Here is a 57,671-nt window from a genome sequence, read left to right as displayed (position 1 = left end):
AACATTTTAAATTAAATCTCAATTTACCTTATGACGATTTTGTAAAAGTACTAGAGTATGATGCGAGCATTCAAAGAAACTTCCAGGACGACACAAAGAATTACATTGCTGAACTAATCTGCAGACAAGTTTTTAGTGATGATAGAATCTTACATGTTTTGAAAAAAGTTTAAATGGGGTGTTTTGAATGATTAATAATGTACCACGCTATACAAACTTAATACTACAGATTCCAAAACGAAAAGCGTTCCTTGCCGATGCCCAAAGGAATTATAAAGCTCTCAAATCATTTTTTGATAGAAAGCTAGAAATCGTAAATTCTTTAAGTCTCGACCCACTAGTTATTGAATTTTTAAATTCATTTACACCATCAACATGTACAAGTAATCACCCTGAATTTAGTACTATCGTTTCATATCTGAAAACATGTTTTGAAGAAGATGATTTGCAGCAATCTTTTTTAGGTATATGTGTTAACAGCGACGTAATCGATAGTAATGGCAGAACTAGGCTGTCCGATTGCAAAAGCAAGCTACAAGCAATACATTCACTTGCTGACTGGATATGCTATAATGAAGCCATATCGTCGAATGGGCAATCAACCGTGACACTGCCTTACAAAGATTTTTCTGGATTATATAATATGTCCTTTGCTAAAGCTGTTACAAATAGCGAAGATGGTAAAAACATTGGCGTTATCGGATTTGATGTAAATCTTCGTAGCGTTATAAAGGCTTTTAGACCGAGTAGCTACTTTATTATCGCTGGTCCAGAAGGGCAAATCTTATATTCTTCCTATTGTGCCATAGAACAGTGCTTAGAGAGAAAATATAATTTGAAGATGCTAGTATCACCAACAACATATAAAAAAATTCTATCTAGAGATAATGAGTATATTTATGATAAAATTGACTCACATTATTCCCATATATGGAGTCTACCAATCATTGACGACAAATACTACTTTATTGCTTTTAATTAACAATATCCAAACTTTAAATAGCGAGGTCTTTAAATGTTTGACTATCATGTACACACTAATTTCTCTGCCGATTCATCAATGCATATGGAAAAAGCCTGTCAGGCTGCCATAGCTAAGAACATACAGGAAATCGCCTTCACTGAGCACTTAGATTTATTCTATCCTAACTGCGATTTAACTTGGAACCTTGAGTATGACAATTATGCCAAGGAAATAGATACAATGCGTGCTAAATACGGTAACCAGCTGAAAATCTTAAAAGCGATTGAGGTTGGCCTTCATCCAAGTGTTTATCAAGAAAGCCGTCAGTTTACTAACGATAATCAATTTGACTTTATCATTGGCTCTGTACATTTAGCCGATGATAATGATTTACACGAGGGCTACTTTTTTAAAGATAAGTCTTTACAGCAAGCGTTAGAAATTTATTTTCTTACTATAAATAATTGCGTTAAAGAATATACTGACTTTAATGTGCTTGGCCACCTTACATTGATTAAACGCTATTTGCACTATCTTGAAAGCCATTGGGAAGATGTAAATTGGGAAGATTATTTTGATATTATTGAAGACACCTTTAAGACATTGATTGATACGTCTAGAGGCATCGAGCTTAATATGTCAGGCTTTCGTTATAATCTTAACTGTTCTTTACCAACATTGCCTTTTCTACAGTTGTATCGGGATTTAGGAGGCGAAATAATTACTGTCGGTTCTGATGCCCACTGCGAATCCTATGTAGGAAAAAATATTGCTTTAGGATATGATCTACTAACAGAAGCTGGCTTTCAATACGTTACAACCTTTGAAAAGCGCCAGCCTATTTTTAACAAACTGTAGCTAATATAATTGACCCACAAAAGGACACTCTTGAAATTATTCCAAGGTGTCCTTCTATATTTTAGATAATTTTATTATACGCTATTTTTCGCATGGGTCCATTCAAAATGGAACCCTTCATTTGAGTCCATTTTTTATATTGTCCATTGATTATGGATAATACCAACTAGTAACCACGTACCTTCATGCTCTTCGAATACTAACCTCAGACTTCTCCAATCCATACCTTCGAAATCCGGATTAAAACCTGAGAAATAATACTCTACTACTATAGGATTATCGTAAACATCAAATTGGTTTTCAAGCATATTACCTGAGCTTAAAACCTCATTATAGCCAATTTCTTCAGCTTCAATAAAGTCTTCTGTATAAATAAATTCTTCGTAATATTCAGCAGGTGTTAGCTTAATTTCATTACCTTTGCCATCATAGAGTCCCCAAAGATATTCCTGTTGACTTTCAAAGAAATTTTTCATTTCTTCCTTCGTCAATACAACATCATCATCCAATGATACGTAAGTGTATGGCGTAAATCTTACCCCCGCTTCGGGATGTACATAATCAGCAAGCGTTTCTGCATCTTTATTCCTTAGAGCAATAATCGCATTATTAGCTGTTTCTTCTATAACCTGCTCTGCAATTTCAGGTTTTATAATTCCTTCTTCAGTATATTCATATTCAATCGTATCTTCATCGTTTGGCTCAGGCTCAGTTCCCGGTTGCTCTGTACCCGGTTCATCAGTATCTGGTTGTTCTGTACTTGGCTGATCAGTTGGGTCGCAGGCAGTTGCTACTAGAAGCACTACAGCTAATATACCTGCGAGAAATAGTTTCGACTTCATTATAATCTGCCTCCTCTAGTATAGTATTCTCCTTAATAGTTATATAGACGGTCTAAACAACTAAAATGTTTCATATATTATTATTCAATACTCCTTATATTGGACTCTGTGGCTATTATTTGCATTTCTAGTTGTATTGTTTTTCTTTTTCTTTTTGTTTTTCTTTTTGTTTTTCTTTATGTTTTTCAATTAGCTTGCCTAGGTATACTGACTTCAACTGTTCACTAGCAACAGCTTGTTTAATTGGTGGTAGTCGCAGGATACTTCCTAAGACAGCTGCCATTGCTCTATGACTTGCAAATGCCTGGTTATCAAAAACCAATTCATGAAGCTTCCCACGCTCAATTGCCATCATGACTGTTCGGTGCACAGAATCTACAGGTGTTATAATACGTTCCCCACGATGCTCTAGCTTTATACTTACCTTAGGACAAGAGCGCACACAGACGCCACACCCTAAACAGATGTCTTCATCTATTCTAGCTACTTTCCTAGTAATATTACTTAGCTCTTTATCTTGTTTTATCGTTGTAATAGAAATCGCATTAATCGGACAGGCTTTAACACATTTCCCGCAGCCAGTGCATGTAATCGCATCAATAGCAGGAATAAAGTTCGATGTATGTACTGGTCGTAGTGAGCCAAATTTCTTCACCGCCAGCAACCCTTCACAACAGCATCCACAGCAATTACATATGAAGCTTATGTTTTTCTGTGCGTTTTCCCCGCACTGTACCAAGTTGTTTTCATACGCCTGCTGCAACAGTTCCTTGCCTTCAACCACATCAACCTGACGTGCGTGTTCATATTTAATTAGTGACCTTGCAGCATTATTAAAGGTCATACAGATGTCCATCGGTGCCTCGCAGCCTTTTTCTACATACTGCATCTTCTTCCTACAATAACATTCACTAATGCCAATGTGACTAGCCTCTTCTAGCATATGTGTGGCGCGCTCATAATCTAGCACGTGAACGGCATTATCACTTGATAGTACAGGCTCCTGAACAAAAATTCTTCCAAGCCTCGTCTCGCTACCTAAGAATAGGTCAGTTACAAACTCCTCTTCCACATTCAAGTATTGATGATATAATTCTGCCAATAATTTTTGATTGATATCATTTCTCGTTCGCATCAAAGAAAACTCAAAAAACCCAGCCATTGGTGGCGGTAGAACGTATCTCTGTACTCCACGATCTTCGACATCCAGTAATATTGCCCTGCTTGCTAGCTCCTCTAAAATTTTCTGTGTTTGTTTTTCTTCCAGCTTCCAGGCTTTTGCTGCCGTTTTTACCATAAATGGTTTAATTGGCAATTGAGCTACTAAGGATGCTTCTTTTTCTGAAAATAATATTTCTAGTATTCTATAAAGTGTGTTCGAAGGTGGTGCTCCTAAAGGAAAGCGATTTAATCTTTCTTCTAAGCTTTTGTAGCTTTGCTTTGCCGAATTCATAATATTATTTGCCTCCTAGCATGCCGAGTCTAACGCTACATCTGTATATTACAATATACCCTTATAACGCACCAATCATTACCTGTACAAGTATCTTAAAATGACATTTTCCCAAGATAATCTTAAGGTGACATTATCAAAAGATAATTATAAAAGTAAAAATACTACTTGTAATTAATTTATTAGCGTATTATACTCTAACTGTACCACGATACTTAATACAGATAATACTGTTACTACAGTTTGAAAGGAGGTTTCTTATGTTTCAGTTAGATATACGAAGCAGGCAGCCCATATATGAGCAATTAGTTGATAAATTGAAAGAGTTAATTATTCACGAGGTTTTTAAGTCTGATGACCAGCTACCATCAGTTAGAGCACTGGCTCAAGAGCTTACGATTAACCCAAACACCATCCAAAAAGCTTATCGCGAATTAGAGCATCAGGGCTATATTTATTCAATTCCAGGGAAGGGCAAATTCGTTGCTCCCCAATCTACCATCAATAACGAGAAGGTGAAAAAGATGAAGGATGATATTGTAAAGCTTCTTTCTGAGGCTATGTATCTTGGTATGGATAAAGAAGAGCTCCTTAGCTTAATTGATTTAGCAGAGAAAAATGTAACCAGAGGAGGAGACACTAATGATTGATGTTCATAATGTAAGTAAGACCTTTGACGATATGGAAGCTGTCAAAGACGTTAGCCTACATATCAAAAAAGGATCAATATATGGCCTGCTCGGGTCTAACGGCGCAGGTAAAACAACTCTACTAAAGCTACTAGCAGGCATTTACAAACATAATGCTGGTAAGATATCTATTAGCGAGCAACCTGTCTTTGAAAACACTGAATTAAAACAAAAGACTATCTTTTTAGCGGATGCATTATATTTCTTTCCTAACACGACCATTAACCATATGGCTAGCTTCTACCGTAGCGTCTATAAAGATTGGAACGAGGAGCGCTTTAATAAGCTTAAGGAAGCATTTCCAATAGACCTAGACAAAAAAATCGAGCGAATGTCTAAGGGTATGCAGCGCCAGGTCGCTTTCTGGCTAACTCTATCAGCAATGCCAGATGTTTTAATTTTAGATGAGCCACTAGATGGTTTAGATGCAGTAATGAGACAGAAAATAAAAAATTTACTTATTCAGGATGTAGCAGATAGGGACTTAACCATAATTATATCCTCTCATAATCTTCGTGAAGTTGAAGACTTATGCGACTATATCGGCATTATGCATCACGGGCAAATTATTATCGAGAAAGACCTTGATGATTTAAAGTCTGACGTACATAAAGTACAAGTGGCTTTTAACGGAGATGTGCCTGAGGGATTCCTAGAATCAATAGATGTCTTATATAAAGAAGCACGCGGAAGTGTGCGCTTATATATTGTGCGCGGCAAAAAGGAGCCTATTAGCAATCATATTTATTCATTCAAACCTGTTGTTTTTGATCTACTACCATTAACGCTAGAAGAAATCTTTATCTATGAAATGAGGGATGTTGGCTATGCTATCGAAAACATTATCGTTTAACCGAGGGATTTTTGTGCAGGCTGCGAGAAGTGTTGGCTGGATAGGTGTTGCATACCTCATTTTACTATTGTTTGCAGTACCATTGCAGCTAATAATGGTTGCCTCAAGAGACCAAAATTACTATTTATACCAACGATACTTTGTACATTTAGATACTATATTCGGAGTATTTCAAGGATTCCAGTTGTTATTGATGTTTACAGTGCCTGTGTTGCTTGCTATATTTGTATTCCGCTATTTACAGGTGAAACTCTCAGCAGATTATATTCATAGTCTACCAATCCGCAGGGAATCACTCTATCATCAATATATCACCTTTAGTTCTATTATGCTTTTAGTTCCTGTGTTAATTACTGGTTTAGTATTGTTCATACTACGGGCTTTTTTAGATGTAGGCTCCTTGTTATCATTTAGTAACATCGTCTACTGGATTGCAATAACAACTATGTTTAATTTGTTTGTCTACTTTGCAGGTGTGTTAGTAGCTATGCTGACTGGGATGTCCGTATTACAGGGCGCATTAATTTACATTATGTTGATTTTCCCTGCAGGGATTACTACATTATATTTCTCGAATTTAAGCTTTTACTTGTTCGGCTTTAGCATGAACCAATATATATCAGATAATATATTAAAGTTGCTACCAATCTTTAGGGCTGGTGAAATGGATCATAATCCACTCACTATAGTAGAAATTGCGTCCTACATTGCAATAACAATAGCATTTTATTTAATCGCATTATTTGTTTACAGGAAAAGAAATATCGAGTCTGCTACACAGGCAATTGCGTTCCGTCCGTTACGTCCTGTATTTTTGTACGGTGTAACTTTTTGTTCTATGCTGCTCGGAGGCCTTTACTTTGGAGCAACGCAGGACGAAATCTTAGGTTGGATTATATTTGGTTATCTATTCGCCTCTATAATAGGCTATGCAGTTGCGCAAATGATACTTGAAAAAACCTGGCGAATCTTTGATAAATGGAAGGGCTACCTAGCATTTTTGCTTGTTGCATTTGTAATTCTGCTATCCCTTTACTTTGACGTTACAGGCTTTGAAAATAGGATTCCCGATGCAAATCAGGTTGAACAAGTATATTTCTCCGACTCTTTTCGCTACCTGCAGCATGGAGTCTACTATTATCAGGCAAACCCTGGAAAACTAGACGCCTTAGGTAAACCCTTTGGTGTTCAGGAATTTTTCTATCAAGATGCTGATAACATCGAGCATATCCGAGCTTTACACCAGGAAATTATTAATGATAAGGAATTTCTGTCTGGTACAAGATCGAATCCATTTAGACCAGCAGTCTATGTTCATCCACTAAGAACCGTAGCGATAGAATATTATCTTGCTAATGGCTCTACGATTACTAGGGAGTATAGAGTTCCCTATGAACGCTATTTAGATCTATACAAACCGATTATGGAGTCTATAGAATATAGGCATAACAATTACCCATTGCTACGTGTTAACGACATTACTGGCCTTGAAACTATATCAATCCGTTCAAGCCATTTGGGTAAAAGCGTTGTTATTAGTGATCGTAATCAACTAGCTGAACTACATGAAATTATTAAATCGGAGCTACTTAGTATGACCGTAGAGGAAATGCTTAATCGACGTGAGCCATGGGGTCATATCGAATATCTATGGCAAGGCAACAGATATATTAGCATTCCTTGGAATAAAACCTATGAAAACATTGATGCTTGGCTAATGGAGCAAGACCTGCTAGAGCAAACTCGTTATACAGTAGACGATATTTCTACAGCTTTCCTAATCGAGAATGTTCAAAACACACGAAACGCTAGTATGCACGAAATCTTGCGGAGTCCAAACTCAATAAATGCCATAGAGACACTTGATAATGTTATCAAGCTAGAGTCAAAAGAACATATAGAAATGTTATTGCCGCTTACAACTTGGGACGATAAGGGCGATTCCTATATGCTAGTAATATATTTTGATAATAGTAAGTACCCTGGTTATCACCCAATCTATGAACCTATTTCTAAGGAAGATGTCCCTGATTTCATCAAAAATTAAAGGAGCCGCACATGGGTGCTAGTAACATAAATACCATAACCTTTAAAAAAGCCTTAACTCTATACAATAATTTGCTTTCAGAAGGCACACCGAAATACAAGGCCAATATCTTGTCAGTATATTATTCCATAGAACCTATAGGCAACAAAATACTTGAGTTATACTATAAAAATGAAATGTCCTACGATGAAATAGCTTATACATTGGGCATGAACGTTACTGATGTAAGGTCACATATGTACAAAGCACGCCGCATATGTAAAGAATTACGCAAGCTATTGGAAGTATGAATAACTATTAAGAATACAAGGAGATCCTGTAATGAAGATTAATAAACAAAGTAAATTCATTATCATAGTAAGTGCGCTACTAGTTTTATTACTTATTGGCTGTAGCAATCAAGAGGAAAATGTAAATATAGAAGACGCTCGAATTCATTTTTTAGACGCAGACGGCTTTGTCCTCGCGACTGAATATGATTTGGCATCAGGGGAAAATCAACAAAACTCAATGGATTCAGATCAACAAGAATTAGTCTTTTCTTTTAAAAGAGCTTCAAAGCTAGCTGATATGACTGAGCAGAATCTTGGAAAAGAAATTCGTTTATATCTTGATGGAGAATTGATTGCTGCTCCACGAGTTATAGCGAAAATTACCGATGGAAAAGTTGTATTAACTGGCATTCCAAATGAAGTGGCTACGGAAATCATTGAAGCAATTTATCGTTAACAATATGATATCTAGCGCGCAAAGACAACACACATATCAATAACAGTATGTAAAAACACAGGCAGTTAGTAATCTATTAACGATAGATAATCTAATTGCCTGTTTCTTATTTGTTTGTGTATCTGTTTGTTTATCTGTTTGATTAACTATTTTTTTATGATACACTTCCCGTGATGCAGCTCGACCTCTTGCGCTGTAACATTAAGCTTTTTCGCTATTCGCTTCAATAACGCCTCTTCACCTTTAGTAACAAGGGATATTACTGTTCCCTTAGCACCCATCCTTCCTGTCCGCCCTGCTCTATGGGTATATGAATCTACATCGCGCGTCATATCGAAATTGATTACGTGGGATAACGCCTCTATATCTAATCCCCTAGCAGCTACATCACTAGCTACAACTAAATTTAACTTTCCGTTACGAAAATCATTTATAACGTTCTTTCTTTCTATTTTATTGGAATTGCCACTAATGACACCAATTTTGAAATCCTTAAACGTCAGTTTCGATTCAATCTCTTTGATTTTTTCAAAATCATTTATGAAAACGAGCGCCTTTTCTATGCCAGACCGCACTAGCTTCATCAAAACATTCACCTTGTCTCTGTGCTCACAAACAGCATAGAGATGGTCTGTATTTGAAGGCCCTTGTGTTGTAGACCTCTTAACTTGTATTAACTGTGGCTCATTCATTAGTTCTGACGCTATATCTTCTGTTCGTTTTGACAGTGTTGCTGAGAACAAAGCAATTTGCCGATCTTTTAACGTAGTTTTAACAATATTATTTAAGTTACCTACATGTTCCTGGGCAATTAAGACGTCAAACTCATCTACAACAATAGTTTTTACTTCATGCATTTTCATTTTCTTTAATTTAATCAGTTCAAGGACTCTTCCTGTTGTGCCTACTACTATTTGTGGTAGCTTTTTTAAAACTTCTACCTGTTTCTTAATGTTTGCTCCACCTATAAGTGCCGCACTATTAATGTTACTGCCTTTAGTCCATTTTTGTGTTTCGTGATAAATCTGCATTGCTAACTCGTGGGACGGGGCCAAAATTACTGCTTGGATATTCTTTTTATCAGGGTCAACTTTTTCTATAACTGGTAATAAGTAAGCTAGTGTTTTCCCAGTTCCAGTAGGTGATTCTGCAATAACATCTTTACCAGCTAATAGCACCGGCATTGCTTGTTTTTGAATCTCTGTTTGGTCTTGAAACCCAGACTCTTCCCAAAGCTTCACTATGAAATCTTTCATGTAATACTCCTTTCTTTCCTATCTTTATATATCACACTGCAAAATTTCAATTGTATACTTTCCACAGCTATCACAGACAAGCACACTTACGCAATAACTGTCATCAACAATCCCTGCATTTAGTAGCTTACTAAATGACTTACCCTCATACTCTTTAGATAAGTTGCTCATTACGTATGTTCCATCCTTTGTGTACAAGTAAAAGCTATACACTAAAAACGTGAAGTACTTAGCCTTTTCCTCCTTGCCAGCAAAACAGACCTGACAAGCACGATTAAAGTACTCAATTTCAAAATCAAGGTTTGCTTGTTCACTCAGAAGCTTTATTATGTCTATTGGCTCTATACCGCTTACTGGCTTTTCATCATCGTTATTAAATTCCGCTAAATTTTGCTCGTTAAGTTCAAACTTCTTATCCTCGTAGGAAAGCGTATACATTATATAATTCCTCCAAATTGTCATCTATCTAGTTTTCTATATACCCTTTATCCTTTATACCCTTTATTTAGTGTAAAGAAAAGCTATTATATACTTTTTCTTCATTGAATACAAAATTATTTGTAAAATAATTTCTAGTGATTGATAGTTTCGACTAGTAATATTATTTCAAATATGTAAGACTATGATTAAAACGCGAGACTATGATAATAGAGATATCAAAGGAGCTTCGTATGGATAATAAAATTCGTATTCTGCTAGTTGATGATCATCCTTTTTTTCGCCAAGGAGTTACTTTTTTCCTTGATAGTGTTGCTGAGTTTGAGCTGGTCGGAGACTGCTCTAGCGGAGAAGAAGCAATAGAACTTGTAGCATCTCAACAAATTGACATCATTCTTATGGATTTGCAAATGTCAGGCATGGACGGAATCGAGACTACTAGAGAAATCTTAAAATATAGTCCAACAATCCGCATTTTAATCCTTACTAGTTTTGGCTCTGGCGAAAAAATAACTGAAGCCCTTAATGCAGGAGCAGCAGGCTATTGTCTAAAAGATGCCCCACCTCAAGAGTTAGCGACTGCCGTTAAAGCTGTTGCTGCTGGTGGTACTTATTTAGGTCGTGGTATTTCCTTAAGCACAGTCACTCACAATAGACAAACTGTCGAAGACAACCATAATACCAATAATCAAACATGTCAGCAGGCAATTAACAGCCTGACCCAACGAGAGCTTGATGTGCTAAAGCTACTCACACAAGGGCTTGCTAATAAAGAAATTGCTGAACAATTATTTGTCAGTGAAAAAACTGTTAAAACCCACGTTGCCAACATCCTTCACAAACTAGGGGTAAAGACACGTACTCAGGCAGCACTTTTAGCAAATAAGCATAACCCTACATCTTTTTAACGAGGTGCATTGCAAATGATTGTATCACTAAAAGATACCTTAAAAGCGAATTGGCAGGATGTTATATATAAAACCGTGCCTGTAGGCTTTATCTTTGGCGTATTATTTTCTACTGTCTCTTTTTTTGCTAGCTTTGGATTCACTAATATACAACTGCTATTTTTGCCCTTTCTAACAGGTGTGTTTTCAGGAATCGGTGCTATAATAGCTCTAGCTGCTACTAATATCCTGACTGAAAAAACGACACTCGGTAAAACTACGATTCAGGTGCTTTCCTTTGTTTTGGCTGCTACTACAAACACAGTATTAGTGCTAATAATCTTCTTTAACCAAGAAATTATGAGCATAAGATTTGAGGCTTTCTTTGGCATTTTATTCGGGCTAGGGCTTGGTGCAATTTATGCGATGTATTCATATAAGGTTGGTCAAATGCAAGAACGAATGGAATTTTTAGAGGCGTTAGCAGAGAAAAATAAACAACTACAAGAAGCCTCTCGAAAGCTGGCAATTACTGATGAACGAAACCGTATGGGACGAGAACTCCACGATTCTGTTTCCCAAGGACTCCATGGATTAGTATTCACTCTTCACTCCTTGCGTAATGTACTCCAAGAACCTAATGAGCGAATTACTAGCATCCTAAATCATATGGAAGCAACGGCTAATTCGACCCTTGATGAACTGCGCACGATGATTGAAGAGCTTAAACCCTCGTTACTTGCCGAACAGGGTCTAACAAAAGCTCTAACAGTTATGACAGATTTATTTTCACAGCGTCATCAGATCCCAATCAACCTAGATATACAGACACCCGATAATTTGTCTGCTGAAGTTGAGTTGGCCATATATCGAATAACGCAGGAATCCCTTACTAACATCGAAAGGCACGCTAACGCTGAACATATCTCACTGACTTTAGCAATCGAAAATTATGATACACTGCTGCTATTACAAATTAGTGATGATGGAAGTGGATTTAACGTCGAACAATATACACCTAACTCCCTTAGACAACAATTCCCAAGTAGCCACAAAGGCAAAGGAAGTGGAAACGGGCTGCTTAATATTAGACAGCGAATTGAAGAAACTGGTGGCACATTAAAGATTGTAAGTAAAATCAATTACGGAACTACGATTATCGCTAAGTTCCCACTATAATATTTATCTACTCCAAAAGGCTGAGAATAAAATCAGCCTTTTTGTGTACCTGAATTTCATTATTCCGACCGTTTTATGGAAACTCATTCCTTTATATACTAAAGACAAATACAAAGAGCTAACGAACTGTTAGTCCTAAAAATATAAAGGAAGTGATTTTCATGTTAACAGCAACAAACCTTTGGAAATATGTTGGAAGGTTTTCAATTGTCCACTTAGCCACATATACAATACTCGCTTTAGCCTTCGTTGCCTTTCAGGGTGCATTACCTGATAGCAAGCGCATTGCTTTAGACTTCTACCAAGTATATAGAATTGATGCTATCGCATTAATCGGCCATCTTGCCCGCGGCGCTGTGCTTGCCTTGTTGCTATATCCATTTTACAAAACGTTTGTCAGTAGTACACATGGACCCTTAATCTTGTTTGGTGCTATGTGGGGTATTGTAATCTTTGGCTCTGTTGAACCGATGCCAGGCACCTTTGAAGGCATCATTTACACTACAACTAGTTTATTTGAGCATTTGTCAGTGCTTATTGCAAGTAGTATACAAATCGGATTGTTTTGCTGGCTATTTTTGCGCTGGGAAGTCCCTACTAAATCTCTAGTAAAAGAATCAATAGAAACAAAACAACCACTTATAGCAGAGCAAACACCTATAAATGAATCGTTACGTACTAAATTGCAAGGCTTTGTTAAGCGCTTTACGTTGCTTCACGTACTAACATACTGGATAGTTGGGTCAATCTTCTATCAAATACAGGACTATGATGCTGCACTTTCGACAATGGAAGCATTCGATCTATTCCGTGACTTAGAAAATATGACAATGGTAATTGTCGTGTTCCTAGGTCAAATCATCCGAGGGGCTATGCTTGCAATGCTTATATATCCGTTCTACCAAACCTTTATGAGCAAACGTCATGGCTGGCTACTAATATTCAGTCTTATGTACGGCTTAACATTGATTGGCACAATGCTATTTATTCCCGCTACATTCGATGACGTGATTGCTTTAAACATAGCCGAATTTATTACTTTATTTAAGGTTGGTATTCCAGAAGTGACTGTGCAAATGTTCGTTTTCTCTTGGCTATTATTCAAATGGGAGCAAAAGAAGCACAAATCTATCAGCGGAGGTATCGCAAATGACATTACTACAGATAACAAATCTCAGTAAATCTTTTAAGTCTAGGACAGTTGTTGATAATGTTAGCTTTTCGATTAACGATGGAGAAATATTCGGTCTGTTAGGCCCTAATGGCGCTGGTAAATCTACCACGCTATCAATGGTTTGTGGTTTACTCAAAGCTGATAGTGGAAATATTTCTATAGGTGGCTATGATTTAAAAACAGACTCCTTTAAAGCTAAGGAGCTTATCGGTATCGTCCCACAAGAAACTGCTTTATATCCTGAGCTATCTGCTGTAGCTAATCTAAAGTTCTGGGGCAGTATAAACGGAATCGAGGGTCGCAGCTTAGATTATGCCATTAACAATGCCCTTACGCTAGTGGATTTAAAGGATCGTGCTCTCGACAGAATTGGCAAATACTCTGGCGGAATGAAGCGTAGGCTAAATATCGCAGCTGGACTTATCCACAATCCTAAGTTACTAATCATGGATGAACCTACAGTCGGTGTCGACCCACAATCAAGAAATCACATCTTAGATACGATAAGAACATTAAAAGATCAAGGAACTACCATCATATACACCAGTCACTATGTCGAAGAGGTTGAACAACTTTGTGATCGCGTTGCCATTATGGACCACGGCAAACTACTAACTATTGGAACGCTTGCTGAGCTTCAGCATGAAGCTGGCGAGCTTCATGAAGTAACTGTTGCTTTCAGCTCCCTAGAGACCCCTCCAATGAAACAAATACAAGGATTGACTGGCGTTAAGCAAGCAGCTCTATTAGAAAATTCGATTAAAATTCTCACACCGAACGCCGAACAATTACTACCGTTGTTGTTTGAAATGCTAGTATCAAATAGAATTTCAATAACTGAGATAAAAATCAAAAAGCCTAATTTAGAAAGCTTATTCTTAAAACTTACAGGACGCGCTTTGCGCGATTAGAAAGAGGTGCTTAATATTGAGGAAATCTTTAGCTATTGCTACAGTTGGTTTTCGGCAAATGCTTGCTGATCCTATGTATATTGTATTCACGTTAGCCTTACCTTTAGTAATGACTTGGGCTATGAGCTTCCTCCCTAGAGAACCTGGGGTTTATGAAATGGCGTCCTTAGGAGTGCTAGTTATGTTCGTCGCACTAAACCTCATTACTTCGGCTGGCTCAATTATTGAAGAACGACAAAAAGGGACGTGGCATAGAATTTTAGCCAGCCCTACATCATATTGGTCTATTATGTTCGGTCTATTTATCAAATTATTCACAGTAGCATGGATTCAAACACTCATACTATTATTTTCCGGGAAATATCTATTCGGCGCACCTTGGTCACAAGGTTACTTTGAAATGGTTGTTGTTTTAAGTGTCTATATCTTCTCCATGACAGGTCTAGGTCTTTTCCTAGCAAGTGTGCTGAAATCTTTAGGTCAGGTATCCGCCGTAGCTACAATCATTGTTATGATTGGCACTATGCTTGGAGGAGTATTCTTCCCTATGGAGGATACTTCGAGGATTATTTCTATCATTTCAACTATTTCGCCTCAAAGCTGGGCCGCTCATGCTTTAATGGAAATTCTAACTGCTGGGGTTCCGCTTTCATCCTTAATAAGGCCACTAATGTGGATGATGGCAATCGGAGCTGTCATGTTAGTCGCAGGTGTCTATAGAATTAAGTTAGAAAGGTAAAGAGAACATGGTATTCACCTAATAATCTCTGATATTATAATAAAGGGTTCAGTCACTATGACCGAACCCTTTATTGCACACTACTTATACTTTGTGCTCTTTGCAATATGCATTAGCAATTACCTGCATATACCTTCTTTGCTTCGATTCTACGACGATGTAATATAGGTTCCGTATAACCACTTGGCTGTTCCTTGCCTTTAAACACTAGCTCACACGCAGCTTGGAATGCGACTGATTTATCATAATCCTTAGCCATTGGGCGATACGCAGGGTCGCCAGCGTTCTGCTCATCAACGACTTTGGCCATTTTCTTTAAGGTTTCTAATACTTGCTCCTCAGTACAAATTCCATGGTGTAACCAGTTCGCCATATGCTGACTGGAGATACGGAGCGTTGCGCGGTCTTCCATCAAACCAACATCGTTGATATCTGGCACCTTGGAGCAGCCGATTCCTTGCTCAACCCAGCGAACCACGTAGCCAAGAATACTCTGCGAATTGTTATCTAATTCCTGTTGAATCTCTTCCGCAGACCAGCTTGGGTTTTGAGCTATTGGAATTGTAAGCATATCATCGACCGATGCAGACTCCCTTGCTTTAACTGATTGCTGTACATCCTTAATATTAACTTCATGATAATGCAGTGCATGTAGTGTCGCTGCCGTAGGAGAAGGTACCCAAGCAGTATTAGCACCTGATTTTACGTGCCCGACTTTGTCGCGAATCATTTCTGCCATTTGATCTGGCTTTGCCCACATTCCTTTACCGATTTGGGCTTTTCCAATCATACCAACTGCTAATCCAACGTCAACGTTATTATCTTCATAGGCTTTTAACCATTTAGAGTCTTTCATATCGTTTTTACGGACCATAGCTCCCGCTTCCATTGATGTATGGATTTCATCTCCTGTACGATCTAGGAATCCTGTGTTTATAAATACAATACGATTTTTAACTTTTTCAATACAATTCTTTAGGTTTACAGATGTTCTTCGTTCCTCATCCATAACCCCAATCTTCAGCGTATAACGATCTAATCCTAATAAATCTTCAATTCGATTAAATAATTCGTTCGCAAAAGCAACTTCTGCAGAACCATGCATCTTCGGTTTTACAATATAAATAGATCCAGCGCGGGAGTTCTTGAATTTACTTTTGCCTAGAATGTCATGCATAGCTATTAAGCTAGTAAACATACCATCTAAAATTCCTTCAGGCATTTCATTACCGTCTTGGTCTAAAACCATATCGTTTGTCATCAGGTGCCCTGCATTACGTACGAACATTAGCGCCCGACCTGGCAGTGTAATTGAATCACCAGCAATACCTGTATAGACTTTGTCAGGATTTAGGCTGCGCTCAACTACTTTCCCACCTTTTTTGAAGCTTGCCGTCAAATCACCCTTCATCAACCCTAACCAATTGCGATAGACCGCCACTTTATCAAAGGCATCAACTGCAGTAACAGAATCCTCAAAGTCCATGATAGTTGTAAGGGCTGCTTCTAATGCAATATCTTTTACCCCGGCAGCATCAGATTTACCTATTGGGTGATTGCGGTCAATTTGTAGTTCGATGTGAAGTCCATTATGGACAAATAAAATTGACTCTGGATTATATGCATCACCAGTAAAAGCAACCAATTGTGCTGGGTTTTGTAGAGTTGTTGTAACTCCGTTCTCCAATGCTACTACTAGTTCTCCATTTGTAATTGTGTATTTTGTCGAGCCCTTATGACTCCCATCTTTTAAAGGGACAGCTTCGTCTAAAAGCTTTCTCCCTTGAGCAATTGTTTTTGCGCCTCTGACTGGATTATATTCCTTTCCTTTCTCAGCACCATCTTCCTCGCTAATAGCATCTGTTCCGTAAAGAGCATCATATAGACTTCCCCAGCGAGCATTTACTGCATTTAACGAGTAACGAGCGTTCATTATTGGTGCTACAAGCTGTGGCCCTGCCTGAACAGAAATTTCTAAATCAACATTTTCCGTCTCAACTTGAAAATCCTCTACCGCTGGCTCTAAGTAACTAATTTCTTTAAGGAATTCCTTATATTTAATAAAGTCAAAACTGTCTTTGTTCTCGTTATGCCAATTGTCAATTTGCTTCTGTATCGCTTCCCTCTTTTTTAGAAGCTCTTTATTCTTTGGAACCAAATCACTTAATAGCTTATCTAAACCACTCCAGAGTTCATATGCATTAATATCTGTCCCTGGCAAAACTTCTTCATTGATAAAGGTATACAGCTCATTTGCAACTTGCATATTACCAACAGTTTGATATTTAATCATAAGATTACTTCCTCCTTCAATTTAGTTGCCTTTGATATTCTTATCATGTATCTTATGTTAATAATGTATCAAATATAATTTATGAATTCCACTGTTAATACTAGTTATTTATAGCCAGCGCAAATAGTAAACTGATATATGCATTAATAGGGTAGGATAGATATAGGTAAACTAAAATAATACGGCGATGAACAGGAGGCTTTATATGACTAATACAGTTTTTCTTAATGTAGCTAAAGTAAATTTCGACCATCGGCTTGATCTATCTAAATTAGCTACCATAACTAATCTTACTACATATGACCATAGTACAGAGGCACAAATACTTGAAAGAGTTGCAAAGCAAGAAATTATTATTACGAAGGAAATCCCTCTTAGTAAAGAATTAATTATGCAATTCCCTGAAAGTGTGAAATTAATTTGTGAAGCTGGTACAGGCTATAATAATATTGATATAGATGCTGCCAAGGAACGAAATATCATGGTATGTAACTTGCCTGGTTATAGCACAGAATCTGTTGCTCAGCTAGCGATTACTTATATCTTAAGTCTAAGCTCGTCATTAACCAAACAACATGCAATGCTTAAAAATCAAAATTACGATAACTTCTTTAAACATTTGCAGGTGCCTTATTTTGAATTAAAGGACAAAGTGCTTGGTGTTATTGGAGCTGGAACCATCGGAAAGCAATTAATAGATTTCGCCCTTGCACTAGGAATGGATATCCAAGTATACACCCGTAGTCAAAAAAACTGGGATAACGCCCGCATCCAATCTGTAGATTTGGATACATTGCTAATGAACAGTGATTTTGTTAGCTTAAACTGCCCATTAACCGAAGAAACAAGGCATCTAATCAACAAACATCGCCTTCAGCTCATGAAGCCTACAGCTTATATCATCAATACATCGAGGGGCCCATTAATCAATGAACAAGATTTAATTGCGGCCTTGCAAGAAAAAACGATTGCCGGAGCTGCATTGGATGTCCTTGAACAAGAGCCACCTGATAGAAATAATCCACTCTTTACAATGGATAATGTAATTCTTACACCACACATTGGCTGGCAGTCTATTGAAGCAAGACAGCGTTTACTGAAGCTTTTGACAGGTAATATCGAAGCGTATATAGCTGGCACTCCGACAAACGTCGTAAACCAAGCTTAGTATGCGTCAAGGCCTGACGAGAGGGATTTATCTCAGCGGCGTTAACAGCTACAAAAATGCCGCTCATGAAGTGAACTTCACACATCATGAGCGGCATTTATTAATTTTCTTTAACTATTCTGTGGCTGAGTTTTTTGTTCTTCATTGGCAAAATAAGCGGATGTGTCAATCGGCTCATTAGTGAACCGCTTCTCGTAAATATAGATTGCTACGTTTACCATTGCCAATACTATAAATCCTGCTAATCCTAATGCTCCAATCAATAATTCGTGTCCTCCACTAACCATTATAAAGCTCAAAATCAAACTAGCATTGATTGTACCGTGAAGAACTGAAGCCGCTATCACCGAACGCGCCTTTAACCTAATATAACTAAAGATTGGCGACCATAGCAGAGTGAAGATAACCATCATAAAAACACCTATAACTGGATAGTTCGGATAGTTATGCCCCTGTAGTATAAGTGGTGCATGCCAAAACCCCCAAACTATTCCTATAACAAATGAGGATTTCCAAAATCCCATATCCGCTAGTTCCCGCTGTAGAAACCCGCGCCAACCAGCTTCTTCGCCAAAAGCAACAATTGCGTTAATTGTAATCCCTGCTATTAGGCCTTGGATTATACCAATCCAGAAATAATGGATTGGCAGAGCTGCAATTTGCTCACGCATAACCTCAAGCTGGTCTTGTGACATAGTAGATTCATATTGAGCAAACATTCCTTCCATGGAAGGATCATAATAAACTCCTGGGACCAGTAAGCTGACACCGATAGTTAGCACAATAATAACTGGTGTTAACAACCACGCTACTAAAAACCAGCGATTTAGCTTAAATGATATACCTAAGGTTTTTACAACTGGCTCTTTATACACAAGCTTCTGTAAAAAAACTGCTACTATCATTGGTATGGCCATATAGAGCATGGCAACTCCAATCGATGATGCCGATCCCCACTGTCCTCCAGACATAAAAAATAAGGAAATAAAAACAAAGCTGATAACGTACGTTAAACCCGTAAAAACTATAGCTTTCTTATACTTATTCATAGGAAACCCCCATCAAATCATAGTCGCGATTATACCACAGTTCTACTTATGTCTGCTCAACAACTACCTCTGTGGTTTGCATTTGATTTTGCTGCTGCTTGTGCTTCATAAACGACCTGTTTTCAAAAATAGAGTAAATAACCGGAAGTATTATCAAACTGACAAACACTGAGCATAATAGCCCAAAAATTACTGCCGTTGCAACTGGAGTTTGAAACTCTGATGTATTAGTACCCCCAATAAACATCGGAATTAATCCAGCAACCGTTGTTAGGGTCGTAGTTAGTATTGGTCTAAAGCGTATTTTTGCCCCCGCTACAATAGCCTCATTAAGCTGCTCATACTGGTCACGATGCTTATTAATAAAATCGATTAACACAATTGCGTTATTAACTACGATTCCTACCAACATAATGACCCCAATCATCGCCATAGCATCAAAGATCCTTCCCGTGATAATAAAGCCTAGGGACACCCCTATCATTGTAAATGGCAACGAAGCAACAATCAGGAACGGTTGACGCAAACGATTAAATTGAATTGTCAATACCAGAAACACCGTCGCTAACGAAACAGCCATTGCGATTAATAATTTTTCAAAGGCTTCTTGCTGGTCTTGCTCCCTACCTGCTGTAGATAGTAACAAGCTCCCATTGTATCCGTCATTTATGTAGTTTTGCATTTGTGTATAGACCTTTTCCCTGTCTTCAGAGTCAAAATATACAGTGATGCTAGTGTACGGCAGCCCATCTCTGCGGACGCGAGAATTTTCCGCTGGCTCTTTGTATACGTTAGCTATATCATTTAGGGTTATATGTCGATTATCCGTAATCTGCAGATTTCCTAATGCATCCGACATCGCCCTTGTCGTCTCTGGGAAGAGAATATCCGCCTTAACATTCTCTCCCTGCAAATTGATATCTATGTTTGTCATACCATTTAATACTACTGCTAGCTGTCTTTCTATCTCTTGCCTAGATAGTCCATAGTAGGCTAGATTTTCTCTAGAAAAATCAACAATCCATTCTTCACCTGCTTGAGCTCTACTTACTTCTATACCAGTTACACCATCAAACAGCTGTAGCTGCTGTTCAATCGCTGGAAGCTCCCTGCTAATAACCCCCATAGAAGATCCCTTTATAGATAAAAGAATTTGACCTGATGCGTCGGCCTGACCAGCACCAATAGTAATAGATGAGTATGGTATGTTATTGTTAATAATCATTTCAACATCTTTATCAACAGCCGCCTCTGACCTTGTCATATCTTCAACGTCATCATAGTGGATATAGAATGTGCCAGCGCGACTACCTTTGTGCGCCCAGTAAATGACACTTTGTACGCCTTCAACTTCTTTGATTTTTTCCGCTGTGTTATCTAATAGCCGCTTATTCACTTCAAAATCTGTGTTCTCATCAATGAAGTATCTAACAAACAAAGCTCGCTCCATTACGTCAGGAATATAGCCTTTAGGCACACTTGCCACTAGTTGGAATAATAATATTCCTAAGACTATTGTAAATACGCCCATCGTCTTCCAGCGATGTCTAAGCACTCTTGCAAGAACTTTTCCATAGAACTCCATCAACGTATGTTTCTGTTGTTTTTCACTATTAGGCTTCACTAAATACATTGAAAAGATTGGTATCATCGTAAATGCTACTAACAGTGATGTTACCAGTGAAATTGAAATTGTTAATGCCATTTGCTTCATCATGCTACCTATCATACCTTCAAGAAATCCAATAGGCACGAACACAGCAATGGTTGTAACTATCGACGAAGTGACTGGCCCTTGAACTTCCTTTACCCCTGTATAGACAGCTTCTCGTCGATTAACACCAGCCTCCAATTTCCTAAATATATTTTCTAGTACAACTATACAGGCATCTACTATTAAACCTACACCAATTCCTAGACCAAGCAAGGAAATTATGTTAATACTAAAACCAAATATATTCATAAAAACAAAGGTTGTTAATATGCAAATAGGGATGCTGATACCAATGACAATCATTGTTTTAATGCTTCTAAAGATAGTGAGTAAGATAATAGAAGCTAATAACGACCCCAATAATATGTTTTTGGCAAGCTCTGAGATTGCTTGACCTATAAATAGCGACGAATCCCAAATATAATAGTACGACCAATCAGAAGATTTATCGGCATGAAGCTGCTCTAGCTTTTGACGTACTTCCTTGGCAACCTTTACCTCACTGGCAGTTGACGCTATTGTAATATTAACCTCGTAGTACGGATGACCATCAACCATTAAATAGCTGTTGTCAGCGTTGAGTTTCTCTTCAATTGTAAATCTGTCCGTTACCATTTCCCCGTTAGATAGGCGATATTGCGCTAGCTCATCTATTGCGTATACACTCGACTGCGATTTGACTCTGTATTGTTCACCGCCATAACTAAGGGAGCCTAGCAGCGATGAGTCAAATGTGGAGCGTAATTCATCGAATAATTGAATACTTGTGTTTAAACTTATTGGTCGATCCTGCTTAAGGGTGAATTCATAGTTCGGATCATATAAATCTAATGTATCGTCAATACCTCTAACCTGTGATACCATCGCCAATTCTGGTAGCACGGTATTTTTTAGTTCCTCACGAACACTTATATCATTTATATCCTTTGGGACAATGGCAATCGCCATAAATACGTTATCTTCTGTTGTATATTGCTTTGCCTCTTTTCTGCGAGTATCAATATTTATACTAGCTAATTGTCTATTTAAGTCTTCGATAATAGCATCTACTTCTGCTTCCTTCGCACCGTCCTTTAAATGCACAGTCATATAGACACTTCTTGTTGAAGCATTAACCTCTACCTCGTTGACTCCGTTAGCATTTATAATTGCAGTCTCTAAAGGAATGACTATATCGCGCTCTACCTGATCAAGGTCCGTTTCATGCTCTAGAATCACACTAACGTTAACGAAGGGAGCTTCTAGCTTTGGTAGTATCTGAATAGGTAGTAATATAGCTGATATTATACCCGCTATACTCACCATAGCCGCTACTAAAAAGACAACAATAGGGCGCTCAATCATAGTTTTCAGCATTGCAATCCCCCTATTCTACTACCTGGACAGTATCCCCATCGTTTAAGAGGTTTTGCCCTACATTTACTATCTGGTCACCTATAGCCAAGCCATCAATAACTTCCACAACATCTCTCATCTCGCGACCTGTGACGATAATTTGTTTCTTAGCTGTATTTCCTTCAATTACGAACACATATTTATCGCCGTTATCCTGAAGTATAGCTCCTACAGGAACAATTAATGTCGCACCCGCGAGTTCATCACTTAATAGTAGCTGTGCATTCATTCCAGGCTTAACCATTCTATCTTGATTATCTATTATAAACTCTACTAAAAATCCATTTTGATTAGCTGAAGCCGAAGGTGATATGTAGCTCACTTTCGCTTCCACTTCCTTATTAAGCACTGGTACCATTAATGTGAGCTGTCTATTCTCATAAACAATCGGTAAGTCCTTCTCCGTAATTACAGCTTTTACTAATAAACTATTATGTTGCTCTACTGTAAACACGGGCTGCCCAGCACTCACTGTTTCACCAGATTGAACAGGTAATTCACTGATAATACCAGAAATCGGTGATTCTATAATTGTTCGTTGCAGTTGGCGGTTTGCTTCTTCATATGTAATTTCTGTTTCTTTAATCTGAATATGTAGTAAGTCTATTGCATCTGTCTTTTGTGCTACTAGTAATTGTTCTTCAAGAATATCCATTTCTAGCTTTAGTCGTTCAACTTGGTTTTCTGCTGCCTCCAGCTCTACCAATGGTATAGCTCGGTGGTTATATAGCTCCTGTCTGCGTTCTAAGTCTTTATTAGCTACATCTAACTGGTTTTTAAGTGTATTTATTTGTCCTTGTAGTGTGCTAATTGCAAGGTTTTGGTCAGTTATTGCTTTCTGCAGCTGCAATTCTAGCCTTTCTATATTAACATCGGCACGCTTAACCTGTAGGTCTATGTCTTGGGCGTCTAAAGATATTACTGGCTGACCCTTACTTAATGCATCACCGACCTTGTGGGAGAGACTTACGATTCTTCCAGACATCTCTGCTACGGCTTGAACACTTTCGAACGGGTGTATATCTGCCCTAATCGTAATCGGCTCTCCTAAAACTCTCTCTTCAACATGTGTAGTTTTAACTCTTTTAATTTCTTCTAACTGTTCATTCTCATTTTGCGTAGATGCACTTTCGCTTCCGCATCCAAATAATAAAATCGCTGACAAGATTATTAATAAAAACACCTTAAACTTCTTGCCATCTTTATAAAACCAATCCATTTAGTATTCCTTCCTCTCCTGTAGTAAATATCCCTTAAAAATGATTGCAAATAATTATTGTTTTAGTGATTACATTCGATAATTATATATGAACTTCCCCATGCAAACATCAATTTTTTCTAATCCTTTATTGATTTTCTCATCAAAACATTAATCACGCCTTAATAAAAGATTAATTTTTTATTAACGTTTTTAATAACACATAAAGAGACTGCTTAATTGTTTGCTGAAATAACAAACATGCAGCCTCTTCGCATCTTTATGCTTTGTCAACTAGTTTTTTTTCGATGCCCTAATGACTTCAACACGATAACCATCAGGGTCGGTTACAAAATAGTAGCTCGGCTCTGTCCCTGGTAGACCCATAAGCTTAGTTGCCTGGTATCCCATATCCTGATGTTTTTTGTGAGATGCTTCTAAATCATTAGTTTCAACAGCCGTGTGACTAAAACCATTACCAATTTCATACGACTCTTCTTGATTGTAGTTGTAGGTTAATTCTAATTCATATGCCTTTGATTCATCACTTAGGTATACAAGTGTAAACTTATATTCTGGGTAATCAATTCTACGGGTTTCAACTAGCCCTAATGCCCCTTGGTAAAACGCTAGAGATTTTTCTAAGTCTTTTACACGAATACATGTATGAAGCATTTTGTAGCTCATTTTAGCACTCCTTATCTATCATATTTCCTTTATTGCTTCTTTTAATTTTTGCATTTTCAGCCAATTTAATCAACCATTTTACTTATATCTTTTTTATTAAATCTATTAACACTTGCTTTTTAATAGGCTTTGTTACATGTTCATCACAACCAGCCTCTAAGCTTTTCTGCTTATCCTCTGCAAGTGCATATGCTGTAAGTGCAATAATTTTAACTGGTGCTGCACCCTGTGTCCTCTCCAATGCTCTTATCTCTTTAGTTGCCTCATAGCCATCCTTAATTGGCATCTGCATATCCATTAGTATTGCATCATATGGTTTTTCATGTGAATCGCTGGTAACTGCTATATATTTTTCAACTGCTTCCTGTCCATTTACAGCTACATCTATTAATACCCGTTCCTTCTTAAGGTATGCCATAATCAAAGCTCGATTATCTTCATGGTCCTCTACTAAGAGCATCCTTTTACAATAACTATCACCTTCAGGTGCTACCCTCAATTTTGCTTCTTCTGTTACTTCTCTTGCTTCTGTTGCCTCTGTTGCTCCATTAAAATTGTTTAATTTGTTATGTTTTTTTGCTTGATCTTGTCCATTTAATCCATTTGTTTGCTCGCTTTGTACATATGGTATTTCAAAGTAAAACGTGCTGCCTGCACCTTTCACACTTTCGACCCAGATTTGACCACCCATTATTTCCACTAGTTTTTTGGAGATAGTTAACCCTAGCCCTGTGCCACCATATGTTTGTTTTGTCGATACATCACCTCGATTAAATGCATGGAATATATCCTCTAATTTTTCTTCAGATATCCCTATCCCTGAATCTTGTACAGAAAATCTAAGTGTTTTATCGATAATCTTGAACTTCAGGAGTATATCTCCTTGCTCAGTAAATTTAATGGCATTACTAATAAAATTAACTAACACCTGTCGGATTTTTTCTTCGTCTGCTAATACCGTACACTCATTAAGTGTACATCTTGAAAGCTCTATATCAATGTTAAGTCCTTTCTTCGCAGCTAACGGCTTAAAGGTTGCCCCAACTTCCTTAATCACATCACAAATCACTGTTTCTCCAACATTTAATTCCATCTTTCCAGATTCAATCTTTGATAAATCCAATATAGAGTTTATTATTTTCAAAAGATTATCGCCATTTTTCTTGAGGATATCAATATACTTTTGCTGTTCTTTATCTGTAGCATATTCTTCTAGCAATTCGGTCATTCCAAGCACTGCATTCATTGGTGTGCGTATTTCATGACTCATATTTGCTAGAAACTCGCTTTTTGCTCGGTTCGCCTTCTCAGCCGCTTCTGCTAGTTTACAAGATTCCATCATTGCCGCTTGAAGCTTTTTATTAGCTTCTAGCAATTCTTGCTCTACCTTCTTCCTTTTACTAATATCTCTAACATAGCTTTGTATAATACCATTCCCTTGATTAGATACCATCTTAGCACTAATTTCCACAGGAATTTCTTTGCCATTCTTGTGGATTACTATACCCTCAAAAATTAGACTTCCTAGATTTATGATTTTCTCTGTTCTTTCATGTCTAGTCTCCTCTATTTCTTTCTTTACTAGTTTAGATAGATGCTCTCCAATCAACTCTTTTCGACTATATCCAAGAACGCTACTTCCTTTGTCGTTTAAATCAAGTATAACTCCGTTAAAATCATGCATAAAGATTGCATCGTTTGTGTGTTCAACGATTGTCTTATATCTTTCTGCTTTAACAACTACTTTTGTCGCTTTTTCTAAGCGGCTTGCAGTCAATAATACTCCTATAATCCCTATAACCAACACGAACACATGCCCTATTACTATATTGTTTCGGTTTACTCTATACATAGCTAAGTATGGTTCTAATGAAGTTTGTGCACTTATTCCACCACGCAAATCACCCACCTGATACCCTTGGTGCTCATGACACAACAAACAGCCCTCATCTACATAAAAGGGCTTTAAATAGCGCATAGTTGATTGACCTTCTGTGTTTATTACAGCAGTAACATCATCCATTCCAGCTTCCATTGCAGCTAGCGCCTCGAATTCCCATTCGTCTGCTAAGTTAATTGGATTAACTGGTTGGCGACTAACCAGGCGCCCTCTTATACCATAGGTATCAGTGATAAGCTCATGAACTTGGCGCATCATATATGCTGGATTTACAAGGGTGAGTTCTCTACCAGATTCGGTTGTTATGTCTCGCTCATGGATATGACTTAAGTAAGGACTAGCCGGTGTATCCCCTGTTACAGGCACATACACTCCTCCATGATTCGTAGCCCAGTATCTAAAGGTTAAATCTTTTGTGCTACTCATACGCAGGGTGTTCTCTGCTATCTCATAAGCATTCGACTTGGCATGCCATAAATTCCATAACAGACTAACAGCAACTATAATTGACCAAACCATGACAACAATCCACGCCTTGCGAAGAATTCCAAACCCTTTGTAATCATAGTCACCCATTACTTCACCCCATAGTGAAAATAATTTCTCACCTATTGCTTTAATAGTTTATTCTATGTGATGTGGTTACTTTCCTGCTTCATGGCCCGCTGCCGCTATATTAATTACTCTTCGCAAGCTATGTTCAAATAGCTTGTCATCCTCTGTTTTTCTTTTTTTCGGCCCTTTAGTTCTTCCTCCTGCTCTACGATGCCGAGCTTTTAATTCCCGTTCCTCCATCATAAAATCTATTTTCTCTGGTGAATATTCTCTACCGCTTGGACTTAAGCATACTGCCGACTTACTAAGCACAATCGACGCCAGACCCCAATCTTGGGTAATTACGATATCACCTTTCTCGGTTACATTAATAACTTTTAGATCTGCTTCCTGAGAACCACTATCCACCGTTATATGATGGTCCGATTCTATATGATGGTTTATACTTGCAATTGTCCAAACATCGAGCTCGTACTCCTTAGCTACCCTAAAGCATATCTGTAAAACTTTTTTAGGACATGCGTCCGCGTCAACTATTATCTTCATGTAATACAGCTCCTGTATTGTTCTTTAATCGGGCTATTATTTACGCTTGCTTTTTTTGCCACTATTTTTCTTAGGAGAAGATTCGCTGTTACTATCACCTAATTTCCCCTGCTTATACTTACGTTCATTAGAACTCCACATCCAATATCCCCATGCTGCTCCGCCAAGCATAAACACAAGCAAATATATGCTAATCTCTGTTATCCAAGGTCCGCTAAAATATTCTGTGTAGTCTAGTCCGTGCTCAATTAAGTTTAATAAAATATAAAAAATTATAAACGTTTGAATACCCCAGCCAATAACCCCATATTTACGTATATACGTCCATTTACCTTGTTCTCTAACCTTGCTCCAATCTTGCTTGTTTTTATCCACCTAAATCCCTCCTATAACCATCTTACCATGCTCTCAACAATTACTAAAGCTCACAAGTCTACAATTGTACATAGATATTTCAGTGTGATAATATTGTAATGGTACTTACTCTACTTATTTCTTTTTTAGGTGATTCTTAATGTCCAATAATGAACAACTATTTAATATATATAAAACTATTGCACAGCAAACAAATGACCATTATTTAGTATGCCAATCAAACGGCCAAATTGTTTTTATTAACCAAACTATGGAGCAATATTTAGGAGTCCCAAGTGAAGATATCCTGGGAACAGCTTTTACTGACATAATAACCATTAATGATCAGGCCCGCATTACTAACCATATAAGTAATATAAACGCTATCCCAGCAACAACAGAGACATTTTTCTTTCGAAATATTGATGGTATTAACATACCTCTATCAGGTCAGCTCTTTCATAAGGATGGATTGATTTACTTTTATGGAAATGAAAATCGCCAATCTCACCTAGATTTACAACAAAAATATAAAATTGAAATGAAAAAAGCCTCAAAAATATATCAACGCTCATTACCTAAAAACTTACCCGAAACTGATGATATCGCTTTTGCTGCCTATTATCAGCCTGCAGAAGTATTAGGCGGGGATTTCTACAATGTCTTTCAAGTAGATAATGGGATGCTAAATGACTTTTTCGAACAATATGTTGTGCTATTGTGTGATGTGTCTGGACACGGTTTAGATAGCGCAATGATATCATTGTTTGCTAAAGAGACTATTAATCAATACTTTGAACACAAGCACAGTGAGGGACAGTTTTTATCTCCTAAGGAAATCGTCAATGACTTTATAATTGAGTATCTAAAAGAGCAATACCCCGAAGACTATTTTATATGTGTATTCCTAGGAATTTTCGATATAAAAAACGAGGAGTTTGTTTATTGTAGTGCTGGCTATCAAAACCCGCCTTTAATGGCCTGCCAAGACGGTACACTAGTTGAATTAGAAACTGGTGGGCTACCAATTTCAGGAGCTCTTCCGAAAGAAATTATGAACTACCCCGAGTACAGTGTTCCTCTTAAAAATGACACGACATTTCTAATTAGCACAGATGGAATGCCTGAACAGATGACGTCAGGCGAGTACTATGAGGAACGAATGAAAAAACTGTTTCTTGCGAATACTCATAGACATCCTAAAGATATTGTACAGATTTTGTCTAAGGACTTTATAAGCTTTTCTCCTACTACTAAAATTACTGACGACGTTACATTTATTGTGGGAAAAATTAAATAAAATGGAGGAGATATGATGAAGGATATTTTAGATGGAATACAGCTAGCGATAGAAGATGAAGTTAATGCTCAAAAGCATTACCAGGAGCTTGCTGATAAGGCAGAAGATCCATTATTAAAGAAATTTTTTGAGCAGCTTGTAAAAGACGAGCAAAGTCATGAAAAAGTATTGCGGTCGCGTTACGAAGCCCTATCAAGACTAAAAAGATAATAGATTGGAGGCGTAATTTGTGTCAAATGAAATTCGTGGTAACGATCGACTTTCCGATTTAGGTCGTCGACATCTAGACTGTTTGTTTGATCCAGATAAAAACCCACCAGCTTTAAGGCTAGCAGAGTGTCTGTGCCCTGATGAGAAAAGAGAAAATTGTGATAAAGTATGCTTTTTCGATTCCATGTCAAGGGATGAAAAAGGAAACGTAGTAATTCATGAAGAATGCTGTACGGGCTGTCCAGATTGCATTGAGTCATGTAAAAGTAGCAAGCTTAAAGATAAAAAAGAAATTTTACCTGTTTTTGAGCTAGTACATAATTCAGACGCCCCTGTATATGCTATGATTGCCCCTGCTTTCATTAGTCAATTTAGTGAAGAAATGACCCCTGGTAAATTAAGAAGTGCTTTTAAAAAGCTCGGTTTTGCTGGCATGATTGAAGTTGCACTGTTTGCCGATATCTTAACTCTTAAAGAAGCATTAGAGTTTGACCGCTACATAAAAGATGACAGGGATTTCATGCTTACTAGCTGCTGCTGTCCTATGTGGATAGCAATGATTCGTAGAATACACGGACAGCTAGTCCCCCATATGCCGCCTTCTGTATCACCAATGGTAGCTTGTGGTCGTTCCATTAAGAAGCTGTACCCAGAGGCTAAGACTGTCTTTATCGGCCCTTGTCTAGCAAAAAAAGCTGAAGCTAAGGAGCCAGATGTACGTGATGCAGTCGATTACGTACTAACCTTCCAGGAAATGCAGGAAATCTTTGATGCTGTGGAGGTTGACCCATTAAAGCTAGAAGAGGATTTGAAAGACCATTCATCTATGGCAGGGAGAATATATGCCCGCACTGGTGGCGTCAGTGAAGCTGTACAAAGGACACTTGATCGTCTACGGCCAAACAGGAAAATTCCTCTAGTAGCACAGCAAGCTAATGGTGTGAAAGAATGTAAGGAATTATTAAACGATTTAATAAACGGTAACATCAAGGCCAATTTCATCGAGGGAATGGGCTGTGTCGGCGGCTGTGTTGGTGGTCCTAAGTCAATCCTAGATAAGGAAGTTAGCACTAAGAACGTTAATAATTATGGTAATGATGCGCAATTCCTTACACCTGTTGATAACCCTTATGTAATTGAGCTATTGCAGCGCTTAGGTTTTGACACAATCGACAGTTTATTAGAGCATGAAACTATTTTCACCAGAGATTTCAACCCGAACAATAAGTGATAACAATATATAATACTTAAGCAAAATGGGTGTGTAGTTAACTACTAGAAAAGTAATTAACACGCACCCATTTTTACATTCAACTTATTATTTACTGCTAAATAAGTTTTTAAAGAAGCTTATAATCCTCCGGAAAAACCCTTCTTTTGCTTTTTCGTCCTCTGCCGATACTGTTCTTAGCGTATCATTTCCAGCCTCTGCTGTAATTGCTACATCTGCATCAATTGTAGGTTCCTCTGCTCCAAGAATCTGTATTTCAAATCCTTCTACTACTTCCACCATATCACTACCAAACATTTCATAAACCTTGGCATTAGTTTGCTCATTATATGGTTCAATAGCAACTTCTACCTTATTTGTATATACACTTACGCCTGTTGTACGCACTTTAATACCATCTGCTTCTAGTGCTGCCCATTGTTGATCAATTTCATATTGTTTGCTTCTTAAGGTTTTTTCACTATATTCTACTACACGAAACTTAACTAAATCAGGGTCATCAACTAAGTTTAAAATGTCCGCTTGCTGGGCCTTCGTTAGTTCTTCTGTAAAAGCTAGAACAATAGCACCTTTCGCATGTAAGTCCCAATCGATGTGCAGACTAGCAAATATTTCGTAGTCTATATTTTCTTTGATATAGTCTTGAATCTGGTTAATGGTGTTAGAACCAATGTTGCCGTCATCAAAACTAGTAACTGGGCGATCTGGCGCAGGGCGATCCGAGACAGGTCGATCATAGCCATTCTCAATTAGCTCACGTTTGATATCTACTTGCTGGTCAATAATAGGCGCTGGCAGAATTACTGCATCTTGTCCTGCACCTCCTGGCTTAGCTGACTCTACTTGGTATTGAACACTTCTATCTAATCCTTCAGAGCCTGTCATTGCAAAAGCTGGAGCTACTGGTGTTGCAGCTACTACAACTAAACTTGCCGTAACGGCTAACGCGACTGTCTTTGCTTTATTCTTTGCTTTATTCCTTACTCTATTATTTGCTTTCATAGAAAACATCTCCCTATATGATAATTTAAGTATCTTGCTTTTCACTCACCATAAAGACGTTTATTGTTAGGAAAACGTTTCATAACATATATTGGCAACATACAGGCTACCCTATTAAAATCCAGAAAACTATGCTACCATATTCTAGTAGAGTTGTTGAACATTCCAATTTAAGCTTCGGAGGTGCATAATGCCCGATTTACCTGCTACATACTACTTAATAGGCCTTTTGCTTGCTGTGTTTATATTTATAGCTGGTATCGATAAGTTCCATCAAAAAGGCGTGTATTCACACCCTCGTTTTTTAGCTATAATTATTATCGGATTGTCTGCTGTGCCAGTTTTTATTGACTTTAATAATGTATGGGAGGATGTCCCTAATCGTGGTCGAGTTATATTAGTACTTATCGTTTTTGCTACTGTTCTAATTTATGCACTAAAAAGGGAGCTTACTTCGCGAAGATATACAATATACAATATCGAAGAGGCCTCCGCCCTAGAGCTTGTCGAGCAAATTCTAATAGACTTAGACGTACCCTTTAAGCGTGAGGTCGATAACTTTAACAACGATGTCTATAATATTAATGATTGCAAAGCTAAAATAACTGTAAAAAATCAAGCTCTTTCTGATGCAGATAAGGACGTAATAATTACTCACACCTACGATTTTCCTGAAATAGAGCACTTTACCGATGCACTTATATTAAACGTTCTAGAAAGGTATCCCGACCATAAGTACAAAGGGGTTTGGGAAATGGCTATTGGTGTAGGATTATTTATATTAGTCGCCGCCTTTTATTTCAATACTTTTTAATTTCTCCTGTTTAACAAATTACCTCATCTTTATTTCTACTTTTAATAATTATGCGGGTAATCCACTTCTCAACTTCAATGATTGTAAATACAGCAGCTCCCAACACCATTGGTATCAGCCAATATTCCCAACCCAATGGAGTTGTTCCAAATAGCGTATTCATAAACGGCAGGTACAGGATTCCTGCCTGTAATACTAGCAATATGCCCGATACAATAAATGCTGCCTTATTGGAAAAGAAGCGTTTATTAAAGGCAAAGCTATGTTCACTACGACAATTAAACAAATGGAACAACTGCAGTATTACAATCGTGTGGAGCGTGATTGTTTGCACTACCGCTTGATCATATCCTCTATTGATTAACTCCATACTAAAGGCAAGTGTTCCACCACCAATTAAGATTGAAACAAAAATAATTCGGAAAATATAGTATCCACTTAGTAGTGGTGTTTTCATTGGCCGCGGAGGTAGTTCCATCGCACAATCCTCCAAGCGTTCAAAGGCTAATGCCAATGAAAGGGTAATGGCGATAACCATGTTCACCCAAAGAATTTGAACGGGAGTAATCGGCATTGCTAGTCCAAATAAAATACTCGCCATAATCAGAAACGCTTGCGCCCCATTGGTCGGCAGAATAAATAGAATTGTCTTCTTCAAGTTGTTGTAGACACGTCTACCTTCTTCCACGGCGTTGACTATTGTCTCGAAATTATCATCAACTAGCACCATCTCAGCTGCGTCCTTTGATACCTCAGTGCCTTTAATTCCCATGGCAACACCAATATCTGCTCGCTTCAATGCTGGAGCATCGTTAACTCCATCACCTGTCATCGCGCATACATGCCCAAGCTTTTGCAGTGCTTTAACTAAGCGCAGCTTATGCTCCGGGCTAGTCCTGGCAAATACATCGTATTTTTCAACAACATGCTCAAGCTCTTCATCAGTCATATTATTAATATCTTTTCCTTCTAAAGCAAGCTCACCATCACCAATACCCATCATTTTACCGATGGCAACGGCTGTATCCTTGTGGTCACCGGTAATCATTTTGACAGTAATTCCTGCGCCTTTACATTCACGTATAGCCGATATTGCTTCTTCGCGCGGTGGATCGATAATACCCGCCAATCCAACCATCTCAACACCAGTTTCTATATCTTCATGGTGTATCTCTTCTACATCAGACGAAACCTTTTTATATCCAGCACCTATGACACGTAGTCCATGTTCAGCTAGTTCTTTTACATGCTGCTCCCATTGATTGCGGTCAAACTTTGAGTCTCCAGAATTTCCCGACTCTGCCATACTAAACAAACGATCAGGTGCCCCTTTTACATATATGTATTTTTGCCCGTCATTTTCTACGAGTACAGCCATATATTTATGTTCTGAGTCAAAGGGTATTTTCGATATGCTCTCAAAACGTTCTATTTCCTTGTCGGCTTTTTCTGCTAGAGTAATCAGACATCCTTCCGTCGGTTCACCGTTAATCTTCCAGTGACCATCTTCATCCTTACGAAGACTGGCGTCATTACAGGTTTTAACGATTCGTAGTAGCTCGTTAAGGTCAGGCTCTTCACCCATGCTGACCTCTTTATTATCCATAGTAATTTTACCTTCTGGGGCGTAACCCGTTCCTGTAACCTCGTAATGCTGCTCTACTGTTATAACTGAGGTTACGGTCATTTCATTTTTTGTCAGTGTGCCTGTCTTGTCCGAGCAGATAACCGTTACAGCGCCTAACGTCTCTACTGATGGTAGGTTCCGCACAATTGCTTTGCGGTTTGCCATGTTTTGTACACCAATCGCTAGGATAATTGAAACAATTGCTGGTAATCCTTCAGGTATGGCCGCGACAGCAAGTCCAATTACATAAAGCATTAATTCTACTGGCCCATAATCTCTTACAAGATAGCCAAACCCATACATAAGCGCTGCAATCACAAGAATTGTCATTGCAACCTGCTTGCCAAATTGTGTAATCTGTCTTAACAACGGCGTTTGTAGCTGTTCTACTTCAGCCATCGACTTGCTAATCTTTCCTAGCTCTGTATCTCTGCCCGTAGCGATAACAATTCCCTGTCCAGTACCCGAAGCTATAGATGTTCCCGAGAATGCCATATTGCTGCGATCACCAATGACCGCATCCTCATCGACTACATTCGTCTGCTTTTCTACTGAAGTCGATTCTCCCGTCAGTGCAGACTCTTCAATTTTTAGCTTATCTGCTTTAATTAACCTAATGTCTGCAGGAATTTTATTACCTGCTCGTAAAAATACAATATCTCCAGGCACAACATCCTGGGAATCGATTTCGATACGTTCCCCATCCCTCAACACATTCGCATGCAGGGACAGCATTTTCTTAATCCCCTCTAATGCCTGTTCTGCTTTGTTTTCTTGAAAGAAGCCTATACACGCGTTTATAAATGCAACAGCGAAGATGACTGCCGTATCTATGTAGTGCCCCATTAGCGCCGTCACGACAGCCGCTACCAATAATATGTATATCAGTACATCATGAAAGTGTTTAAAAAACTTAATCCATACCGATTTCTTAGCTTTGCTAGGAAGCTCATTCGCCCCATATTTTTGCAATCGTTCACTAGCTTCTGCCTTAGTAAGTCCTTTAGCTGGATCTGTTTCGAGCTGTTCTTTTATCTTATCGATATCTAACGTATGCCATAGTATGTTTTGCTCCTGTTTGTGTTTTGCGCTCATAGAAAAAGTCCTTCCTTTCCAAAGTAAACAATAATCCAAATAGCAACATAATTTCAAAGACTGTTATCAATGATTATAGCAGAAAACATTAAAATCCCCTATTTTTATAATCACAAGAGCATGAAAAGGCATGAGGTATTAGTATTCCAACCTCATGCCTTAAAATATTATTCTTTTATGTTACTTCGTCCTATTCTACTTGCGCCTTTTCATCAACTGCTAAAAACTCGACTTGAATTTTGTATTCATTGAGCAGCTTTTTTAACTCCTCAATGTAAATTCCTTGCCCAGCCTGCTCAGATAGCATAGACGCTTGCTTGTCTGCTTCGTCAATCATCCCGCCTTTATATCCCATACTTACGTAATTTACTCCACAGCTCGGGCTCCCATCAATTCCTATTATCCCTTCTAGTATATACCCATCACTTTGGTATTCTTTCATTTGTTCAACATACGGAATTAATAGATTCCTACAATGCCTTCTATAATTAGCTGTGTCGTATTGATTTTTGGACATGCCCCATCTACGCAGACCTATGAATGTCGTCTCTGGGCATGGCAGTTGAATCATACCTGTACCTTTATTCAGGTGCTCATTTACCACTGACTTCATTGCTCCCCCATATAACGTTAGCCCCATCACCTTGGAATTGCCGTTTAATATACAGTGTGCTAGAAATACGACTCGTTTACTTCTACGCATATCTATCCTACTTTCACTATTGATTGCTATATTACTAGTTTAATATTCTGGTTGTTATTACTTGTTAAATTGATTGTACGCATTTTGGATAAAAGACATATTATAAACTTCTTCGTATGGTATTTCACGATTGATGATTCCTTCATCTAAACAAAACTGTACTATCGTTTCGTGCCCTTCTTCTGTAATAAATCCGTCTGTTGACAACGACGGTCTAATATAGCTTATTCTATCAGCGGCAATTCCTGCAGTAAACAGCTTCGATGCCATTTCTGCCACGTCCTCATCATTATTATTATCAATCCAAATCATTGCTCTTACTGCTGCATTTGCAAACGCTTGCACTGTTTCAGGATTCGATGCAACAAATTCTTTCGTTCCTGTTACAATCGATGATTCATATCTTTCAGTACCGTAAATTTCATAATGCTGTGCTGGGTCAGATACATCTACTAAAATATTTGCACCAATAGCAGCTACTTCGTTTTTCGCAATCGCACTAATATAACTTGCTTCGATATGTCCATTTTCCAAAGCTCCTAAGGACGCTCCGTATTCCATCTGTGCCCAAGTTACATCTGATTCTGTTAAGCCATATTTTTCAAGAATAGCAATTGCAAAGGAATGTGGAGCTGAGCCTGGCATTCCTGCAAATATGGTTTTTCCTTTCAGCTGTGTTACATCCGTGATCTCAGGCGCACCAACAAACATATACGGTTTATTTGTAAGTGTAGACATAATAATGGTAGACTCTAGTCCCATATCCTGTGCTCTAAATACAGGCTCTGTACTTAACATTGTAAAATGTGAACTCCCTGCGTGCATAGCTTGAAACGCCACTGGACCATCTTTAGTAGTTACAAATTCAATCTCTAGTCCTTCTTCCTTAAAGTAACCTAAAGCTTCAGCTACATATACAGGCAACCAAAACTCACTTCTCAGTTCCGCTACAACAACTTTTGTCAATTCTTCCTTTTCTACTGCCCCTACATTTTCTTGATTTTCTGTTCCTTCAGTAGCCGCTGGTGTGCTTGGAGTTGCTGGAGCACTTGTATTATTGCCACCACACGCGGCCAATAACGATACTAACAATACCACTGCCACTAATAAAAAACTGATTTTTTTCAAACTTTTCATCCCCTTTATTTTTTATATAAAACATTGCTTAAATGCTTCCGCTTCCCCCATAATCAATAGGTGGACGCCATTTTAAAAGCACTTTTTCAATGTTTTTCAACAACATATTAAAGATTATCCCAATGAAAAACAGAATAAATATGCAGGCCATTACACGGTCAACCTGGAAGAAGGAGGTAGCATATGATATCATCCAGCCTAGCCCTGCACTGGCTCCCATGTATTCACCTACTATTGCTCCAATTAGTGATGCCCCAAGACCTCCTCTGACACCAGCTAAAATCCAAGGTACACAAGAGGGTAAAATAACTTTAATTATCAATTGGAAACGACTAGCCCCCATTAGCTTTACGGACGTAAGTAAATTGCGATCGACACTCTTAATACCGGCATATGTACTGAAAAATACAAGAAAGAAAACCAACAAACTAGCCATAATAATTTTTGATTCAATACCAAGTCCAAACCAAAGTACAAATATTGGTGCAAGAGCCAGCTTCGGTATTCCATATAGTGCCGTAATAATAGGCTCAAAAACTTTTCCTAAAATATCAACAAGTCCTAATATAAAGCCAGCGATGATTCCTATTACTGTGCCAATAGCTAGACCCCAAAGAGCTTCTTTAAGTGTGACGCTTGTGTGCTTTACTAGGTCACCACTGTTGTAAAATTGGATCAAATCGGCAAATATTCTGCTTGGCTGGCTGGTGTAGAATGGATTCATCACCCCCGTATTGGCTAATAGCTCCCACGAGATTAAGATTAAACCAAATACTGCAAACCGCATTAAAAGATATTTCGTGCTATGAATAAACTCTTTACTTCTTTTAATCATAGTTCTCTCACCTGCTCTACTTCGTCCTTAAGGTCGTCCCATATCCGTTTATGTAATTCGATAAACTGTTGATTAAACCTTAGTTCATTGGCTGAACGGGGTCTCGGCAAATCAATTGTATGAATTGCTTTAATCGTCGCAGGTCGTTTTGTCAAAATTACTACACGGTCTGCCAGTGTGATAGCCTCTATCAAATCATGGGTTATAAAAATAATCGTTCGTTTAGATTTTTCCCACAAAGATAAAATATAGTTTTGGAGCATTTCTCTTGTGAATACATCCAATGCGGCAAACGGTTCATCCATAAAAATAATCTCTGGGTCAAGAGCCAGCACCTTAATAATATCTACACGTTTTCGCATGCCTCCAGAAAGTTGAAACGGGTAGGACGTTTCAAAGCCTGATAGCTTAGCTTGTTTTATTAGCTCCATTGCCTTTTCGCGACGAGTTTTTTTATCGATTTTTCTCAGCTCAAGCCCCAACTCAACATTTGCAATTGCTGTGCGCCAAGGTAATAGCGTGTCAGACTGCGATATATATCCAATTCTCGGACTAATTTTGCTCAGGTTCTCGCCGTCAAGCTGGACTTCACCTTCACTAGGCTTCATTAGTCCTGACATAATGTTTAATAACGTGCTTTTACCACATCCACTTGGGCCAACAATGGCGATAAACTCATGCTCCTTAACAGAAAAATTAATATTATCTATAACTTTAACGGCTTGTATTTCTTTTCGGTCATGGAATGAATGACTAAGCCCATTTACTATAAATTTGTCTTTTGAAGTATGTACCAGTGTTTTCATTTCATATATCTCCTCAAAATATATCACTTCAATATAAAACGTATAAATTCTCACGCACCACCTCAGATAGCTTATTTCATATTAAATCTCTTTCAATCTAACTGTCCAATGAAATTCTGGCATGGTTTTTTGCTTCTGTTTCTGTTTTGTCATACCTATAAATTAATCAGTCCTTTTAATTTCAATAAGTGCTACACTATGCCTAGAAACATATAAGACATTTATGGGAGGGGTATGGTGAGTAAACAGGATAAAGCTTATTACGAACAACTATGGGCTGATTTAGGCGTGGACGTTCCGCTGCATGATCAGCTTATTCGAGGATTAGCTGTTTTAGAAAGACGCCTTCATCGAAAGCAAAAAAACCGACCTGAAAAAATGGACTATTTCAACAAAGTACTAAATGACTTGCATGGCCACCGAATCGCAGAGATGGTTGAACATAAAAAACAAGGTGGCAAAGTAGTAGGTAGCTACTGTGTATTTATTCCTGAAGACATGGTATTGGCTGCTGACGGGATTCACGTGGGCTTATGTGCTGGATCGAGCTTTCCAGTACAAGAAGCAGAAAAAGTTTTACCAAGAAATACTTGCCCATTGATTAAGTCATCGTTTGGATACAAATATATTAAAGCTTGCCCTTATACAGAGGCCAGCGACTTGATCGTAGGTGAGACAACTTGTGATGGAAAGACGAAGATGTTCGAAATACTAGAGGATTATCATCCTACCTACGTAATTGAGGTTCCACAAAGAAAGAACTCACGTAATCAAGATGTATTTACTGCTGAACTATTAGACTTTAAGCTACAGCTAGAGAATCTGACAGGCAATAAAATTACAGCTGAAAACTTAAAAAATGCTACCTCTAAAGTGGAAAACAAGTTCAAGGCATTGCAGCGGTTATTCAAATTGCGTCAAGCAGATCCAGCTCCTATTAGTGGTCTTGATGTACTTACGATTACGCAAATTGGATTCCAAGACGACGTTAAGCGTTTTACTCAACAGGTAAATGCGCTTTGTGATGAACTAGAAGAAAGAGTTCGCGATGGTGTAGGTGTTGCTCCTAAGGGTGCTCCACGTATCTTGATATCTGGAAGTCCTATGTCATTGCCGAATTGGCGCTTACACTCTATGCTCGAGAAAGCAGGCGCTGTCGTAGTATGTGAAGAATCCTGTGTCGGAACGCGATTATTTAGTTACACGAGTGAGCCACAGAGTGATAGCCTTGAAGATCAGATAGCTGCTATTGGTCAGAGGCATATGAGCATTAACTGCGCATGTTTTACCCCAAATCAAGGCCGCATTGATGATGTATTGCGAATGGCTGAAGAATATCAAGTAGATGGTGTTATTCACTATACTCTGCAATTCTGTCATACCTTTAACAACGAGGGTACTAAAATGGAACAAGCTTTAGATACGGCTGGTATTCCTTTATTACGCGTAGAGGCTGACTACAGCGATGACGACAGCGGTCAATTAAAAACAAGAGTGGAAGCTTTCTTAGAACTGTTAGAAGATAAAAAAACAAATGTTGAATAGGAGAGGATTCGAATGGCTAAAGATTTAAAAAAGACTCTAGAAACAATGATGCGTGTATTTGGAAAGAAACCTCAAGAAGCGACTACTGTGTATACTGCAGAATGCGAATGGAAAGGGAACTTACTCATCGAAGCGAAAATGGGCGAATTTATACAAAAAATTGATGAGCCAGAGTACATGTGTGGTACAAACCTAGGCCCTAGTCCATTAGATATTCAAATGGCCGCCCTTGGTTCCTGCCAAGAAATTATGTATGTCGCTTTCGCCGCTGTTATGGGTATCCAACTTGATGAAGTGAAAGTAAAGGTTGATGGAGAAATTGATTTGCGTGGAATGTTTGGCATGGACGGTGTATCTGCTGGTTTTCAAAAAATTCATTATGTAACTACCATTAAAAGCCCTGAATCAAAAGAAAAATTGGATCAATTAGTTAAAGCCGTTGAAGCGAACTGCCCAGTAATGGATTCACTAAAACGCCCCGTGGAAGTTACAGGCGAAGTTAAATTTAGTTAATGTTTATCGGGATTGACTTAGGTTCCAGAACAACAAATTTAGTAGCTATTGAAAATGGGCTTGTGAAAGACAGTGTAATCGTTAACTCTGGACGTAGTCCAGTTGCCATATGTGAAAAGCTATTAGATAGTCGGAATTATCAAGGAGTAGCTGTTACTGGTTATGGTCGACACCTCGTAGGAGAAGTTCTTAATGCAAAAGTTATATCTGAAATTAAAGCTTATGCCTTAGGTGCCAGAACATTATTCCCCTATTGTAGAACGATCGTAGATGTTGGTGGGCAGGATTGCAAGGTTATAGTCCTAGATAAAAACGGAATAATGCACTCTTTTGAAATGAATGACCGTTGCGCTGCAGGTACTGGTAGATTCCTAGAAGTTATGGCGGGAATTCTCGATTTAGATATCAGTGAGTTTGGCAAATGTTCCTTAGAAAGTAAAACGAGTATTCAAATCAATAGTACTTGCACCGTTTTTGCCGAGTCTGAGGTTATCTCATTAATCAATAGCGGTAAACCCACAGAAGCAATATCTCGTGGACTGCATCAAAGTATCGCTCGACGGATTGCCCAAATGGTTGGACGTGTTGGACTTGTAGAGCCAGTCGTGTTTGCTGGCGGTGGAGCCAAAAATATAGGTTTAGTCACTCTGCTTGAGGAAGAACTATCAGCCATCTGCTCGATTCCAAGCGAACCACAGATTGTTGGGGCTTACGGAGCAGCTCTGGCAGCACAAAAAACGTTTTCTAATAATTAAAGCTAAAAGCTATGAAGCCTGCTATAATTATAAATAGCAGCTTCATAGCTTTTATATTATCTACACACCTTATAAATCGATGAATGGAGTGACAAAAATGCTCATACTCAAACACAGATTACCTTGGCTTATTGGCCTTGGTGTAGCAATTATCAGCTTTATGCTCTTATACATCGGCGTTTCGTTGGTTTTAAACAACGACCTTACTATACAAAACATTTTCGCATTTCTTGGCTTCTCTATTCTTGCAGGGATAATTGTCTCCCTGATGCTCATTTATAAATTTCATATCGCTGCTACCATCTTCATGCTTGGCCTCACCATTGGCTTTATACAAATGTATCAAGCTTTCTGGGATGGAATGACAGGTTGGGGTGACTTAATTGGCATCCTTACATTGTTTATATGGTCTAAAATAGGTCTAGCTTTAGGTTTCGTCATGCAATTCGCTTACTATTTATATAAGAAATTACGACCTTAGAATACGACTATTTGCGTTTGTTGCGTTTATTATGCTTTTTCGCTCTTTCCACATTTCTTTTTATATTCTGCTCACGTCGTTGGCGATAACCAGCATCTTCTTCCTTGCGGGCGCTTGTCTGCGGTCGTCGATTATTCTCATTCGTTCTCGTATTGACAGTTACAGTTGCTTCTTTTCTTTCAATCCGCATCTGTATCCCTTTTTCAATGATATCTAGGTGCATTCGATCCTTAGGAGCTACAAGTGTTATCGCTAATCCATCGCCACCTGCACGACCAGTTCGGCCAATTCGATGGATGTAACTTTCCGCATCGTGGGGAATATCATAATTGAATACATGTGTAACACCCTCAATATCTAAACCTCTAGCAGCTACGTCAGTTGCTACTAACAGCTGTAGCTTCGCTTCGCGGAATTTCTTCAGCACGGCTTCCCGTTTCGCTTGCGTAAGATCCCCATGCAACTCGTCCGATTCATAGCCAAAGGAAAGCAACGCTTCATTTAAAGTACTGGCCCGACGTTTTGTACGGCAAAAGATGATTGCCATAAACGGTCGATACGTATCTATCAAATGACGTAACATCGCTTGCTTCGCTCTATCCGTTGTTTCAACGACAATTTGTTTAATTTCTTCAACAGTAATTTGCGTGCTTTTTACGCGCACGTCTACAGGTTCATGCATATATCGCTTTGCCAGTGTTCGAATTTCCTTAGGCATCGTGGCAGAAAACAACATCGTCTGTCGCTTCTGTGCAGTTTGCTTTATAATTGTTTCTACCTCAGGTAAGAACCCCATATGTAGCATTTGATCAGCTTCATCAAGTACAAGCATTGACACTCGCGATAAATCAATGGTCTCCCTACGCAGATGATCTAACAGCCTACCTGGTGTGGCAATTACCATATGCTGACCACCCTTGAGCTTTTTCATTTGCTGTTCAACATCCTGACCACCATATACCGACAATATCTTGTATCCTGCTAGCTCAGCAGTTAGTTTTTTCACTTCGGTGGTAATCTGTAGTGCCAGTTCCCGCGTCGGCGTCACGATTAGCGCTTGGATTTCTGGATTACTCAAATCAATTCGTTCTAGAATTGGCAATATAAAGGCTAGCGTTTTCCCCGTACCTGTTTGCGCTTGCGCAATCACATCTGTGCCTTTAAGTAATACTGGAACTGCCTGTTCTTGAATTGGGGTTGGCTCGGTAATTCCATTCGCATGCAATTGTTCAACTACAGCTTTGCTAACTCCTATCTCTTGAAAACGACTCATGTTTTCACCTTTTCGTATCTTATTTGCTTGCTAGCATTGTTTAATACTTTTAATATTTTACTTTTAAATATTTTACTTATAACTTTATTTTAGCTTCAGTTTTGCTAGTGCATCAGCTAAAGCTGTATTTATTGGCTCTTCTTCTTTGTTTATTTGTTTAATAAGCTTAGCTGTTTCCTTCTTGTTGACTTTACTATTCTTATCCTGTCTTCGCTCTTGGAAGGCCGACATTTTTTCCCTGTAACCACATTTACAGACGAAGATTTGCCCCTCCCCCTGTCCACGTAACTCGAGCTTCTTTTTGCATTCTGGACAACGGGCATTTGTCACCTTAGATACACTCTTTCGATGGCCACATTCTCGATCTTCACAGACGAGCATTTTTCCTTTTTTGCCTTGTACTTCAAGCATATATTTTCCACAATCAGGACATTTAGTTCGCGATAGGTTGTCATGTTTAAATGTTTGGTCGTCCCCCTTTATATCGTTAACGACCTTCTTAGCATAGTTTCTCATTTCTGTGACAAATGTATCCTTTTTTAGCTTGCCTTTTGCAATCGCGTCGAGCTTTTGCTCCCAATCTGCCGTCAACTCTGGTGAGCGCAAATCCTCTGGTACAAGCTTCAATAGCTGTCTACCCTTTGACGTTGAGTGTATTTCTTTGCCTCTTTTTTCTAACAGAAAGCTATTAAACAATTTTTCGATAATATCTGCTCTTGTAGCTACCGTTCCTAATCCACCTGTCTGCCCGATGGTTTTCAATAGTTCTTTATCCTTGGTATCCATATATTTAACTGGATTCTCCATCGCACTTAAAAGCGTTGCCTCTGTAAAATAGGACGGCGGCTTCGTCTCTCCAGTGGTCTGTTCAATTCTATCGATGGTTAGATTGTCACCCTTTTTCACATCTGGTAGCGTCTGATCCTTTGCACTGCTGACATCCTGTGCTAATTGCTCTGTATCTTCGTTATCAACATAATCATTTGCAGCGCTATTTGCATTATAACTACCATATACCTCTTTCCAGCCTAATTTATTAATGATTTTACCCTTTGCGATGAACTGTTCACCCCCAAGGGCTGCAGTAATGGTTGTCTGTTCGTATTCAAAGGCTGGCAACAGAACTGCTAAGAAGCGCTTGACGACTAAATCGTAAATTTTTCGCTCTTTATCGCTAAGGTTATTTAGAAATACGGTCTGTTCCGTTGGTATGATTGCGTGGTGGTCAGAGACCTTGCTATTATCTACGAAATGCTTACTCGCTTTAATTGCTGAACGCTGGATTTTTGCTGCGAACTTCTGATAATCACCAACGGCACATGCCTTTAGCCGCTCCTTTAGAGTGTCTACAATGTCTATAGATATGTACCTAGAATCAGTTCTCGGATACGTAAGATATTTATGGTTTTCGTACAGCTTTTGCATAATCGACAATGTTTCCTTAGCCGAATAGCCAAAAATTTTATTGGCATCACGCTGTAGCTCTGTTAAGTCGTATAGCTGCGGTGCATAGCTTTTTTTCGCTGCTTTTTTAACGTCAATGACTTCCATTGACGTTTTAGCTGTCTGTAGCTTCTGCAGTTTTTTATCGATTGCGTCTTTATTGAAGCTTCTTGTTTCCCCAGTCTTCTGTTCATTCCAAGTTAGCTTGAGGCCGTCAGTCGTTTTAGCTACAATTCCATAGTAAGGCTTTGGTATAAAGCTGCGGATTTCCTCTTCTTTCTTAACAATCATCGCTAGCGTTGGCGTTTGAACCCTACCACAAGAAAGCTGTGCGTTATATTTTGTAGTTAATGCCCTGGTTGCGTTAATACCAACAAGCCAGTCTGCCTCGGAGCGCGCTATTGCCGATGCGTAAAGATTTTCAAACTCCTTGCCGCTACGCAGTCTTTGAAACCCTTCTTTAATCGCTTTGTCAGTAACCGACGATATCCAAAGACGCTTTAGAGGTTTTCGTACATTTGCCTTTTCTAAAATCCAGCGGGCCACTAATTCGCCTTCACGTCCAGCATCCGTAGCAATCACGACTTCATTAACATCCTTGCGCGTTATAACATCTCTAACAGCCTTGTATTGCTTACCAGTTTGCTTTATTACGACGAGCTTAAGCGGTGACGGCAGCATCGGTAAATGCTCAAGCTGCCAACTTTTATATTTCTCATCATAAACCTCTGGATCAGCTAACGTTACTAAGTGTCCGAGCGCCCATGTGACTATGTATTGCTGTCCTTCTAAATATCCATTACCTTTTTTATTACAATTTAACACCCGTGCTATATCCCTCGCTACTGACGGTTTTTCTGCTAGTACTGCAATTTTACTCATATGTATATCAAGTATCCTTTCTATTCTGTCTTTCTTTGGATAGTACGATTATATCAGAACTTCAGCTGATATGATAATAACTGTGATATACTAGCAGAAAAACTATCTCGAGAGGAGTATTTGTATGGGAGTAGGAACGATTGTACACATTATACTTGGTAGTGCTTTAACAATCGCAATGCTGATAACAGCTTTTCAATTACTGCAGTTCTTTCTATCTAAATCTGATAAGAAACCAATTTACTTATCTAAAGTACGTCAGTATGGTATAACCTCTATTATTTTGTTTGCTGTTTATATGCTTTGGATTGCTAAGAAATCAATGCTTCTAGGATGATTTTCCGATAAAGAAAGGGCAGTGTAAACTTCAATTTTTGTCGTTTGCACTGCCCCTTTATATTAAGTTTTATCAATACATTATTTGAATTGTTTCAGTTTGTCGATAATACGCAATTAATAAGTCTACCATTCTACCGTAACTATGCACGCCATCCATTTGGGCGTTAGCTTGTAAATAGGCATTATTAATTCTAGTAGCGGCTTCTCTTACAACACCTTGATGTTTTTGGCTATGTTCGGACCAGGCTGCGAAATCTCTTACTACACCTGGACTAAACCCTGCCCTTAATTCATTATGTTTTTCTATATCATACCTTCGCAGAGCACCCATCGAGTAATTTAAAGCCATCATTGTGCCTGAATACTGAAAATCATAGTCTGGATGCATTATTGAAGTAATATATCCAATGTAGTTAGCCTCATCTTCTCTGGCTACCCCTCGTTGGTGAGCAATTTCGTGCATTGTTGTAAACGGTATTAGAAAATGCGGTCTGTTAACATTTACGTTCGGTTCAGCCGTGAATGGAAAATAGACTCCGCCAATACCCTGGTAGGATAAAATCGTTGAAAACAGTGCTGACTTTGGTCTTCCATATCTGCCACCAAGCTCTGGATAAATTTCACTTGCAACAATAAAGCCTAGCTCTGCTCTATTTAAGATATCACGTGTTCCTTTAGGGGAAATCGTAATGCCACTGGTGTCCTCTACTACCAAAGCACGCAGTTCATTCGCCTGTTCAATTAAATACTTGTTTAATAACACAAGCTCTTCCACAGAAGATGCCGTTACTTCTAAATTTAGCATTGAAGCAATCGGCTCACGATGATAATTGAGTCCCCATACTATTAAAAATACAAAGTAGATTACACTTATAGTAATTGCAGCCAATTTCAGCTGTTTTAATAGGATGCTTTTCCACTCTTTCGGTTGTTTAAAAATTTCATTTAGACGGTATATTAAATTCACTAGCACCGTTATAATCGTCGCGACTATAATCAGTTCGGCAACAGAAAATGGAAATATCCCAGTGATATTACTGATAAATTGAGCAATATATCTATATATAAAGTTCGAATATGCTTGCTCCACTATTATTGGTGAGCGGGCAGCTAAATAGGACAGCCCTAAAGATAAAGGGAACAACAATATAAGATACATGATGTTAAATTTAAGTTTTTTCATCTACGTCATCCTCCTTAACTTTTTAGCTGACATAATAATTATACAATATTTTAAAATGATATTTATTGTCATTTTTTAAAACAAAAAATCTTTCTAGTTCTTCTAGAAAGATTAAGGAATCATATTAAACTGCTTCTCTACAAAACAATTAGAAAAACTCGACTATTTTCAAGTCACTTTTTTTACTAAGGTCTATGTATTCGCCACCAGACCTAACAACTGGCCTATTCATTGATGTAGGGTTAACATACACAATTTCTCCGATAACTTGATTGCTTAACAAGACCTTCGCACCAATTGAAAATTCTTCTAAGGATTTCAGAAACACGTGGGTTATTATAGGGTCTAATATTCCATAGCTACCGCTATATATTTCTTTTACTACCTGATGCATTGGCCGTCTTGTTGAATGCTTTCGATTGGAAGTCATAGCGTCAAAAATATCAGCCACTGCAATAATTTTAGCATTCGTATGAATTTCTTGCTCTTTTAACCCTTCTGGATAACCACTACCATCACTTCTTTCATGATGCTGCTTAATAGCAAGTAGAATATCTTTGTCATCTATCTGCTTAGATAAAAGCTCATAACCCTTTGATGTGTGTTCCTTGACAATTTCATACTCTCTGTCAGTTAATTCTGTCGATTTATTTAAAATCGAATCTGGAATTTTTGCTTTACCTATATCATGGAGCAAACCAGCAAATACTAGTTTGTATATATTATGCTCGTCTAAATTAAGCCATTTGCCAAGTCTGCCTGCTATAATAGCTACCGCTACTGGATGTGTATAATAATATAAGTCTAAGTTTTTCAAGTGTTGGAGCAAGGTATAAAAATTGCGGTTACTTTGCACAATTTCCATAAGGTTTTTTGCATGCTGATTAATCCTTACAATATCTAATTCTCTATTAAAGCGCACATCTTCAAACAATGCTCTTACTAATAATATTGAATCATGGTATGCTTTAATCACCTGCTCCATGGTATTCCCCTCCTTATAGTAATTGTTAAAATATTTTACCATAAAAAGGTTCAATCGTAGCTTAAGCTAACCTTAATTTATCATTAATTTTTCTTTTAATAGTGAGATAGTGCTATAATAATGTGCTTTTTTCATACAGAAATTTATCATACAGCTATTTATCATACAGTTAGAACTTATTTCGATGTTAAGGGAGTAACTCAAATTGCCTATATTCAAATACAAAAACGCCAATATCAGATATACACTTATACAAAAACCTAAACTTAAAAATATCTCTATTAGAATTGAACCTGATACAAGCGTGACCGTTAAAGCACCCTCTTATGTATCTATAAAACGAATAGAAGAGATTTTAAATAAAAAAGCTCCGTGGATTTTAAAAAAATTAGACCAATTGGCGACACAGCCTACACCCCCTGAACCAAAGCAATTTAAAGAGAATGAGCAATTTGCGTTTTTAGGAACAGCTTTCCCACTTTCCATTAACGTGCAAGATTTAAACAAGTCTTTAAAGAAGCCTCTAAAAAAACCTACTAGCTATTCAAAATTCTACACCTTAGATTTTAATAATCAGCAGTTTATCCTTACTGAGACTACAGGTATAGTTTCAAAAGTAGAGCGTTCAGAAATTTTAAGGGGTCTTTTTAAGCAATGGTATATAAAACAAGGAATGCAGTTACTAGTAGAACGTCTTGATTTTTATACAAAGCAAATGGGGGTAAGTCCTACCAAGGTCGTTTTCAAAGAGCAGAAGAAGCGCTGGGGAAGCTGTACAAGCAAAGGAGCCATCTACTTAAACTGGCGTCTAATGATGGCTCCCATAACTATTATTGACTACGTCATTGTGCATGAACTAGCTCACTTAAAGCATCTGAATCACTCTAAGGATTTCTGGTATTTAGTACAATCAATTCTGCCAGACCATAAGGAACGAAGGAATTGGCTAAAGCTTAATGGGGCTACTCTGACTATCGGTTAGCTCCTTACGCAAAATGATCGTCTCTAAGGACTTTCACATCAATCACATGCACAATTATACTAATATCTTCATCCATCAAATACTGTAATCCTTTAAGAATTTTTTCGGCTACCTCTAAACTAGATACAACAACAATCTCTACATTGCCAGATAGTTCACTCAAGCTGCCAAAGTCACCACGCGAACCGTGTAGACCCATCCCACTTATATTTTGGTATACTGTATAACCACTTGCTCCAGCTTTTTCAATGAGCCTAAGAATCCGTTCTTTGTATACTTTTTCTACTATGATACCTATTTTTCTTTTATCGTATAAATTCATGTTTGGCACTTCCTTTTTTAAAAGAATCGCATAATATTTGTAGCTAAATAATAGTATATCGGAATCCCGAATATTAGGTTAAACGGTAATGTCACCCCTAATGATGCGCCTAAATACATGGCGGGATTAGCCTTAGGTAGGGACACCCTCATTGCAGCTGGGGCCACTATATAGGAGCAGCTAGCAGCTAATACACCAAGTAGGGTCGCACCACCAATTGACAGTCCAGCAATTCCTCCGACTATAATTCCTAAAACAGCATTGATACATGGAATAATTATACCAAAGCCGACGATAAAAACACCCGCTTTTCTTAACTCATGAATCTTACTACCAGCCACGATACCCATTTCTAGCATAAACAAGCTCAGCATTCCCATAAAGAGCTCTTTATAGAAAAACTCTACTTGTACCATCCCGCTTGGCCCTGTGATATAACCTACAATCATTGCGCCCAGTAGAAGGATAACACTCTTACTCAATACTACCTGTTTCGTTACTTGAGGCAAGCTCTTCTTTTCTGATAGGGCATCTAGCTTGTCTGCACCTGTTTCAGAATTTACAGTTGAAGCTTTTTTAAAGCTACGGCCTTTAGCTAGAGAAGCTAGTACTAACGCCACTATAATCGCTGGTATTTCCATGATTGCAGGAAGTCCATTCATAAAAGCTTCATATTCAATATTCTGGTTAGTTAAAAAAGTTGCTGCTGCTATGAACGTTACAACGCTTATTGATCCATAGTGTCCAGCTAAGGCAGCGGCATCGTCAGCTTTAAATTTCCCCATGCCTTTAAGTATATAGAAGCAATAAATTGGTATAAAAATCCCCAGTACAGTAGCACCTATAATTGCTGGTAATACAGATAATATGCCTGCTTCTGCTATTGCGACACCGCCCTTTAGTCCAATTGCTACTAGAAGGTACATCGTAATAAAATCTCCGATTGCATTCGGAAACTCTACCTTCGCCTTAATTAATGCAATAACTAGTCCCATTGCGAAGAACAAAACTACTGGAGATATTAAATTGCTTATTGCTAAGTCGATCATGCCACCCATATCGTTGCCTCCCGTAATATAGTTATATCGTAAGTTATTCACACAAAAAATCCAACACAAAAACCTTGCGGCATTTTGTGTTGGACGCCATGTATTCTTTTTCCCATTGGATTATAGCTTTTTCTTCATTCATTATATGATACCATTAAAACATTGCATGTCAATATAGCAAGTGTGTGTCTGTTATTAGAAGCAAAGCATGTGATACAATACAGTAAGGTGGTGATTACATGGCTATTTTGAAAAACGATTGGGCTACTCTACTTAATGAAGAGTTTACAAAAGACTATTATATTAACTTAAGAAAGTTTTTAAAAGATGAGTATCAAAAGTATACTGTTTATCCTGATATGTACGATATCTTTAATGCTCTTCACTATACAGATTATAATGATGTTAAAGTTGCTATCCTCGGGCAGGATCCCTATCACGGTCCAAACCAGGCTCACGGTCTTAGCTTCTCTGTCAAACCAGGCGTGCCAGCACCGCCATCACTAATTAACATTTTTAAAGAACTACATAGTGATTTAGGTTGTTATATACCTAATAACGGTCATCTGAAAAAATGGGCTGAACAAGGAGTATTGCTTTTAAATACGGCTTTAACTGTACGTGCAGGACAAGCTAACTCCCATAAAGGTAAGGGCTGGGAGCAATTCACCAATCAAGTTATCCAGTTACTAAACAATCGCAAACAGTCAATCGTGTTTATCCTGTGGGGTGCTAACGCCCAATCAAAACTGCAATTTATTGATAGTAATAAACATTTTATTATTAAATCTGTTCATCCTAGTCCCTTATCAGCCCATCGTGGTTTTTTTGGCAGCAAGCCTTTTTCTAAGGCAAATCAGTTCTTAGTAACAATAGGTAGCGAACCGATAGACTGGCAGATTGATAACATTTAATTGATAATATCTAATATTTACTTGGCCATAAGGAATGAAGCGTATTCTAATGGTTTTCTATATATCGTATTAATAATACTTTTATCTTTTAATTTTTTAAACATACCCTTGGAAGGTCTTCCGTTAGCTTCAATAAGCCATATTTGTCCAACCTGATCAAAGGCTATATCAATGCCTAATTCAGCGCAATGTCCAATCCTACTATCAAGCTCTGTTGCCGCTTGAATTGATATTTTTTCAATCTTTTCTATAATCTCTTTGATACGTTCACTAGAAAGACCTAATTCCGTTAGAACATTTTCTATGGAGTCTACCTTCTTAATGCTGTTTGTTATAAAGCTATCTTTAAAGGTCATCCTTGCCAAGGAAGCTGTCGTCTCCCACTTTCCAGATATGTTTTTTTGGACCATGATACGAAAATCAACGCGTCTTTCATCTATTTGAACCAGCGGAATATAGGATTGTAATATATATTCTTCTGCGCTAGTTAACTCAGATATTTTATCGATAAAGCTCAGCTCGTCAGAGTAGCTTTTTTTTTCATACATATTTTCTTTGTAAATGGAGTACTCATCATGCATGTGTTTTTGAACCCAGTATATATTATTACCTAAGGTTCCATTTGTAGATTTTAGAATGATTTGTCCTTCTGATTCTAGTAATTTAATTAGCTCCTGTTGTGAATATTGTGCAGTGCTTGGTAGATATTCTTCAACACTTGTTCCTTGTAATGCTTTATATGTCTCAAGCTTATTCAATTTTGTTAGTCTATTGTATAATTTATTTTCTCCTATTGCTTTAACTAATCTATTAATAGCTTTAGTATTACTAGCGTAGTAACGATTATAAATTACTGTTGGAAATGCGGAATTCTTTTTTTGCCAATTACCACTTGATATATTATAGATCTCTGCTTTTATTTTTTGGGTTTTCCAATTAATGTCTTTTGGTCGAAATAATATTATTTCTAAATTTAGATTATTGCTATTTCGGAAATATTCTTTATATGCTGATTTTCCAGTTAAAGACTTCACTACGATTCCTAAAATTCGGTTTTTCTTTTTCATTATCCACCACTCCACTAGACATTTTGCCAACATTTCTCTTCCTTATTATTAAATTTACTTCCCATATAGTATATGTATTTATTGCTTGCACTCTTTGAAGCTAACGCCCTTTTTCTATTAAATCAACTATTATACTAAGCGCTTTCTATCAACAAAGCATATATTACAACAAAGGATCCTTTTAATATATTTTAGAGGGGGGGTAACATCATGGGAGTTAGACCTGGCGGTTGTCCTTGTGAGGCTTGGGCAGATTTATTGACAATAAATGAAGATTATAGAGTTAATACAGAAGCTGGTCAAGCAGAACCAAATGCACCTTTAACATTTATAGGTAGTACCAACAATTTCTTGATTTTCGAATTGCCAAACAACGATACAATATGGTTTTGTTGTGAAAAAATCACTTCTATTCAAGAAGCTTAGTATCACTATTTGTTCTGTAATTTAGCAGCTCACCTTCTGTTCGAATCAGAATGCTCGACTAGGATTGTCTAGTCGAGCATTTTTGTCTGCCAATTTCTTTTCATTTTTTAATTACTAAGCATTAATCACTTTATACCGCATATTGATTATTGTACAGCGTATAATATAAGCCACGTTCTCTAATTAAATGTTCGTGGTTCCCTTGCTCCGCTATTCTACCGTTATACATTACGAGAATCTTATCAGCTTCTCTAATTGTGCTTAAACGATGGGCAATGACTAAACTCGTTCTACCACTTTTCAGTGAATCAATTCCTTTCTGAATCATCAACTCTGTACGAGTGTCAATACTACTAGTAGCTTCATCAAGTATCAAAATCACAGGATTCGCCAAAATCGCCCTAGCGATATTAATTAATTGCCTCTGTCCTTGGCTAAGATTTGATCCCTCTGACGTCAGGACGGTATCATATCCTTGCGGCAATCTTTGGATAAATGTATGAGCATTCACGAGTTTGGCTGCCTCTACCACTTCCTCGTCCGTTGCTTCTAATCTTCCGTAGCGGATGTTCTCCTTAATTGTGCCAGCAAATAAGTATACATCTTGTAAAACCATACCAATTTGACTTCGCAGCCAATCTTTCTCAACAGACTGAATATCTACACCGTCAATATTAATCCTGCCGTCTGTAATTTCATAGAATCGCGTTAAAAGACTAATTATCGTTGTCTTCCCAGCTCCTGTAGGGCCAACGAGCGCAATCGTCTCACCTGGTTTTGCCTTAAAGGTAATATTCTCTAATATAGGAACATCGGTAGTATAACTAAAGGAAACATGTTCAAAGCGTATTTCTCCAATAGCCGTTTTCGGTGCGTAGACATTCACATCTAAACGCGCTGTTTCATATTCTGATTGGCTATCTATGATTTCAAATACTCGTTCCGCGCCCGCTACACCAGCTTGCATGAGATTAAATTGATTTGCCAGTTCGTTTACAGGCCTGCTAAATTGCTTGGAATAATGAAGAAAACTCACGACCACACCGATACTCGTCATTTCGGAAATAACCATCCATGCACCAACCACTGTAATCATCGCAAAACTCATGTTTGTGATGGCATTCATAAGAGGTGGCATAATCCCTGCGAATATTTGTGCTTTCATGGAAACATCTTTTAACTGCTGATTTTTATTCTGAAATTGTTCTTTCTTCGCATCTTCTTGATTAAATATCTTTACTACTTTTTGCCCCGCAATCGTTTCTTCTATAAATCCATTTATATCTCCTAAACAACGCTGCTGTTGTGTGAAAAATCGTCTTGTATACTTCGCGAGTAGTTTCGTAGAAACTATAACTATCGGAATAATAATTAAGCTGATAAGTGTTAAGCGAGGGTTCAAACTGATCATAAATAAAAAGGAACCAATAATAATCACAAAACTCGAAATCAACTGCGTTACACTTTGATTAAGTACCGTCGACACCTGTTCAATATCATTAGTAGCCCGGCTCATTATTTCCCCATGGGTACGGTTATCGAAGAAACGCAACGGCAGTTTTTGTAGCTTCGCAAACACATCTTCTCGCATCGTTTGTACTGTTTTGTGAGACAATCCGACCATGAGATATCCATGAAGCCAAGTCATAAGGGAGCTTCCCGCATATACACATGCCAAGATAATGCATATTTGAAGAAACCCTTCGAACTGTCCAGGTATCACATAATCATCAATAGCAACACCCAATATATAAGGAGCCGTCAAAGTTAGTAAGGATGCTACCACCACCATACAAGCGACAGCGATCAATCCATATCGTTGACGAGCCAAATAGCTCCAAATACGCATGACAGTATCGCTAGTTTTTGTTGCTTTTTCTAAGGGCAGCATACCGCGCCCTTGCCCACCAAATTTCCCAAAGGTCATCTCTGTTGACATTTTTGATACATCATTTTTCTGAGGGTTTTTAGTAACCATTCAAAAGCCCTCCGTTCCTAAATTGCGACTGATATATTTCTTGATATATCCTACAATCGTGTAATAATTGCTCATGGCTCCCCTGAGATAGAATTCGCCCATGCTCCATGACAACGATTGTATCGGCATTGATAACCGAAGAAATGCGTTGTGCAATCATGATGCATGTGCAGCCATCTAATTGCTGTCGTATTTCTTGCTGAATCTGCATTTCCGTGGCTGTATCAACAGCGCTAGTGCTATCATCCAGAATTAATATCTTTGGTTGTAATAATAGCGCCCTAGCTATAGAAATTCGCTGTTTTTGCCCCCCTGAAAGATTGACACCTTTTTGCCCGATTCGTGCATCATATCGACCTGGTAATTTATCAATAAATTCGTGTGCTTGAGCCATCTTGGCCGCCTTTATAATCTCTTCTTCGCTCGCATTTGGTAATCCAAAGCATATATTCTCTTTAATCGTCCCCGAAAATAGAAACGGATTTTGTGAGACAATTGCAATCCTCTTTCGCAGTTCCGACAATGGAATATCCCTGATATCCTTTCCATCGATATAGATAGTACCAGAGGTTGGCTCGTACAGCCTTAGTAACAGTTGTACCAATGTGGATTTGCCCGCTCCTGTCGAACCGACAATGGCAATCCTCTTTCCTGGACAAATCGATAAATTAATATTTTCTATGGTTTTTTCCTTTTGTCCATCCCCATAGGAAAAACTCACATTTTCAAAGTTTACCTTGCCTTGAAGGACTTCATTATTATGACTCTCCACATCCTCTGTGTCTACTGATACAGAGAACACATCGTTCACACGTTCTGCCGACGCTCTCCCTCTAGTAACCATCATCATTAGATTCCCAATCATAAGTAGTGAGAATAATACTTGAATTACATAATTTATAAAGGCAATCAAATCTCCTACAGGCATATTCCCCTGCCATGCCTGATGGGCACCAAACCACAAAATCAATACCACACTACTATATAAGATGAGTGAAACAATCGGCATATTCAAAGCCATAATACGGAAGGCCTTGATTGCTGTTTGTGTAAAGTCCTGATTCACTCTAGCAAAGCGCTTGTTCTCATAATCTGAACGAACAAAAGATTTCACTGCTCGAATATTGGATACGTTCTCCTGCACTGTCGTATTGACGTTGTCGAGTTTCTTCTGCAGTTTAGAGAATAACGGGGATGCAAAACGAATCAATAGATAGATTAATATTATTAACGTACTAATCGTTACCACCACAATGATTGCTAAAGAAGGATTTATTATGAATGTCATTATAATGCTACCGACAATAATTAATGGACCTCTGACAAAAGCCCTTAACGACATCTGTACCAACTGTTGCAGTTGGGCAACATCATTCGTAAGACGTGTGATTAAAGAGCCACTTTTAAACAAATCCAGTTGTCGGAAGGAAAAGCTCTGTACCTTGGCAAATAAGTCCATCCGAAGATCCGCAGAAAACTGCATCGCTGCCCTACTGGAAAAAATCGTACAGGCAAAGCCTGCAAACATCCCGATTACAGCTACAACTAGCATCAATAGACCTGTTTGCTGAATATGTACTATATCACTTTCCATTACGCCATGATTGACTATGCTCGCCATAAGCATCGGTTGCATTAAATCCATAGCCACCTCTAACATCATGAAAAGCGGAGCTAGCACACTTGCTTTCCAATAGGGTACTAAATATTTTCTAAGTTTCCACATGCTCTGTCGTTCTCTCCTATGTTTTATTTCCACAAACACTTTAACTATTCTAACTATGGAATAAAGAACATCGGGGAGCACCTATTTCCCAGTGACTCCCCTAAACCTTTCCATCATTTCATTGCACTACTAATAATTGCAAGCTGGTCTAATTTTATCCGCCTTAATACCTTTGCCAAAAGGTATACACATAGGCGTCCCAAACAGCGGATCTTTAGACACCAAACAATCCATGCAAAATACCTTTTGAATCAATTCTACGTTCATAATCTTTTCTGGTACTCCACAAGCTACTACTGTCTTATTTGCAACGGCAACCATATGATCCGCATAGCGAGCCGCTAAATTCAAGTCGTGAAGTACCATAACAATAGTACGCTTTTGTTTGCGATTTAGCTCAAACAATATATCAAGAACTTCCACTTGGTGATTAAGATCTAGGAAAGTTGTAGGCTCATCTAGTAATATTAAATCTGTATTCTGTGCTAGGGTCATGGCAATCCACGCGCGTTGTCTCTGTCCTCCTGAAAGTGACTCAACAGCCCTCTCTGCAAGATGGTCTAGCTGGGTTATTCGTAGCGCATCTCGCACATAGTGTTCATCCTCCTCCGTCCATTGATTGAACCAATTCTGATGAGGATAACGCCCTAACTTCACTAGTTGAAATACCGTCAATTCCTGAGGAGCGGTAGGTCCCTGCGGTAGGATTGACATTTTTTTCGCTACTTGTTTAGTGCTCGTCTTACTTATATCCTTGCCATCAAGTACTACTGCACCACCAACTGGCTTTAACAGCCTAGCAATTGACTTCAGTAATGTCGATTTGCCACAACCATTACTCCCAATAAAAACAGTCACTTTTCCCGGTGGAATTACCAAATCTAAATTGTCAATAACCTGTGTTTCACCATAGGATAGACATAACTTCTCTGTCGTAATTTTTGCCATATTTCACCCTCCTTACTTATTACGCATTCGAACAAACAAATAAAGAAAAAACGGAGCTCCAATCAAAGCTGTAAAAACTCCTGCCGCTATATCCAGCGGTGCAAACCAAGTACGCCCAATCCAATCAGATAACACCACCAAAATCGCTCCAACTAATGCTGCACACGGAAGCAACTGCCCATAACTTGTGCCTACAAGTTTTCGTGCGATATGCGGCGCCAT

55 protein-coding genes (2 of these 55 cut by a window edge) are annotated in these 57,671 nt (G+C 38.2%); 26 read left to right on the top strand and 29 right to left on the bottom strand.

Annotated elements, in window-relative coordinates; genetic code table 11:
- The 3 genes in view from BHF68_RS06585 to BHF68_RS06575 are tightly spaced (at most 33 nt apart) and all read left to right on the top strand, a layout consistent with a single transcriptional unit that may run on beyond the window.
- Positions 1–173, top strand: the 3' end of a protein-coding gene (locus BHF68_RS06585; RefSeq protein WP_218070329.1) for a hypothetical protein. 490 nt of this gene lie to the left of the window's left edge; the window shows 173 of its 663 coding nt (coding positions 491–663); its start codon lies beyond the left edge, outside the window; it ends in the stop codon at positions 171–173.
- A gap of 14 nt (positions 174–187) precedes the next feature.
- Positions 188–982 (top strand): cache domain-containing protein, encoded by a 795-nt coding sequence (locus BHF68_RS06580; RefSeq protein ID WP_069642846.1) that lies wholly within the window; start codon positions 188–190, stop codon positions 980–982.
- 33 nt (positions 983–1,015) lie between these two features.
- Positions 1,016–1,822 carry a histidinol-phosphatase HisJ family protein gene (locus tag BHF68_RS06575; protein WP_069642845.1) on the top strand — a complete coding sequence of 269 codons (807 nt, stop codon included), beginning with the start codon at positions 1,016–1,018 and terminating at the stop codon, positions 1,820–1,822.
- A gap of 134 nt (positions 1,823–1,956) precedes the next feature.
- On the opposite strand, the gene BHF68_RS06570 is transcribed toward BHF68_RS06575, so the two are convergent.
- Positions 1,957–2,664: a hypothetical protein gene (locus BHF68_RS06570; RefSeq protein WP_069642844.1), complete on the bottom strand. Its 708-nt coding sequence runs from the start codon at positions 2,662–2,664 to the stop codon at positions 1,957–1,959.
- Positions 2,665–2,791: 127 nt separating this feature from the next.
- Positions 2,792–4,117 carry a 4Fe-4S dicluster domain-containing protein gene (locus tag BHF68_RS06565; RefSeq protein WP_069642843.1) on the bottom strand — a complete coding sequence of 442 codons (1,326 nt, stop codon included), beginning with the start codon at positions 4,115–4,117 and terminating at the stop codon, positions 2,792–2,794.
- 260 nt (positions 4,118–4,377) lie between these two features.
- Here BHF68_RS06565 and BHF68_RS06560 point away from each other — a divergent pair, with 260 nt between their 5' ends.
- The 5 genes from BHF68_RS06560 to BHF68_RS06540 are packed head-to-tail and all read left to right on the top strand — an operon-like array spanning position 4,378 to position 8,435.
- Positions 4,378–4,767, top strand: a complete 390-nt coding sequence (locus tag BHF68_RS06560; protein WP_069642842.1) for a GntR family transcriptional regulator — start codon at positions 4,378–4,380, stop codon at positions 4,765–4,767.
- Positions 4,760–5,659 carry an ABC transporter ATP-binding protein gene (locus tag BHF68_RS06555; protein ID WP_069642841.1) on the top strand — a complete coding sequence of 300 codons (900 nt, stop codon included), beginning with the start codon at positions 4,760–4,762 and terminating at the stop codon, positions 5,657–5,659. The genes BHF68_RS06560 and BHF68_RS06555 overlap by 8 nt, the downstream gene beginning before the upstream one ends.
- Positions 5,634–7,706 carry a DUF6449 domain-containing protein gene (locus BHF68_RS06550; RefSeq protein ID WP_069642840.1) on the top strand — a complete coding sequence of 691 codons (2,073 nt, stop codon included), beginning with the start codon at positions 5,634–5,636 and terminating at the stop codon, positions 7,704–7,706. The genes BHF68_RS06555 and BHF68_RS06550 overlap by 26 nt, the downstream gene beginning before the upstream one ends.
- Before the next feature lie 11 nt (positions 7,707–7,717).
- Positions 7,718–7,996, top strand: a complete 279-nt coding sequence (locus BHF68_RS06545; RefSeq protein ID WP_069642839.1) for an RNA polymerase sigma factor — start codon at positions 7,718–7,720, stop codon at positions 7,994–7,996.
- A 31-nt stretch (positions 7,997–8,027) separates the two neighbouring features.
- Entirely contained in the window at positions 8,028–8,435 is a 408-nt protein-coding gene (locus BHF68_RS06540; protein WP_069642838.1) for a SecDF P1 head subdomain-containing protein, read from the top strand.
- Positions 8,436–8,581: 146 nt separating this feature from the next.
- Here the strand turns inward: BHF68_RS06540 and BHF68_RS06535 are convergent, their stop codons facing one another.
- Positions 8,582–9,691 (bottom strand): DEAD/DEAH box helicase, encoded by a 1,110-nt coding sequence (locus tag BHF68_RS06535; protein WP_069642837.1) that lies wholly within the window; start codon positions 9,689–9,691, stop codon positions 8,582–8,584.
- A 24-nt stretch (positions 9,692–9,715) separates the two neighbouring features.
- Positions 9,716–10,129, bottom strand: a complete 414-nt coding sequence (locus tag BHF68_RS06530) for a DUF3785 family protein (RefSeq protein WP_069642836.1) — start codon at positions 10,127–10,129, stop codon at positions 9,716–9,718.
- 233 nt (positions 10,130–10,362) lie between these two features.
- On the opposite strand from BHF68_RS06530, the gene BHF68_RS06525 reads away from it, so the two are divergent.
- From BHF68_RS06525 to BHF68_RS06505, 5 genes are all read left to right on the top strand, one after another.
- Complete coding sequence (locus BHF68_RS06525; protein ID WP_069642835.1) at positions 10,363–11,037, top strand: response regulator; 675 nt, start codon at positions 10,363–10,365, stop codon at positions 11,035–11,037.
- A gap of 15 nt (positions 11,038–11,052) precedes the next feature.
- Positions 11,053–12,195, top strand: coding sequence for a sensor histidine kinase (locus BHF68_RS06520; RefSeq protein ID WP_069642834.1), 1,143 nt, complete (start codon positions 11,053–11,055; stop codon positions 12,193–12,195).
- Positions 12,196–12,356: 161 nt separating this feature from the next.
- Positions 12,357–13,376 (top strand): hypothetical protein, encoded by a 1,020-nt coding sequence (locus tag BHF68_RS06515; protein WP_069642833.1) that lies wholly within the window; start codon positions 12,357–12,359, stop codon positions 13,374–13,376.
- Positions 13,345–14,280, top strand: a complete 936-nt coding sequence (locus BHF68_RS06510) for an ABC transporter ATP-binding protein (RefSeq protein WP_069642832.1) — start codon at positions 13,345–13,347, stop codon at positions 14,278–14,280. Before BHF68_RS06515 ends, BHF68_RS06510 begins: the two co-directional genes overlap by 32 nt.
- Positions 14,281–14,296: 16 nt before the next feature.
- Complete coding sequence (locus BHF68_RS06505; protein WP_069642831.1) at positions 14,297–15,019, top strand: ABC transporter permease; 723 nt, start codon at positions 14,297–14,299, stop codon at positions 15,017–15,019.
- A 112-nt stretch (positions 15,020–15,131) separates the two neighbouring features.
- On the opposite strand, the gene BHF68_RS06500 is transcribed toward BHF68_RS06505, so the two are convergent.
- Positions 15,132–17,312 carry a malate synthase G gene (locus BHF68_RS06500; RefSeq protein WP_069642830.1) on the bottom strand — a complete coding sequence of 727 codons (2,181 nt, stop codon included), beginning with the start codon at positions 17,310–17,312 and terminating at the stop codon, positions 15,132–15,134.
- 205 nt (positions 17,313–17,517) lie between these two features.
- Here BHF68_RS06500 and BHF68_RS06495 point away from each other — a divergent pair, with 205 nt between their 5' ends.
- Complete coding sequence (locus BHF68_RS06495) at positions 17,518–18,480, top strand: NAD(P)-dependent oxidoreductase (RefSeq protein ID WP_069642829.1); 963 nt, start codon at positions 17,518–17,520, stop codon at positions 18,478–18,480.
- A 110-nt stretch (positions 18,481–18,590) separates the two neighbouring features.
- Here BHF68_RS06495 and BHF68_RS06490 read toward each other — a convergent pair whose 3' ends face one another.
- The 7 genes from BHF68_RS06490 to BHF68_RS06460 all read right to left on the bottom strand — a co-directional run bounded on the left by BHF68_RS06490 (position 18,591) and on the right by BHF68_RS06460 (position 27,899).
- The gene (locus tag BHF68_RS06490) at positions 18,591–19,529 is read right to left on the bottom strand and encodes a CPBP family intramembrane glutamic endopeptidase (RefSeq protein WP_069642828.1); all 939 of its coding nucleotides are present in this window, start codon (positions 19,527–19,529) and stop codon (positions 18,591–18,593) included.
- A gap of 46 nt (positions 19,530–19,575) precedes the next feature.
- Positions 19,576–22,599 (bottom strand): efflux RND transporter permease subunit, encoded by a 3,024-nt coding sequence (locus BHF68_RS06485; protein WP_069642827.1) that lies wholly within the window; start codon positions 22,597–22,599, stop codon positions 19,576–19,578.
- A 10-nt stretch (positions 22,600–22,609) separates the two neighbouring features.
- A complete protein-coding gene (locus tag BHF68_RS06480) occupies positions 22,610–23,857 on the bottom strand; it encodes an efflux RND transporter periplasmic adaptor subunit (protein WP_069642826.1) in 1,248 nt (415 codons plus the stop codon).
- Positions 23,858–24,130: 273 nt separating this feature from the next.
- Positions 24,131–24,523, bottom strand: coding sequence for a lactoylglutathione lyase (gene gloA, locus BHF68_RS06475; RefSeq protein WP_069642825.1), 393 nt, complete (start codon positions 24,521–24,523; stop codon positions 24,131–24,133).
- Between the two features lie 82 nt (positions 24,524–24,605).
- A complete protein-coding gene (locus BHF68_RS06470) occupies positions 24,606–26,999 on the bottom strand; it encodes an ATP-binding protein (protein ID WP_069642824.1) in 2,394 nt (797 codons plus the stop codon).
- Positions 27,000–27,065: 66 nt separating this feature from the next.
- On the bottom strand, positions 27,066–27,524 hold the full coding sequence (locus BHF68_RS06465) for a YaiI/YqxD family protein (protein WP_069642823.1): 459 nt from the start codon (positions 27,522–27,524) through the stop codon (positions 27,066–27,068).
- 36 nt (positions 27,525–27,560) lie between these two features.
- Positions 27,561–27,899 (bottom strand): hypothetical protein, encoded by a 339-nt coding sequence (locus tag BHF68_RS06460; RefSeq protein WP_069642822.1) that lies wholly within the window; start codon positions 27,897–27,899, stop codon positions 27,561–27,563.
- A gap of 139 nt (positions 27,900–28,038) precedes the next feature.
- On the opposite strand from BHF68_RS06460, the gene BHF68_RS06455 reads away from it, so the two are divergent.
- The 3 genes from BHF68_RS06455 to BHF68_RS06445 are packed head-to-tail and all read left to right on the top strand — an operon-like array spanning position 28,039 to position 30,619.
- Positions 28,039–29,178 (top strand): SpoIIE family protein phosphatase, encoded by a 1,140-nt coding sequence (locus tag BHF68_RS06455; protein ID WP_069642821.1) that lies wholly within the window; start codon positions 28,039–28,041, stop codon positions 29,176–29,178.
- Between the two features lie 15 nt (positions 29,179–29,193).
- Entirely contained in the window at positions 29,194–29,388 is a 195-nt protein-coding gene (locus tag BHF68_RS06450; protein WP_069642820.1) for a ferritin family protein, read from the top strand.
- 19 nt (positions 29,389–29,407) lie between these two features.
- Positions 29,408–30,619, top strand: coding sequence for a [Fe-Fe] hydrogenase large subunit C-terminal domain-containing protein (locus BHF68_RS06445; RefSeq protein ID WP_069642819.1), 1,212 nt, complete (start codon positions 29,408–29,410; stop codon positions 30,617–30,619).
- 87 nt (positions 30,620–30,706) lie between these two features.
- Here the strand turns inward: BHF68_RS06445 and BHF68_RS06440 are convergent, their stop codons facing one another.
- Complete coding sequence (locus BHF68_RS06440) at positions 30,707–31,621, bottom strand: hypothetical protein (protein ID WP_069642818.1); 915 nt, start codon at positions 31,619–31,621, stop codon at positions 30,707–30,709.
- Positions 31,622–31,811: 190 nt separating this feature from the next.
- Between BHF68_RS06440 and BHF68_RS06435 the strand changes: the two genes are divergently transcribed.
- Positions 31,812–32,435: a hypothetical protein gene (locus tag BHF68_RS06435; RefSeq protein WP_069642817.1), complete on the top strand. Its 624-nt coding sequence runs from the start codon at positions 31,812–31,814 to the stop codon at positions 32,433–32,435.
- 10 nt (positions 32,436–32,445) lie between these two features.
- Here BHF68_RS06435 and BHF68_RS06430 read toward each other — a convergent pair whose 3' ends face one another.
- The 5 genes from BHF68_RS06430 to BHF68_RS06410 form a co-directional block, all read right to left on the bottom strand.
- Positions 32,446–35,157, bottom strand: coding sequence for a cation-transporting P-type ATPase (locus BHF68_RS06430; protein WP_069642816.1), 2,712 nt, complete (start codon positions 35,155–35,157; stop codon positions 32,446–32,448).
- Between the two features lie 190 nt (positions 35,158–35,347).
- Positions 35,348–35,860: a CD3072 family TudS-related putative desulfidase gene (locus tag BHF68_RS06425; RefSeq protein WP_069642815.1), complete on the bottom strand. Its 513-nt coding sequence runs from the start codon at positions 35,858–35,860 to the stop codon at positions 35,348–35,350.
- A gap of 57 nt (positions 35,861–35,917) precedes the next feature.
- A complete protein-coding gene (locus BHF68_RS06420; protein ID WP_069642814.1) occupies positions 35,918–36,988 on the bottom strand; it encodes an ABC transporter substrate-binding protein in 1,071 nt (356 codons plus the stop codon).
- A 37-nt stretch (positions 36,989–37,025) separates the two neighbouring features.
- On the bottom strand, positions 37,026–37,832 hold the full coding sequence (locus BHF68_RS06415) for an ABC transporter permease (protein ID WP_069642813.1): 807 nt from the start codon (positions 37,830–37,832) through the stop codon (positions 37,026–37,028).
- A complete protein-coding gene (locus tag BHF68_RS06410; protein ID WP_069642812.1) occupies positions 37,829–38,638 on the bottom strand; it encodes an ABC transporter ATP-binding protein in 810 nt (269 codons plus the stop codon). Before BHF68_RS06410 ends, BHF68_RS06415 begins: the two co-directional genes overlap by 4 nt.
- 237 nt (positions 38,639–38,875) lie before the next feature.
- Between BHF68_RS06410 and BHF68_RS06405 the strand changes: the two genes are divergently transcribed.
- The 4 genes from BHF68_RS06405 (at position 38,876) to BHF68_RS06390 (ending at position 41,932) form a co-directional block, all read left to right on the top strand.
- Positions 38,876–40,183 carry a double-cubane-cluster-containing anaerobic reductase gene (locus BHF68_RS06405; protein ID WP_218070328.1) on the top strand — a complete coding sequence of 436 codons (1,308 nt, stop codon included), beginning with the start codon at positions 38,876–38,878 and terminating at the stop codon, positions 40,181–40,183.
- A 12-nt stretch (positions 40,184–40,195) separates the two neighbouring features.
- Positions 40,196–40,696 carry an OsmC family protein gene (locus tag BHF68_RS06400; RefSeq protein ID WP_069642810.1) on the top strand — a complete coding sequence of 167 codons (501 nt, stop codon included), beginning with the start codon at positions 40,196–40,198 and terminating at the stop codon, positions 40,694–40,696.
- Entirely contained in the window at positions 40,696–41,451 is a 756-nt protein-coding gene (locus BHF68_RS06395) for an acyl-CoA dehydratase activase (RefSeq protein ID WP_069642809.1), read from the top strand. Before BHF68_RS06400 ends, BHF68_RS06395 begins: the two co-directional genes overlap by 1 nt.
- 97 nt (positions 41,452–41,548) lie before the next feature.
- Entirely contained in the window at positions 41,549–41,932 is a 384-nt protein-coding gene (locus BHF68_RS06390; protein WP_069642808.1) for a hypothetical protein, read from the top strand.
- A gap of 7 nt (positions 41,933–41,939) precedes the next feature.
- Here the strand turns inward: BHF68_RS06390 and BHF68_RS06385 are convergent, their stop codons facing one another.
- Positions 41,940–43,205: a DEAD/DEAH box helicase gene (locus BHF68_RS06385; protein WP_069642807.1), complete on the bottom strand. Its 1,266-nt coding sequence runs from the start codon at positions 43,203–43,205 to the stop codon at positions 41,940–41,942.
- Positions 43,206–43,289: 84 nt separating this feature from the next.
- Positions 43,290–45,530, bottom strand: coding sequence for a DNA topoisomerase III (locus tag BHF68_RS06380; protein WP_069642806.1), 2,241 nt, complete (start codon positions 45,528–45,530; stop codon positions 43,290–43,292).
- Between the two features lie 124 nt (positions 45,531–45,654).
- Between BHF68_RS06380 and BHF68_RS06375 the strand changes: the two genes are divergently transcribed.
- Complete coding sequence (locus BHF68_RS06375; protein ID WP_069642805.1) at positions 45,655–45,867, top strand: hypothetical protein; 213 nt, start codon at positions 45,655–45,657, stop codon at positions 45,865–45,867.
- 72 nt (positions 45,868–45,939) lie between these two features.
- On the opposite strand, the gene BHF68_RS06370 is transcribed toward BHF68_RS06375, so the two are convergent.
- Positions 45,940–47,052 carry a DUF3810 domain-containing protein gene (locus tag BHF68_RS06370; protein ID WP_069642804.1) on the bottom strand — a complete coding sequence of 371 codons (1,113 nt, stop codon included), beginning with the start codon at positions 47,050–47,052 and terminating at the stop codon, positions 45,940–45,942.
- 148 nt (positions 47,053–47,200) lie between these two features.
- Complete coding sequence (locus BHF68_RS06365) at positions 47,201–48,037, bottom strand: HD-GYP domain-containing protein (RefSeq protein ID WP_069642803.1); 837 nt, start codon at positions 48,035–48,037, stop codon at positions 47,201–47,203.
- A gap of 205 nt (positions 48,038–48,242) precedes the next feature.
- On the opposite strand from BHF68_RS06365, the gene BHF68_RS06360 reads away from it, so the two are divergent.
- Positions 48,243–49,019, top strand: coding sequence for a M48 family metallopeptidase (locus BHF68_RS06360; RefSeq protein ID WP_069642802.1), 777 nt, complete (start codon positions 48,243–48,245; stop codon positions 49,017–49,019).
- A gap of 4 nt (positions 49,020–49,023) precedes the next feature.
- Here the strand turns inward: BHF68_RS06360 and BHF68_RS06355 are convergent, their stop codons facing one another.
- On the bottom strand, positions 49,024–49,341 hold the full coding sequence (locus BHF68_RS06355) for a P-II family nitrogen regulator (RefSeq protein WP_069642801.1): 318 nt from the start codon (positions 49,339–49,341) through the stop codon (positions 49,024–49,026).
- Positions 49,342–49,358: 17 nt separating this feature from the next.
- On the bottom strand, positions 49,359–50,399 hold the full coding sequence (locus BHF68_RS06350; protein WP_084019252.1) for a sodium-dependent bicarbonate transport family permease: 1,041 nt from the start codon (positions 50,397–50,399) through the stop codon (positions 49,359–49,361).
- Positions 50,400–50,629: 230 nt separating this feature from the next.
- On the opposite strand from BHF68_RS06350, the gene BHF68_RS06345 reads away from it, so the two are divergent.
- Positions 50,630–51,304, top strand: coding sequence for a uracil-DNA glycosylase (locus BHF68_RS06345; protein WP_069642800.1), 675 nt, complete (start codon positions 50,630–50,632; stop codon positions 51,302–51,304).
- A gap of 17 nt (positions 51,305–51,321) precedes the next feature.
- Here BHF68_RS06345 and BHF68_RS06340 read toward each other — a convergent pair whose 3' ends face one another.
- The gene (locus BHF68_RS06340) at positions 51,322–52,371 is read right to left on the bottom strand and encodes a YheC/YheD family protein (RefSeq protein ID WP_069642799.1); all 1,050 of its coding nucleotides are present in this window, start codon (positions 52,369–52,371) and stop codon (positions 51,322–51,324) included.
- 210 nt (positions 52,372–52,581) lie between these two features.
- On the opposite strand from BHF68_RS06340, the gene BHF68_RS06335 reads away from it, so the two are divergent.
- On the top strand, positions 52,582–52,797 hold the full coding sequence (locus BHF68_RS06335) for a hypothetical protein (protein ID WP_069642798.1): 216 nt from the start codon (positions 52,582–52,584) through the stop codon (positions 52,795–52,797).
- A gap of 130 nt (positions 52,798–52,927) precedes the next feature.
- Here BHF68_RS06335 and BHF68_RS06330 read toward each other — a convergent pair whose 3' ends face one another.
- The 4 genes from BHF68_RS06330 to BHF68_RS06315 all read right to left on the bottom strand — a co-directional run.
- Positions 52,928–54,775 (bottom strand): ABC transporter ATP-binding protein, encoded by a 1,848-nt coding sequence (locus BHF68_RS06330; protein WP_245669644.1) that lies wholly within the window; start codon positions 54,773–54,775, stop codon positions 52,928–52,930.
- A complete protein-coding gene (locus BHF68_RS06325; protein WP_069642797.1) occupies positions 54,765–56,501 on the bottom strand; it encodes an ABC transporter ATP-binding protein in 1,737 nt (578 codons plus the stop codon). Before BHF68_RS06325 ends, BHF68_RS06330 begins: the two co-directional genes overlap by 11 nt.
- Positions 56,502–56,630: 129 nt before the next feature.
- Complete coding sequence (locus BHF68_RS06320) at positions 56,631–57,449, bottom strand: ABC transporter ATP-binding protein (protein WP_069642796.1); 819 nt, start codon at positions 57,447–57,449, stop codon at positions 56,631–56,633.
- Between the two features lie 12 nt (positions 57,450–57,461).
- Positions 57,462–57,671: the final stretch of a FecCD family ABC transporter permease gene (locus BHF68_RS06315; protein ID WP_069642795.1), read on the bottom strand. Its footprint extends 837 nt past the window's final position; only the last 210 of its 1,047 coding nucleotides appear in the window; its start codon lies off the right edge, out of view; it ends in the stop codon at positions 57,462–57,464.

The organism is Desulfuribacillus alkaliarsenatis (genome assembly GCF_001730225.1).
In the GTDB taxonomy this organism is placed as follows: domain Bacteria; phylum Bacillota; class Bacilli; order Desulfuribacillales; family Desulfuribacillaceae; genus Desulfuribacillus; species Desulfuribacillus alkaliarsenatis.
This window is presented reverse-complemented; position numbering and strand designations above follow the sequence as displayed.

Coding starts and splice junctions, on each gene's coding strand:
- BHF68_RS06450 (WP_069642820.1), top strand. CDS start 29,194: ATGAAGGATATTTTAGATGGAATACAGCTAGCGATAGAAGATGAAGTT.
- BHF68_RS06580 (WP_069642846.1), top strand. CDS start 188: ATGATTAATAATGTACCACGCTATACAAACTTAATACTACAGATTCCA.
- BHF68_RS06530 (WP_069642836.1), bottom strand. CDS start 10,129: ATGTATACGCTTTCCTACGAGGATAAGAAGTTTGAACTTAACGAGCAA.
- BHF68_RS06330 (WP_245669644.1), bottom strand. CDS start 54,775: ATGGTTACTAAAAACCCTCAGAAAAATGATGTATCAAAAATGTCAACA.
- BHF68_RS06435 (WP_069642817.1), top strand. CDS start 31,812: ATGCCCGATTTACCTGCTACATACTACTTAATAGGCCTTTTGCTTGCT.
- BHF68_RS06520 (WP_069642834.1), top strand. CDS start 11,053: ATGATTGTATCACTAAAAGATACCTTAAAAGCGAATTGGCAGGATGTT.
- BHF68_RS06565 (WP_069642843.1), bottom strand. CDS start 4,117: ATGAATTCGGCAAAGCAAAGCTACAAAAGCTTAGAAGAAAGATTAAAT.
- BHF68_RS06550 (WP_069642840.1), top strand. CDS start 5,634: ATGCTATCGAAAACATTATCGTTTAACCGAGGGATTTTTGTGCAGGCT.
- BHF68_RS06525 (WP_069642835.1), top strand. CDS start 10,363: ATGGATAATAAAATTCGTATTCTGCTAGTTGATGATCATCCTTTTTTT.
- BHF68_RS06350 (WP_084019252.1), bottom strand. CDS start 50,399: ATGGGTGGCATGATCGACTTAGCAATAAGCAATTTAATATCTCCAGTA.
- BHF68_RS06500 (WP_069642830.1), bottom strand. CDS start 17,312: ATGATTAAATATCAAACTGTTGGTAATATGCAAGTTGCAAATGAGCTG.
- BHF68_RS06545 (WP_069642839.1), top strand. CDS start 7,718: ATGGGTGCTAGTAACATAAATACCATAACCTTTAAAAAAGCCTTAACT.
- BHF68_RS06380 (WP_069642806.1), bottom strand. CDS start 45,530: ATGAGTAAAATTGCAGTACTAGCAGAAAAACCGTCAGTAGCGAGGGAT.
- BHF68_RS06320 (WP_069642796.1), bottom strand. CDS start 57,449: ATGGCAAAAATTACGACAGAGAAGTTATGTCTATCCTATGGTGAAACA.
- BHF68_RS06495 (WP_069642829.1), top strand. CDS start 17,518: ATGACTAATACAGTTTTTCTTAATGTAGCTAAAGTAAATTTCGACCAT.
- BHF68_RS06430 (WP_069642816.1), bottom strand. CDS start 35,157: ATGAGCGCAAAACACAAACAGGAGCAAAACATACTATGGCATACGTTA.
- BHF68_RS06470 (WP_069642824.1), bottom strand. CDS start 26,999: ATGGGTGACTATGATTACAAAGGGTTTGGAATTCTTCGCAAGGCGTGG.
- BHF68_RS06335 (WP_069642798.1), top strand. CDS start 52,582: ATGGGAGTTAGACCTGGCGGTTGTCCTTGTGAGGCTTGGGCAGATTTA.
- BHF68_RS06375 (WP_069642805.1), top strand. CDS start 45,655: ATGGGAGTAGGAACGATTGTACACATTATACTTGGTAGTGCTTTAACA.
- BHF68_RS06365 (WP_069642803.1), bottom strand. CDS start 48,037: ATGGAGCAGGTGATTAAAGCATACCATGATTCAATATTATTAGTAAGA.
- BHF68_RS06570 (WP_069642844.1), bottom strand. CDS start 2,664: ATGAAGTCGAAACTATTTCTCGCAGGTATATTAGCTGTAGTGCTTCTA.
- BHF68_RS06400 (WP_069642810.1), top strand. CDS start 40,196: ATGGCTAAAGATTTAAAAAAGACTCTAGAAACAATGATGCGTGTATTT.
- BHF68_RS06540 (WP_069642838.1), top strand. CDS start 8,028: ATGAAGATTAATAAACAAAGTAAATTCATTATCATAGTAAGTGCGCTA.
- BHF68_RS06385 (WP_069642807.1), bottom strand. CDS start 43,205: ATGAGTCGTTTTCAAGAGATAGGAGTTAGCAAAGCTGTAGTTGAACAA.
- BHF68_RS06510 (WP_069642832.1), top strand. CDS start 13,345: ATGACATTACTACAGATAACAAATCTCAGTAAATCTTTTAAGTCTAGG.
- BHF68_RS06395 (WP_069642809.1), top strand. CDS start 40,696: ATGTTTATCGGGATTGACTTAGGTTCCAGAACAACAAATTTAGTAGCT.
- BHF68_RS06440 (WP_069642818.1), bottom strand. CDS start 31,621: ATGAAAGCAAATAATAGAGTAAGGAATAAAGCAAAGAATAAAGCAAAG.
- BHF68_RS06355 (WP_069642801.1), bottom strand. CDS start 49,341: ATGAATTTATACGATAAAAGAAAAATAGGTATCATAGTAGAAAAAGTA.
- BHF68_RS06345 (WP_069642800.1), top strand. CDS start 50,630: ATGGCTATTTTGAAAAACGATTGGGCTACTCTACTTAATGAAGAGTTT.
- BHF68_RS06425 (WP_069642815.1), bottom strand. CDS start 35,860: ATGCGTAGAAGTAAACGAGTCGTATTTCTAGCACACTGTATATTAAAC.
- BHF68_RS06535 (WP_069642837.1), bottom strand. CDS start 9,691: ATGAAAGATTTCATAGTGAAGCTTTGGGAAGAGTCTGGGTTTCAAGAC.
- BHF68_RS06410 (WP_069642812.1), bottom strand. CDS start 38,638: ATGAAAACACTGGTACATACTTCAAAAGACAAATTTATAGTAAATGGG.
- BHF68_RS06555 (WP_069642841.1), top strand. CDS start 4,760: ATGATTGATGTTCATAATGTAAGTAAGACCTTTGACGATATGGAAGCT.
- BHF68_RS06370 (WP_069642804.1), bottom strand. CDS start 47,052: ATGAAAAAACTTAAATTTAACATCATGTATCTTATATTGTTGTTCCCT.
- gloA (WP_069642825.1), bottom strand. CDS start 24,523: ATGAGCTACAAAATGCTTCATACATGTATTCGTGTAAAAGACTTAGAA.
- BHF68_RS06465 (WP_069642823.1), bottom strand. CDS start 27,524: ATGAAGATAATAGTTGACGCGGACGCATGTCCTAAAAAAGTTTTACAG.
- BHF68_RS06325 (WP_069642797.1), bottom strand. CDS start 56,501: ATGTGGAAACTTAGAAAATATTTAGTACCCTATTGGAAAGCAAGTGTG.
- BHF68_RS06560 (WP_069642842.1), top strand. CDS start 4,378: ATGTTTCAGTTAGATATACGAAGCAGGCAGCCCATATATGAGCAATTA.
- BHF68_RS06485 (WP_069642827.1), bottom strand. CDS start 22,599: ATGCTGAAAACTATGATTGAGCGCCCTATTGTTGTCTTTTTAGTAGCG.
- BHF68_RS06340 (WP_069642799.1), bottom strand. CDS start 52,371: ATGAAAAAGAAAAACCGAATTTTAGGAATCGTAGTGAAGTCTTTAACT.
- BHF68_RS06415 (WP_069642813.1), bottom strand. CDS start 37,832: ATGATTAAAAGAAGTAAAGAGTTTATTCATAGCACGAAATATCTTTTA.
- BHF68_RS06490 (WP_069642828.1), bottom strand. CDS start 19,529: ATGAATAAGTATAAGAAAGCTATAGTTTTTACGGGTTTAACGTACGTT.
- BHF68_RS06575 (WP_069642845.1), top strand. CDS start 1,016: ATGTTTGACTATCATGTACACACTAATTTCTCTGCCGATTCATCAATG.
- BHF68_RS06455 (WP_069642821.1), top strand. CDS start 28,039: ATGTCCAATAATGAACAACTATTTAATATATATAAAACTATTGCACAG.
- BHF68_RS06480 (WP_069642826.1), bottom strand. CDS start 23,857: ATGGATTGGTTTTATAAAGATGGCAAGAAGTTTAAGGTGTTTTTATTA.
- BHF68_RS06390 (WP_069642808.1), top strand. CDS start 41,549: ATGCTCATACTCAAACACAGATTACCTTGGCTTATTGGCCTTGGTGTA.
- BHF68_RS06515 (WP_069642833.1), top strand. CDS start 12,357: ATGTTAACAGCAACAAACCTTTGGAAATATGTTGGAAGGTTTTCAATT.